Consider the following 43,236-nt stretch of genomic DNA (forward strand, 5'->3'; position numbering starts at 1 on the left):
CGATGCCATCCACCGGACCGTTGCCTTCCACCGTCTTCGCTACCGACCAGCTGGTGGGTGATGAGCGCTTCGAAGCCTGGCGCTGCAGCATCTCGGTGATCTTCGATGTGGCTCCCGTGGGGCACGAGCCTCCCAAGGACTTCCAGGCCTCAGTCACCGCCCGCCACCTGGGTGCGCTCTTGGTGGGAGACCTGAACTTCGGGCGCCAGCAGTTCTCACGCGGTTCGCCCCGCGTAGCGCGCGACGGTGTGGACCACTACCTGGTGCAGTGGTACCGCAGCGGTGGCTTTGTCGGCCAGCATGATGACGGCGTGGACATGGAGGTGCGCCCGGGCGACATCACCGTGTTCGACCTGGGGCGCACGCAACGCACCTATGCCCAGCCCTCGCATGTGCTGTCGCTAGTGGTGCCGCGCGAGATCGCCGCCGAGTCTTTCGGCGGGCGCGACGCTGACCTTCATGGCACGGTGCTGCGGCAGGGTACGGCCCTGGGCGGACTGCTCAGCGACTATCTTCAGTCTCTGCATCAACGCCTGCCGGACGTGACGCTCGCAGAGGCCCCAGCCGTTGTGCAAGCCACCACCCAGATGCTGGCCGCGTGCCTACGGCCAAACCGCCACACCCATGCCCAGGCGCGGGCCGAGCTGCAGGGGGTGACGCTGGAACGCATCCAGCGACACATCTTGCAGAACCTGGCAGCGCCGCTGCGCCCAGAGCTGCTGTGCCAACACTTCGGTATTTCGCGCAGCCTGCTGTACCGCCTGTTCGAGCCGCTGGGCGGTGTGGCGCACTATGTACAGCAGCGTCGGCTGCTGCGCGCCTTCCATGCGCTGGCCAGCCCGGCCAATCGCCGTCTGCGGGTGGCCGAGGTCGCCACGCGCAGCGGCTTCTCCAGCGAGGCACATTTCAGCCGGACCTTCCGTGCGGCATTCGGCCTTACGCCCAGCGATGTGAGGGCCATGGCGGGCGGCGCCTTGGCCGCCGCAGCAGGTACTGCCAGCCAGGCAGCCCCCTCCACAGTCGAATACGCGAACTGGGTGCGCACTCTGCAGGTGTAACCCTGCGCCCGGCGCCTGCATGCCGCCGAAACAGCCGGTCAAAAACGTTGAGACGCACAGTCAAGCCGAAGTGACGGCCACGCCTAGCATGGGTCACCGCCTGTTCCCCCCTTGCGCACTCCCCCATGCAATTCATCCGCAAACTGGCTGCAGCCGTGCTCGCTACCGTGCTGTGCAGCCCGCAGCTGGCCTGTGCTCAACCCACCGTCACCAGTTTTGCGCCCACCGAGGGCCTGACCATGGGCTGGACCCGGGTGGTCTTTACTGGCACCAACCTGAGCAGCACCTCGGCCGTTCGCTTTGACGGCGTGGATGCCACCAACCTCATCGTCGACGGCAGCGGCACCCGCGTCACGGCCACCACGCCTGCCCATGCCCGTGGCACCGTCGCAGTGGAACTAATCACCGCCCTGGGCACGGCGGCGGCAGGCAGCTACACCTATGTGCCCCAGCCCAACATCACGAACTTGGGCCCCGGCGAAGGTTCAATGCTCGGCGGCACCGAGGTCACCATCACCGGCAGCGGGTTCACCGGGGCGACGACGGTGCTGTTCGGGAGCAAGCCCGCCACCCGCTTCACCGTGGACAGCGACACGCAGATCATCGCTGTCGCGCCGCCCCAGCCGGCAGGCCTTACGGTGATGTTCGAGATCTCCACGCCCATCGCCCATATGCCGCACCCCATGGGCTATTTCACCTACACCGTGCCGCCTGAATTGCGGCCCACCGTCACCAGCGTGGCACCGCGCTGGAATCCCCCTGCGGGCGGGGTGCCGGTGGTACTGACCGGCACCAATCTCACAGGGACCACGGCGGTGCGCTTTGCTGGTCAGTCCGCCCTCTCCTTCACTGTAGACAATGCCACGCAGGTGACCGCCATTCCGCCCCCGGCGCCGTTGCAATCGGCAGGCGTGGAAGTCACAACCGGCCTTGGCACGGCCCAGGGATTCTTCCTGTATGCCTCGGCGCCAGCGCTGGCCAGTGCCAGCCCCACCACCGGGCCCACCACGGGCGGCACCCCTGTAACGCTGCGTGGCAGCGGGCTGCTGAGTACGACGCGCGTGAGCTTCGGCGGCGTGGCCGCCAGCAGTTTCAATGTAGTGGACGACACCCGCATCGATGTGCTCACCCCGTCTCATGCGGCAGGTAATGCCACCGTGCAGGTGGTGGCGGAGAGCGGCACGGCCGTACTGAGCGGCGCGGTCTTCGCCTTCGTCTCTCCGCCCGCCGACGGCGCCTGTGGTGCGGCAGACGGGCAGGAGCGCATCACCCCACCCACGGCCGGCCTGTGCAGCGCAGGTGCAGCAGGCAGCGTGGCCGCGGCCTCAGGGGCTTTTGCCTGGACCTGCGCGGGCCAGAACGGTGGGGCCGACTCGCGCCAATGCAGCGCGCCCTGGCCCCTGTCCGCTGTCGGAGGGTTGCGCACATCGCTCGCGCTGCCTGACCCAGCCGCCAACCAGGGATGGGGCCTGGACACAGCAGTCCTCGACGCCGCGCTACCCGCACCATTGCCTGGCGGCGCAAGTACGCAGCACCGGGCATTGCGCCTGGTGCTCAGCGGCGGCAGCGCAGGCTCCAGTGCCCAATTCACCGTGCACTACAGCGAGCCCGTTCCGGCCGGTGCGGTGTACCTCAAATACGGCCCCAGCCCCCAGGGCCTGAACTGCAACGGAGCGGCCTGCGCCCAGCCCCACTGGTATGCGCTGCCCGGCAGCACGGCGGTGTTCGCCCCCGACCGCCGTAGCGTGACGCTAACGTTGACCGACGGTGGCCTTGGCGATAGCGACGCCGTGCCCGGCCACATCACCGACCCCGGGTTGCCCGTGCTGCTGGCGGGAGCGGGTGGGGGGACAGGGCCAGTCTCCGTACCCGCACTGGGGCCCTGGGCGCTGACTGTGTTGACGCTGGCGCTGCCTCTGTGGGTGGGATTGGGGCGCAAAACAAATCAAAAAAGATAGCTACCGATGCAATACAGGTCAGCACTGCAGGCGATTTTTGGTATTTCTTCGACAGGCATGCCACAGTGCGCAGGGCAGCTCCACCGACGTGCCACCGCGCCCTCACGGCACTTGCTTTGGGCAGGAGCGGCCCTGTGCACAGCCCTCTCAGCCAAGGCCGGTACCGAAGCCCTGCCCTTACCTACGCCGCACGAAACCACTGCCGTGGCCCTGCTGTGCACCGCAGACGTCACAGCGGCCCAGGAGCTCCAATCCGCGGCACCAGCGCCTCGGGCCCCTCATGGCGCCACCTCCCACGACGGCTCCCACGTTCCCACCCCCGTGGACAACCCCTGGGCACTGGGCCTGCTGGCCGCACTCGCCGCACGGATACTGTGGATGGATCGGCATTCCAAGCAGGATTCCGGCTGAAAGTCAGGGCCACAGGGCCGGCTGCAATGGGCCGTCAGGGCCAATGCGCGAAAATCTCGCTTTTGCTTACCGGACCTTAGCGCACCACCGTGCCGGATTATTCCTCCCTGACAGCCGCAGCTGCCCCGCAGCACTCTGCACCCGCCACCCCCATGACCGCGCTGGAGCGTCGCTCCAGCGTCAGCCTGGCCCTCATTTTTGCGCTGCGCATGCTGGGCCTGTTCCTGGTGCTGCCCGTGTTTGCCCTGGAGGCACGCAAGTACCCTGGCGGCGACGACCCTGCACTGGTGGGTCTGGCCATGGGCATCTATGGCCTGACGCAGGCAGTCCTGCAGCTGCCGCTGGGCATCGCTTCCGACCGCTTCGGGCGCAAGCGGGTGATCGTGCTCGGCCTGCTCGTCTTCGCAGGCGGCAGTCTGATGGCCGCGCTGGCGGATTCTCTGACCGGACTGCTGCTGGGCCGGGCGCTGCAGGGCGCGGGGGCTGTGTCGGCAGCCGTGACCGCGCTGCTGGCCGACCAGACACGCGACAGCGTGCGCACCAAGGCGATGGCGCTGGTGGGCGGCAGCATCGGGCTGATGTTTGCTGTGGCGCTGGTGGCTGCACCGATGTTGGCTGCCCATATCGGCCTGGCGGGGCTGTTTGGCCTGACCTGTGCCCTGGCCCTGGCCGGTGTGGCCGTGGTGGTGTGGTGGGTGCCGCCCGAGCCTGCGCTGCACCGGAACGCCCCCCGGGGCCGCCTGGCCGATGTGTGGGGACACCCTGACCTGCTGCGCCTGAACCTCGGCGTGTTTGTGCTGCACACCGTGCAACTGTCCATGTGGGTGGCCGTGCCCGCGATGCTGGTACAGGCAGGACTCACCAAAGACCACCACTGGCAGGTGTACCTGCCCGCCGTGGTGCTGTCGTTTGCCGCCATGGGCGGACTGTTTGCGCTGGAGCGTGCGGGCCGACTGCGCGCAGCCCTGCTCGGAGCCATTGCCCTGGTGCTGGTGGTGCAGGCGGGGCTGGGCCTGCTGGCGGCCAGCGGTGTGCCGGCCACGCTGTGGGTGCTAGGGCCTTTGCTGTTCGTCTTTTTCTGCGGATTCAATGCGCTGGAGGCCAGCCAGCCCAGTCTGGTGTCGCGCATGGCGCCAGCACATCTGCGCGGCGCGGCGCTGGGCAGTTACAACACCCTGCAGTCGCTGGGCCTGTTTGCGGGCGGTGCGTTGGGTGGTGCGCTGGTCAAGTGGGCGGGCGCTCCGGGCCTGTTTGCTGTGACCACGGCGCTCACCGCCCTGTGGCTGGTGCTGACCTGGCCGCTGCGGCCCGTGGGGCGTGGCGGGCACTGAACCACCAAGCCGTGCCACGCCGTCAGGGCTTCCATTGCCCCCCGGTTGCGGCACAATGGAGCGTTTGGCGCCTGGAATCTCTCTCCAAATCCGGCGCTTTTATCCCTTAAAGGCAAAGACAGCACCATGGCATCCGTAAACAAAGTCATCATCGTCGGCAACCTGGGCCGCGACCCTGAAATGCGCACCTTCCCCAGCGGCGATCAGGTGGCCAACGTGACGATTGCCACCACCGACAAGTGGAAAGACAAGCAGTCTGGCGAAATGAAGGAAGCCACCGAGTGGCACCGCGTGGTCTTCAACGGCCGCCTCGCCGAAATCGCCGGCCAGTACCTGCGCAAAGGCTCGCAGGTGTATGTGGAAGGCAGCCTGCGCACCCGCAAGTGGACCGACCAGAGCGGAGTTGAAAAGTACAGCACCGAAATCCGCGCCGACCAGATGCAGATGCTGGGCAGCCGCCAGGGCATGGGCGGTGGCGGACAGGGCGGCGGACAGCAAGGCGGTGGATACGACGACGGTTACGGTGGCGACCAGGGTGGCTACGACCAGGCCCCGCGCCGTGCAGCGCCAGCGCCGCGCCCCATGGCCGCCCCCGCTCAGCGCCCTGCACCCGCTCCCGTGGCACAGGCACCGCGCGCGGCCTCCGGATTTGACGACATGGACGACGACATTCCGTTCTGACAGCTTCTGGCACCGGACTCAGTCCCCAGCCCGCACCCGCAAGGTGTGGGCTTTTTTTTGCCTGTGCGCAAGGCATGCCCGACCCCACGGAAAACGTCGCCTGTGGGCGTCAAAACGTAGCAACTCGCAACAGGAGGTGCTGGGGCCCTCCCGACTCACAAGCGCCAGCGCGGCCATGGAGTGATGGCTTTTACAACGGCGCTTACGGGCGCCGCGTCTCAGTTTTGTCCAGTTCGGCACCACCGCGACAAACCAACAATTCCTTACATTCGATACGGAAATATCAAAGATCATCGCGGTCTGGCTCGCCAAAGAGGTGCAAAACCCGGCGGCCAGCAGTTACCAAAATCAATATTCCAAACTGAAAAGAGAGAGGGTTGTGATGCCAGGGTTCGTCCGCAAGATTTTGATATTTATCACTGGCTACGCGTGGCTCCTGCTGCTTGCGGGCCCGGGGCTCATCGGGCTGTCGGTGTACAGCGGCTGGAAGGCGGAAGACGGCCACGCCTACGTGGCGCGCGAAAGCCTGCAGACCGTGTCCGGTACCGTGACGCAGGCCTCTGAAGTCACCGTCAAGCGCAAGCGTCGTACGACCAAGAAGTACTACGAAATCACGGTCCAGCCCGACACCGCTGGTGCCGAGGCGCGCAAGCTGCGCATCGACCACAGCACACCGCAGCAGCTGGTGGGCAACCTGATCGACGAAAAAGTCACCGCCTTGGTCGATGGCAGCGACAGCGACCTGGTCTATGAAGTATCGGCAGACGGCGCGACCGTCATCAGCTACGACACCACCAAACAGCGGCTGCAGGCCGAAGCGGCCTCCTCCGCGCAGTCCTTCAGCGGTGCAGGCACCTGGATCTTTGCCATTTTGCTCACGCTGGTTGGAGCGGCAGGCGTGTGGTCCAACCGCAAGCTGCGGGCCGCCGACGAAGCACACCAGCTGGCCGCCGCCTGACGGCCATACCCTATAAAAAGAGAGAGGGAGGGAGGGGCAGCGCCCGGGGCGCGCTCCTCCCATCGTTTGCGCCAACCTGCGCGCTCACTAGGGAGGACCACACCATGAACCCCAACGCACTTTCGCCACAAACCCCTGCGGGCGCTCCGATGGAGCGGCGCGATTTCATCGTCTCCACCTACAAGCACCTGGGCGTGGCCATTCTGGCCTTTGTCGTGCTGTCGGCGGTGCTGATGGTGAGCGGACTTTCCACCGCCGCGGCCAAGATGCTCATGGCCAGCGGCAGCAAATTCCTGTGGCTGGGGGTCGTGGGCGCTTTCATGCTCGTGGGCTGGCTGGCATCGCATCTGGCCGACAACTCGGACAACCCTCAGACACAGCTGATGGGCCTGGGCCTCTACGTGCTGGCCGAAGGGCTCATCTTTGCCCCGATGTTCGGCATTGCCCAGCTTTTGGTGCCCGGCGCCATCGGCGCTGCCGCCTTCATCACGCTGCTGCTGGTGGCGGCGCTCACCTGGACGGCGTTCAGCAGCAAGACCGACTTTTCGTTCCTGGGCGGCATCCTGAAGGTGGCGGGCCTGGTGGCACTGGGCACCATCATCGCGGGCGCCATCTTCGGCTTCAAGCTGGGCATCTGGTTCTCAGGGCTCATGGTGCTGTTTGCGGGCGCCTGCGTGCTGTACGACACCTCGCGCATCATCCACGACTACCCTGCAGACCGCCCCGCCGGCGCAGCGCTGCACCTGTTCGCATCGATTGCGCTCATGCTCTGGTACGTGCTGCGCATCCTGATCAGCCTGGCCACGAACGACGACTGACACGCCAGGGCACCGCACCACAAAAAAGCCGGAGCGATCACCGCCCCGGCTTTTTTGCATCTGGAAAGAGAGTTTCAAGACAAATCAGGTGCAAGCGCTAGATTCCATTGCCCTGACAGCTATCAATTTTGAAGCATCAACGGGCCATGGCTGGCTGCACCGCCGGCGCATGGCCGGTGGGCTGCGGCAGCCCCTCCACGGCAGCAATCACGCCACCGCCCAGGCAGACATCACCGTCGTACAGCACCGCGCTCTGCCCGGGCGTCACGGCCCATTGGGCGTCCGGAAACTGCAGCGCAAAGCCATCGGGCACGGTCTCCAGCGCGCACGCTGCGTCCTGCTGGCGGTAGCGCGTCTTGGCAGCGTAGGCACCGGGCGCCGGGGCCTGCCCAGCGCACCAGCTCACATCATGCGCCACCAGGCGGTGCGACAACAGCCAGGGGTGGTCGTGACCTTGCACCACCCGCAGCGTGTTTTTCTCCAGGTCCTTGCGGGCCACGAACCAGGGCTCGTGCGCGCCGCCACCGCGCTGGGCGCCTTTTTCCTTCACGCCCCCAATGCCCAGGCCCTGGCGCTGGCCCAGCGTGTAGAAACTCAGGCCCACATGCTGGCCCAGCTTGCGTCCCCGGTCGTCCAGAATGGGCCCGGGCGCATGGCTGATGTAGCGGTTCAGAAACTCGCGGAAGGGCCGCTCACCAATGAAGCAGATACCGGTGGAATCCTTCTTCTTGGCGTTCGGCAGGCCGATCTCCTCGGCAATGCGGCGCACTTCGGTCTTGTGCAACTCACCCACGGGGAAAAGGGTCTTGGACAGCTGCGCCTGGTTCAGGCGGTGCAGAAAGTAGCTCTGGTCCTTGCTCGGGTCCAGGCCCTTGAGCAATTCATGCAGGCCCGTGGCCGGGTTGTGCCGCACGCGGGCATAGTGGCCGGTGGCGATCTTCTCCGCACCCAGGCGCATCGCGTGGTCCAGGAAGGCCTTGAACTTGATCTCGGCGTTGCACAGCACATCGGGGTTGGGTGTGCGGCCGGCCTGGTACTCGCGCAGGAACTCGGCAAACACCCGGTCCTTGTAGTCGGCCGCGAAGTTCACATGCTCGATCTCGATGCCGATCACATCGGCCACAGCGGCGGCATCCACGAAGTCGATGTTGGACGAGCAGTACTCGCTGTCGTCATCGTCTTCCCAGTTTTTCATGAAGATGCCGACCACCTCATGGCCCTGCTTTTTGAGCAGGTAGGCGGTCACGGCCGAGTCCACGCCGCCGGAAAGGCCGACGACAACGCGCTGTTTGGTAGGGGAAGTCATTGCCCCGATTGTATTTTTGATGCCGCCGGAGCACTGCGCGGGCGCGCAGAACGCGTAGCCACCAGCAGGTCATACAGCTGCTGCGCGGCAGGCGACAGGGTTTTTCCCCGGCGCTTGATCAGCCCCATCTGCCGCGTGACGATGGGCTCCACCAGCGGAATACTGACCAGCGTGGGGTGGTCCTTGCCCGGCATGGCCAGGCTGGGCACGGCCGCCACGCCCAGGCCCGCCTCCACCAGGCCGAGCAGCGTAGTCACGTGCTTGGCCTCGTACAGGCACTGCGGCCGATCGGGCACGTTGGCCAGCGCCAGGTCCATCAGCAGGCGGTTGCCCGACGTCTTGCCCACCGACATGAAGTCGTGTTGCCCGAGCTCGGCCCAGCTCACCTTCTTGCGCCGCGCCAGCACATGGTCGCGCCGGCAGGCGGCCACAAAACGCTCGGCCAGCACGGGCTTGAACTCGATCTCGGCCTCCTGGCTGCCGATGAAGTTCAGGCCGAAGTCCGCATCGCCCTGCGCCACGGCCACCAGCACCTCGTTGGCGCTGGCGTCGTGCACCTTGACGCGGATTTTCGGAAACCGCTCGTGGTAGCGCTTGACCACCTGCGGCAGGAAGTAATACACGGCCGAGGGCACGCAGGCAATCGTGACCTCGCCCATGCGCCGCGCGGCCACATCGCCCAGACCCATGAGCATGCCGTCCAGGTCGTCCAGCCACACGCGGGTCTTGCGCGCAAAGTCGCGCCCTACGGCCGTGAGCGTGACGCGGCGCGTGGTGCGGTCGAGCAGGCGCACACCCAGGGCTTCTTCGAGCTTGTCGATGCGGCGGCTGAAAGCGGGCTGCGACAGGTGGATGGCCTCGGCGGCCGCACGAAAGCTCTGCAGCTCGGCCACGGCCGCAAAGGCCTGGATGTCGGCAAGGTCGAATTTGTTGTTCATCGCGGCGTCCTTCCAGTGCGCTTCGGGGTGTTTTCAGCGTTGCAAGCCGTGCATCAAACGATCAGAACATTGCAATTCACGGCCGTGATTGGAGCATGTACAAGCCGCGTTAATCTATTGCACAGCATGCATCAATCGTTGCCAACAATGCAATTCACAGATCATCGAAGGCGTCGCACCATGCCGACCCATGAGCACCAACATTCCTTGCGTTCTGATGCGTGGCGGCACTTCCCGGGGGCCGTTCTTCCTGGCCGACTGGCTGCCGCGCGACCCCGAAGCCCGCGACCGCACGCTGATTGCGGCCCTGGGATCGCCCCATGAGCTGCAGATCGACGGCCTTGGCGGCGGCAACTCGCTGACCAGCAAGGTCGCCATCGTCTCGCGCTCCACGCAGCCCGACTGCGATGTGGACTACCTGTTTGCCCAGGTCAGCGTGCAGGAGGCCCGCGTGGACACACGCCCCAACTGCGGCAACATGCTGGCCGGTGTGGGGCCCTTTGCCATCGAGCAGGGGCTGGTCCCAGCAGACCGCGAAGGCCAGACCACCACCGTGCGGGTCTACAACGTCAACACCCGCTCCCGCATCGACGTGCAGGTGTGCACGGCGGGCGGCCAGGTGCACTACGACGGCGATGTGCGCATCGACGGCGTGCAGGGCACGGCAGCCCCCGTGCTGATGAACTTCCTGGACGCCTGGGGCGCCGTCACCGGGCAGATCTTTCCCACCGGCCAGCGCATCGACACCATCCAGGGCCTGCAGGTCACCTGCATCGACGCGGCGCAGGTAATGGTGCTGGTGCGCGCCGCCGACCTGGGCCTGCGCGGCGACGAGACACCTTCCGAGCTGGACGCCAACACCGCCTTGCTCACCCGCATCGAGGCCCTGCGCCTCGAAGCAGGCCAGCGCATGGGCATGGGCGATGTGACACACAGCGTGCTGCCCAAGCCGGTGATCGTGTCGCCGGGCACATCACCAGGCAGCGTGGTGTCGCGCTACTTCACCCCCCACCAGTGCCACCGCTCGCATGCCGTCACGGGCGCGATTGGCGTGGCGGCGGCCTCGGTACTGCCGGGCACCGTGGCCACCGACGAACGGCATGCACCCGCCGCCGGGCTGCGCCGCGTGGAAGTGCAGCACCCGGCAGGCCGCATCCAGGTGGAGGTGGAGCTCAGCGAGGTGGATGGCCAGTTCAAGCTGGTGCAGGCCGCGCTGGTACGCACCGCCCGAAAGATTCTGGAAGGCACGCTGTTCGTGCCCGAAAGCGCCCCCGCCCACTGAGCGCTCTTCAGGGCGCCGCTTGCGCAGCGCCCGCCCAACGATTTCGACGATTCCAACCATTACGACAGGAGACAAACCATGCCCCGTTCCATTCACTCCACCACGCGCCGCACGGCGCTGGCCACGGCTGCGCTGGCGCTTGCGTCCAGCGCCTTCTGGGCCGCCGGCACCGCCCATGCGGCCTATCCCGACAAGCCCATCACGCTGGTCGTGCCCACCGCCGCCGGGGGTGGCAACGACGGCATGGCGCGTGTGGTGGCCATCAAGCTCTCCACCCTGCTGGGCCAGCAGGTCATCGTGGAGAACAAGGCCGGGGCCAATGGCGCCATTGCGGCCGAATACGTGGCCCGTGCGGCACCCGACGGGCACACCATCTTGTTCGGCTACATCGGCACCCACGGCATGAGCCCCGCACTGCAGAAGCTGCGCTACGACCCCATCACGCAGTTCGAGCCCATCGGTATGGTGAGCTATTCGCCCACGCTGATGGTGGTGAATCCCAAGGTGCCCGCCAAGACCGTGAGCGAGCTGGTGGCGCTGAGCAAGGCCAAGCCCCACGACTTCAACTACGCATCGGCCGGCAACGGCACGGCCCCACATTTCTCGGCGGAAATCTTCAAGCTCGAAAGTGGCGCCCAGATGGCCCATGTGCCCTACCGGGGCGCTGCACCCGCCATGAACGACACCATGGCCGGGCAGACGCAGGTGATGTTTCCCAGCCTGTTCTCGGCCTACCCGCACGTGAAGGGCGGCAAGCTGCGCGCCCTGGCGCTGGCCGGGCCCAAGCGCTCGTCGCTGCTGCCCGATGTGCCCACGCTGGAGGAGGCAGGCATCAAGGGTGTGGAGATCACCCAGTGGTACGCCCTGTTCGCGCCCGGCAAGACGCCCCGCCCGGTGATCGACCTGCTCAACAAGACCTTGAACACCGCCCTGGCCGACAAGGACGTGGTGCGCCGCATCGAGGAGCAAGGCGCGGTGGTGGACACCAGCACGCCCGAGCAACTGGCCCTGACGGTGAAGCAGGAACTCGCCAAGTGGAAGGGTGTGGTGGTCAAGGCCCAGCTCACACCCGATTGAGCCCCTGCGAAGAAGGCTCTGGGAAATAGAGGGAGAGGGGCGCCACCGCCCCTCAGCGGCACACATGCCCGCATTTCAACAAGAGGAGACAACCATGAAAACGAAGATGGCAGCGGCCTGCGCTGCATTGGTCGGCCACTGCGCGATGGCACAAGGCACTGATGTGACACTGTACGGCGTGGTAGACCTGGGCCTGCGCAACGGCAGCGGCCTCACCGCATCCAACGCGCCCACGGCCGGCTCCAGTCGCAGCCTGGGCAGTGGCATCCACACCACCAGCCGATGGGGCCTGAGGGGCAGTGAAGACCTGGGCGGCGGCGCCAAGGCACTGTTCAACCTGGAGAGCGGCCTCAACGCCGACACGGGTGCCCCGGCCAACGCCACCAAATACTTCGACCGCGCATCCTGGGTGGGCCTGCAGGGCAGCTGGGGCACGCTGGCCCTGGGCCGCCAGACCACGACGCTGGCCGATGCCATCTCGCCCGTGGATCCGCTGGCCATGCGCTTTGCCAGCTTCAACCCCAACATCGGCGTGACGGCGCTGAGCCAGCATGGACTGGGCATCGAGTACGGCAGCGCAGGCGCCAATTCGGGCTCGTACCGGCTGGACAATTCACTGAAGTACACGGGCCGTTTCGGCGGCTTCACCGCACGTGCCATGTGGGGCGTTGGCGAGGTCGCGTCGCAGGCCTCGGCCCTGTCGTCACGCGGTGTGGGCCTGGCCTGGGCTGCGGATGGCTTCGTGGTGTCCGGCGCTTATCAGAGCTTCAACGACGCCAACAATCGATCACTCGACGGCACCACCCTGGGCGCTGCGTACCAGTGGGGCAGCGTGCGCCTGGCCGCCAATGCGGGCCGCAACAAGGCCGAGACAGCCGCAGGCCGGTTCACCGTGCAGCGGGTGTTGTCCGCCGGCGGCACCTGGGCCGCCACCCCGTGGGTCGACCTCACAGCGGCCTACTACAAGGTGGACCGCTCGCGCACCGGCGCCGCCGACGACGGCTACGGCCGCCTGGTGGCGTTTGCCGAATACAAGCTCTCGCGCCGCACCAAGGTGTATGCCGAGCTGGACAGCACCCGCTGGCGCAACGGCTTCCAGGGCGCGGCGAACAAGGCCACGGCCACCGGCATCTCGGCCGGTGTGGTGCACACGTTCTGAGTCTTAAACAAACTTGCCGGTGATGCCCCCGTCCACCACCAGCTCGGTGCCGGTCACGTAGGCAGCTGCATCGCTGGCGAGGAAGGCGCAGGCATGGGCCACGTCCCAGGCCGTGCCCATGCGGCCCATGGGCACTTGGCGGGCGCGCGCGGCGCGGGCCTCGTCGAGGCTGGTGTCCGAGAACATCTTCGCCACCGTGGTGGCAATGCGCGGCGTGTCGATGAGACCTGGCACCACCGTGTTGGCGCGCACGCCCTGGCCCGCGTACTGCTGGGCCACCATGCGCGTGAAGTGCGTGACGGCCGCCTTGGTCACGCCATAGGCCAGGTGCGGGTAGCCGAGGTAGCGCATGCCCGCGATGGACGAGATCGCAATGATGGAACCACGCCCGCGCTCCACCATGGCGGGCAGCACCTGCTGGCAGGCCAGCAGCAGGCTGTTCACATTGACGGAATGGATGCGGTCGAAGTCTTCAACGCTCGTCTCCAGCGGGCCGCCGGTTTTGCCGATGCCCACGTTGTGGTGCAGCACGTCGATGGCGCCACCAAAGCGCTCGCGCGCCTCGGCAAACAGGCGCTGCACATCGGCCGCATCCGCCACGTCGCCCACCAGCGTGGTGGCCGTGCCGCCCTGGGCGTGGATGAGCGCCGTGGTCTCTTCGGCCGAGGCCGCGTCGCGGTCCACCACGCACACGCTGGCACCCAGGCGCGCGTAGGTCACGCAGGCGGCGCGGCCAATGCTCCAGCCCGGGCCGGCAGAACCGCCCCCGGCCACGAACACCACGCGGCCCGACAAATCGAGCGGCAGGGCGGGAGGATGGCCTGGCTGCGCGCTCATGCGTCCGTGCCCTGGCCGACACTGCCGCCGACGAAGGGAATGGCGTGCTCCACCGTGTCCCAGATGAAGCGGCCCGAGGGGCTTTGCTGCTCTTCCACGATGTGCGCCACCAACCCGGCCGCGCGCGAGATCACCGCAAAGCCGCGCATCACGGCCGTGGGCACGCCGATCTCGCCCAGCAGCGCGGCCACTGCGCCCGTGGCGTTGATGGTGATGGGGCGGCCTGCGACCTCATCCACGGCCTTGGACAGCGTCTCCAGCGCGCGGATCTTGTCGCCCTGCAGCTCGGGCTCGGCGCGGCCCATCTCCAGCAGTTTGTAGGCGCGCGGGTCCACGGGCTTGTGCAGGTGGTGGCCAAAGCCGGGCACGGGGGATTTGAGGCCCTTGTAGTGGCGCGCGATGGCCAGCGCTTCCGCCGCAGGATCCTGCGCCGCTGCAATGCGGTCGAGCAGGCCCGAGCAGTTCTCCATGGTGCCCACGAAGGAGCTGCCCACGGCCAGCAGGCCCGCGCTCACAGCGCCTTGCAGGTTCTCAGGCGCGCTCATGTAGATGAGCCGCGTGGCAATAGCGCTGGGCGTGAGGCCGTGCTCCATGAGCACGATGAGCACCACGTCGGTGATGCGCAGGTCCACGCCGCGCGGGGTGCGGCCCAGGATCTGCATGAGCATCACCTCGGTGAAGGTCTTCTTCCCCATCAAGTCCTCGACCAGGTCCGCATCGCGGTAATGCAGGCTGGTGAGGGTGTGGGTGCACAGGCGGGTGACGGGGGTCTTGGAAGCAGGGTGGGTCATGAAATGGGTTCCTTCGTTCAGGCAGTGGCCGTACCAGCCAGGGCCGCATCGCGCACGGCAGACTTGAGCACCTTGCCCACGGGCGAGCGCGGCAGGCTCTCGTGAAAGTGGATGCGCTTGGGGGTCTGCACCGGGCCCAGGCGTTCGCGCACAAAGGCGATCAGCTCGGCCTCACTCGCGTGCTCGCCGGTGCGCAGTTGCACGGCGGCCTGCACGGTCTCGCCCCATTTGTCGTCGGGCAGTCCGAACACGGTGCATTCGTGCACAGCAGGGTGCTGGCCCAGCGCGTTCTCTACGTCCACGGGGTAGACGTTGAAGCCGCCGGTGATCACCATGTCCTTGAGCCGGTCCTTGAGGTAGAGAAACCCCCGCTCGTCGATCAGGCCCCGGTCGCCGGTGTGCAGCCAGCCGTTCACCAGGGTCTCGGCCGTCTTCTCGGGCAGGCGCCAGTAGCCGGTCATCAGCAGGTCGCCGCGCGCCACCACCTCGCCCACTTCGCCCGGAGGCAGCAGGCGGCCGTCGGGCGCCATGATGGCCACGTCGCTGAACCAGGTGGTGCGGCCCACCGAGGCCAGGTTGCGCTCGTCCTCGAAGTCCTCGGGGCACAGCACGGTGAGGATCTGCGGCGCCTCGGTCTGGCCGTAGGTGGTGCCCAGCACCGGGCCAAAGAAGTTGCGCACTTGGCGGATCTTGTCGGGCGGCATGGGCGCGCCGCCGTAGATGAGCCGGCGCAGGCGCGGAAAGTCCGCGCGGGAGGCGCCAGGCAGCGCCATCAGCATGTAGACCAGCGTGGGCGGCATGAAGCACACGGTGCCGCCGCGCTCGCGGAAGGCCGTGCGCACCGCCTCGGCGCCCGCGCCCGCCAGCACCACGTGGCAGCCGCCCTGCGCCAGGATGGGCAGAAGGTACGTGGACGTGCCGTGCGTGATGGGCGCGGCGACGATGTAGCGCTCGTGCTCGTCAAAGCCCCAGGCGTGGATCTGGTTGGTTATGTTGGCCATCCACGCGCGGTAGGGCTGCATCACGCCCTTGGGTGCGCCCGTGGTGCCGCCAGTGAACTTGATGGCCTGGGTGGCGTCGTCCGGCAGGTCCAGCTGCGGGCGGGGTGCGCCAGCGTGCGCAGCGGCCAGGCTGGCCAGCGTGGTGGCGTCCTCGGTGGCCGGCGCCCCAGTCAGCACGCGGGCGCCGGGCGCGCCTTCGAGCAGGTCGGCGCACGCGGCGTCCAGCACCAGCAGGGTGGGCTCGGTGGCGTCGATGATGCGGCGGATCTCGGGCCGCGTGCTCTTGGGGTTGAGCGGCACCCACACCTTGCCGCAGGCCAGCACGGCCAGCAGCGCGGCGATGTGGTCGGCGCTGTTGCCCGCGCAGATGCCCACGCGGCTTTGGGGTGTGGGGTCGATGGCTGTGAAGCCCGCCGCGAGCGCTGTCACGCGGGCGGCCAGCGCGTCGTAGCGGATGGCGCCCTCGTGCGCGTCGATGGCAATGCGGTCGGGCCAGCGCTGGGCGGCCCGCCAGAAGAAGTCGATGGGGAACATGAAAGAGATGAGGTTGTGTGGGTGATCTGTCACTCGGCGGATGCGCCCGACTCTTTCACCACTTCGCGCCAGCGCTTGATCTCGGCGGCGGCAAACTGGCGCATCTTGTCGGGGGTGCCACCATCGGGCGTGGCGGCCAGCTCCTGCAGGCGCGTGCGCACCTCGGGCTGGGCCAGCACCTTGTTCAGGGCCGCGTTGACCTGCTCGATCACGGCGCGCGGCGTGCCCGCCGGTGCGGCCAGGCCGAACCACGACTGCACATCAAAGCCCGTGTAGCCCGACTCGGCCAGCGTGGGCACATCCGGCAGCAGGGGCGAGCGCTGGGCACTGGTGATGGCAATGGCGCGCAGCTTGCCGGCCTGCACATGCGGCAGGGCCGACGGCGTGTTGTCGAACATCGAATCCACCTGGCCGCCCAGCAGGTCGGTGACGGCGGGTGCGCTGCCCCGGTAGGGCACATGCAGCATCTTGAGCTTGGACTGCATCTTGAACATCTCGCCCGAGAGGTGGATGGACGAGCCGCTGCCCGACGACGCAAACGTGATGCCGTCCTTGGACTCCTTGGCGTAGCGCACGTAGTCGGCCAGGTTCTTGATGGGCAGCTTGGGGTTGACCACCAGGATGTTCGGAATCTTGGCGATCATGCCGATGGGCTCGAAGTCCTTGACCGGGTCGTAGCCCAGCTTGGGGTACAGCGTGGCGTTGATGGTGTTGGCGATGGTGTAGACGTACAGCGTGTAGCCATCGGCCGGCGTGCGCGCCACGGCCTCGGCGCCCACGTTGCTGTTGGCCCCGGCGCGGTTGTCCACCACCACCGGCTGGCCCAGCTGGTCGCCGAGCTTGACGGCCACCAGGCGCGCAATCACGTCCGTGGCGCCGCCCGCTGCATAGCCCACCACCAGCTTGACCGGCTTGGCGGGCCAGCCCGAGGCATTGGGCTGGGCCTGCAATGGCATGGCGGCGCCGCAGGCCAGGGTGGCGACCAGCGCCAGCAGGGCGCGCCGCGGCAGGGATGGCGAAGCTTTGCGCTGACCCAGCGCGGCGGGGGTGTGTGGGCTCATGGTGTCTGTCTCCGTTGGTTCTTGGAAAAATGCCGTCGTGGCGCCCTGCTGCGTGCTCTGCGGCACACTGCGCACTGGTTGCGTTGACGAACAAATTCTTTCCCATGCCCTCCCGACCTGCGAATTCAAACGTCCGGCAGCCGGACGAACGTGCGAGTACACGCACAACAGAGGAGCCGGTCGAAGACCCCGGCAGTCGCACGCTGCGGCGCGGCCTGCAGGTGCTGGACGCTGTGCTGGCCCATGGCCGCGACGGCGCGCGCGTGGTGGACCTGTGCCGCGCCGCCGCGCTGGAGCGGGCCCCTGTGTACCGGCTGCTCGCCACGCTCATGGAGAGCGGCTATGTGGCGCAGCGCGGGCGCTTTCGCTACGTGGCGGGCCCGCGCCTGGCCGCCCTGGCCGAGCCCCCGGGCCAGCCCAACCTGGCCGTGCGCCTGGCGCCTGTGCTGGAGCGAGTAAGCCGCGCCTGTGGTGACGCAGCCTTTGCCATCGTGCGCGAAGGCCCCACCTCGCACTGCATTGCACGCCATGTGGGCACGCACCCGGTGCAGATCCTGGTGATCCAGGTGGGCACGCGCCAGCCGCTGGGCGTGGGCGCCGCGGGCCTGGCGTTGCTGGCGGCACTGCCCGATGCCGAGATGCAGGCCTGCATCGACGCCAACGCGCAAGATCTGCCGCGCTACGGCGGCATGACGCCCGAGCGCCTGCAGATCCTGGTGCGCGCCACGCGCGAGCGCGGCTGGTCGGTGGTGGGCAACCACGCCACGCAGGGCGTGCTGGCGGCTGGCATGGCCGCGCGCAACGCAGCGGGCGAACCGGTGGCGGCGATCAGCGTGGCATCGACCGTGGACCGCATGCCGCGCGAACGCCAGCAGCTCATCGCGCGCTGGATGCGCGAGGCGCTGGCGGCGCACCTGCCCAATGGCATCTGAGCGGGTCTGCGGCACACTCTGGCAAGCCGCAGACGGACGATGCCAGCCAGCCGACGCCCCGAACGCCACCGAAGCAATTACTACAAAAATGATCGCTTTCAGCGATGGATGGACCAGCGCCAGATGGCAATTTGGCTTCAAACCAATGCTTCCCCTGCCTTTCCACCACCCTGTTGACCGCCCTGCATCCGAGTCACGCCATGCACCCTGAGGCCCGCCCATGGAACTGAGACAACTGCGCTATTTCGTGCGTGTGGTGGAGCAAGGCTCCATGAGCCGCGCTGCGCTGGACCTGGACGTGGTGCAGTCCGCGCTGAGCCAGCAAATCACCCGGCTGGAGAGCGAGCTGGCCACGCGCCTGCTGCAGCGCACGCCGCGCGGCGTCACGCCCACAGAGGCAGGGCTGGCGTTCTTTCGCGAGGCGCAGCTCACCCTGCGCCATGCCGACCAGGCTGTGCGCGCGGCGCAGCAGGCGCGGCTGTCGGGCACCGTCACCGTGGGCCTGGCGCCCACCACGTCGGGCGTGCTGGGCCTGCCGCTGATGCAGGCCATGCGCACGCGCTACCCCGACGTGCGGCTGCACATGGTGGAGAGCATGTCGGGCCACCTCACAGCCATGCTGCATGCGCGAGAGCTGGACCTGGCCGTGCTGTTCGACACCCGCCTGCACCAGGCGCAGCAGGCCACCGGCACGCGCCGCTGGGACATGGCGCCGCTGCTGGAAGAGGACCTGTTCCTGATCTGCGCCCGTGACCGAGGGGAGGGCCCCGGCCACCCCCGTGGCCGGCAGCTGCCGGAAACCATCACCGTCGCCGAGCTGGTGCAAGAGCCGCTGATCCTGCCCACCGGCCCACACGGCCTGCGCAGCACGCTGGACACGGCCTTTGCCCGCGACCGCGTGGCACCGCACGTGGTGCTGGAGGTGGACTCGCTCGCCATGGTGATGGCCGCCGTGGACGCGGGCCTGGGCTCCACTGTGCAGCCCTGGGCCGCCATGGGCCGCTACCCCGATGCGGCCGAGCGCTTTCAGTGCGCACGCCTCACCGACGCGCCCGCGCGCCGCGTCAACCTGCTGTGCAGCCTGCCCGACGAGGAGCTCTCACCCGCCGCGCTGGCCGCGCGGGTGGTGCTGACGGACTGCGTGCGTGAATTGGTGACGAGCGGCCAGTGGTTTGGCACGACATGGATAGGCGGGCAGGACACCAGCGCCTGAGCGGCCACCCCGCAGCCATCACGATCCGTGATACCCCCATGACCTGAACCCGCTGCACGGCGGGCCTGCGCCTCCCTACAGTCGCCATCACCCCGATGAACGACACGGCGACCACGCCAGGAGACACCCCATGGGCCCCACACCCCCTTCTTCATTCCCCCGCGCGCAGCGCACCGCCGGGAGCCACCGGCCATGAGCGGCGATGCTGTGGTCGATGTGCTGGTCATCGGCGGCGGCAACGCTGCCCTGTGCGCCGCCCTGATGGCGCGCGAGGCGGGCGCCAGCGTGCTGCTGCTTGAATCCGCCCCACGCGCCTGGCGCGGCGGCAACTCGGCCCACACGCGCAACCTGCGCTGCATGCACGATGCGCCGCAGGATGTGCTGGTCGATGCCTACCCCGAGGAAGAGTTCTGGCAAGACCTGCTCAAGGTGACAGGCGGGCTGACCAACGAACACCTGGCGCGCCTGGTGATCCGCGAGTCGAGCACCTGCCGGCCCTGGATGCGCCGCCACGGTGTGCACTTCCAGCCCGCGCTGGCAGGCACGCTGCATGTGGCGCGCACCAACGCGTTCTTCATGGGCGGCGGCAAGGCGCTGGTCAATGCGTACTACCGCAGCGCGGAGCAGCTGGGCGTGCAGATCCGCTACGAAGCGCCCGTGGAGCGCATCGAGATGGAGGGCCCCCGCTTCGTCGCCGCCCACCTGGCCAACGGCGAGCGCATTGCCGCCAAGAGCTGCGTGCTGGCCGCGGGCGGCTTTGAATCGAACCGCGAATGGCTGCGTGAGGCCTGGGGCCAGAACGAGCGCGGCGAGTGGCCAGCAGACAACTTCCTGATCCGCGGTACGGCCTACAACAAGGGCGTGTTGCTCAAGCATCTGCTTGAAGACCATGGCGCGGACCGCATCGGCGACCCCACGCAGGCACACATGGTGGCCATCGACGCCCGCGCGCCGCTGTACGACGGCGGCATCTGCACGCGCATCGACTGCGTGTCGCTGGGCGTGGTGGTCAACCGCAACGGCGAGCGTTTCTACGACGAGGGCGAGGACTTCTGGCCCAAGCGCTATGCCATCTGGGGCCGCCTGGTGGCGCAGCAGCCGGGGCAGGTGGGCTACTCCATCATCGATAGCAAGGCCATTGGCCGCTTCATGCCGCCCGTGTTCCCGGGCGTAAAGGCCGACACGCTGCCCGAGCTGGCGCAAAAGCTCGGCCTGCCCGTGGACACCTTCACCCGCACGCTCGATACCTACAACGCCGCCTGCCGCGTGGGCCAGTTCGACCACACCACGCTGGACGACTGCCATACCGAAGGCGTGGCACCCGCCAAGACACACTGGGCCCGGCCCATCGACACCGGCCCGTTCTACGGCTATGCGCTCAAGCCTGGCGTCACCTTTACCTACCTGGGTCTGCACACCGACGACACGGCTGCGGTGCGCTTTAACAACCAGCCCAGCCCCAACCTGTTTGTGGCCGGCGAAATGATGGCCGGCAACGTGCTGGGCAAAGGCTACACCGCCGGCGTGGGCATGAGCATTGGCACTGCGTTTGGCCGCATTGCGGGCACACAGGCGGCTTTGGCCTCCAAACGGCCGGTAGCGCTAGTCGAACCTGCTTCAAACGCTACAAAACAAGGAGCAAACCATGCAAACGCTTGAGGCCCTGACGCGCGACGCCCGGGCGCTGGCGAATGGCGGCATTGTGCTGTCAGCCCCCGAAACCGAGGTGGCGCGCCAGCTGCAGATCTGCAACGCCTGCCGCTATTGCGAAGGTTTTTGCGCCGTGTTCCCCGCCATGACGCGGCGGCTGGAGTTTGGCAAGGCCGACATCCACTTCATCGCCAACCTGTGTCACAACTGTGGTGCCTGCCTGCACGCCTGCCAGTACGCGCCGCCGCACGAGTTTGCGGTGAACATTCCGCAGGCCATGGCCCAGGTGCGCGGCCAGACCTATGCCGACTACGCCTGGCCACCCGCGCTGGGCCAGCTGTACCAGCGCAACGGCCTGACCCTGGCCCTGGCACTGGTGGCCGGGCTCACGCTGTTCCTGCTGCTGGCCGTGGTGCTGCATGGCCAGGGCATCGCCGCGCTGTGGCAGGCCCCTGTGGGCGGCTTCTACGGCATCTTCCCGCACAACCTGCTGGTGGGCCTGTTTGCGCCCGTGTTCCTGTTCGCCGTGCTGGCGCTGGGCCTCGGCGTGCGCCGCTTCTGGCGCGACGTGACGCCCGCTACCAGCGGCGCGCCGCTGAGCGCGCCCGCCACGGCCGAGGCCACCGATGCCGTGCTGCGCCTCAAGTACCTGGACGGCGGCCATGGCGATGGCTGCCACAACGAGGACGATGCCTACACCCTGTCGCGCAGGCGCATGCACCACCTCACGTTCTACGGCTTCATGCTGTGTTTTGCGGCCACCAGCGTGGCGACGCTGTACCACTACCTGCTGGCCTTGCCTGCACCGTACGACCTGCCCAGCCTGCCCAAGCTGCTGGGCGGCATTGGCGGTGTCAGCCTGGCCGTTGGCACGGCCGGCCTGTGGCGGCTGAACCTGCGCCGCCACCCGCAACACGGCGATGCCGCACAAAAGCCCATGGACCGCGCCTTCATCGCCCTGCTGTTCCTCACCGCCACCAGCGGCCTGGCGCTGTGGGCGGTGCGTGGCACCGCAGGCCTGCCGCTGCTGCTGTGCCTGCACCTGGGCGCGGTGATGGCGCTGTTCGCCACCATGCCCTACGGCAAGTTTGCGCACGGCATCTTCCGCACCGCGTCGCTGCTGCGCCATGCCGTGGAGAAGCGACAGCCCAACCCCATCGGCCTGGGCGCCGACTGATCCCCAGCCCCCCAACAACCCACAATGAAGGAGACCCCCATGAACCCCAAAAGAACCCTGCTGCGTTGCGCCTTGGCGCTGGCCACCCTGCCTCTCGCCTTGGGCGCTGCGGCGCAAGACTTTCCGCCCAAGAAGCCCGTCACGCTGGTCGTGGGCTTTGCCGCAGGCGGCGCGGCCGATGCGGCGGCACGGCTCATCGCCAAGAAGCTGGGCGAGAACATCGGCCAGTCGGTGGTGGTGGACAACAAGGGTGGCGCAGGCGGCAACATCGCGCACCAGTTTGTGGCCAATGCGCCCGCCGATGGCTCGGTGCTGCTGCTCGGGTCGGTGGGACCGCTCACCATTGCGCCCCACCTGATGAAGGTGGCCTACGACCCCTTCAAGGACCTGGCCGCCGTGTCGGGCGGGGTGAACTTTCCGAACGTGCTGGTGGTGCACAAGGGCGCGGGCGTGAAGACGCTGGCCGAGTTTGTGCAGCTGTCCAAGAAGAAGCCCGGCAGCGTGGACTTTGCCTCCACCGGCGCGGGCTCGGCATCGCACCTGGCGGGTGAACTGTTCAACCAGCGAGCCGGCATCGACATGACCCATGTGCCCTACAAGGGCGGCGCCCCCGCGCTGCAGGACCTGCTGGGCGAGCGCGTGACCTCGTACTTTGCCGCGCCCCCCACTGCGCTGCCGCATGTGGAGACGGGCAAGCTCATACCGCTGGCCACCACCGGCCTCACGCGTCCGGCCTACCTGCCCAACATCCCTACCGTGGCGGAGTCGGGCTATCCGGGCTTTGAGGCGCTCAACTGGTACGCCTTTGTGGCGCCGGGCAAAACGCCCGCGCCGCTGCTGGACCGCTGGAACCAGGAGATCGTGAAGGTGCTGAACGACCCGGGCGTGAAAGAGGCGCTGAATAAGCACGGCCTCACGCCGCAGCCCACCACACGCGCCGAGCTGACGGCCTTCATGAAAAAGGAATCGACCCAGTGGGCCACCATCATCAAGGAACGCAAGCTGACGGCGGACTAGCAAGGGCCGGCACCGCGCGATGCCTCCACAGCACCATCCGCCTGCACCAACCCATCGTCCAGCAGCTGCGCGAGCCAGCCGCCGAGCACGGTGGGGTCGCCCTTCCACAGGCCGCTGCCCAGCAGCGCCGCGCAGGCGTCGTGGACCGAGGCACCGGCGTGCATCGCTTGCACCCAGGCAGACTCGGCCGTGTCGAGCGTGCGAAAGTGCGGCTGATGGCCTTTGCGCCAGACCAGCAGCGTGGCTGGTGCGGACAGAGCCACGGCCTCGGGCACGTCGTCATCCGTGTGGATGGCTTTCCACACGCCCACGACGTTCGTCGTGATCGTTCGCAGCAAGGCGCTGGGGTGCAGCACACCGGGGCGGGTGGTCCAGGTGACCGATGCCTGAGCTGCCGCAGTCTCCAGGGTTGGCACATCGGCACTGTCAAAGCGGGTGCGCAAATCCCAGTCGAGCTGGGCCAGTTCATGCAGCTCGGGGTTGTCGGGGTATTGCACTCGCAGCGCTTCCACCAGTCCTTCACCGTAGCGATTCAGGCTGCGTGTCTGCGGCGGATGGGCCACCGCAAAAGCGCGGGCATGCACATCGAAACTGTCTGACCCCATGTAGAGAAACGTCTTGGCGTAAGTGTCCGCCAGCACCTCGGCCAGCCGTGCGCGGTAGGCATGGTGGTAGATGGGCAGGCGGCCGGTGACAGGGTCATCGGGTGTGGCTTGCGGCAGCGCGCCGGCCAGCACCTGGTCGGCGAAGTGGCGCTGTACAGCAGCCAGTGGCAGCGGGTCCACTGCGGGGGCTAAAGGCATGACTGCAGCAGTTGCGGGTTCGGGCGAGGCCAAGGTCTCTGCCGCTATGCGCCGCGCCGTCGCCAACTCATCGAGCAGGTCGGCCAGCGGCGGAATGTGGTCGTCGCGCTCGATCATCGCGGCCACGGCGCCAAAGCGCTGGCAGGCCTGGGCGTAAAGATCCCACACCGGTTGCGCTACCGGGTAGTCGTGCGTGTCGATGATGTGGTCGCCGTTGTCGCTGTGCCCAGCCAGATGAATCTGCTGCACGCGATGCGCGGGCAGTGCCTGCAGGTACGTCAGCGGGTCAAAGCCATGGTTCACGCTGCTCACGTAGATGTTGTTCACATCGACCAGCAGCAGGCAGTCGGCCTCCTCAGCAATGTGGGCCAGAAACTGCCACTCGCTCGCGCTGTCTTGCCGGTAGCGGACGTAGCTCGACACATTCTCCAGCACCAGCCTGCGGCCCAGCACGTCTTGCGCATGGCGGATCTGCGCGATCACGTGGCGTGCAGACTCGTCGGTGTAAGGCAGCGGGTACAGGTCGTGCAACTGCTCGGGGCCAGGGCCCGTCCAGCACAGGTGGTCGGACACCCACAACGGCTCGATGCGGTCGGCCAGCGCCTTCACGCGCTGCAGATACGGCACGTCCACGCCCTGCGACGCACCGATGGACATCGCAACGCCATGCATGGCCACGGGGTAGTCGCGCCGGATGGCATCGAGCACCGCCAGCGGCTTGCCGCCATCGATGAGGTAGTTGTCGGTGATGATTTCCAGCCAGTCGAGCGGCTGCTTGCGCGCGAGGAAATCGGCGTAGTGCTGCGTGCGCAGCCCCAGGCCAAAGCCGGTGCCGCGCGTAGCTATGAGGTCATGTGCCATGGCGAAATCAAGGTATCAAAGTGCGGGCACTGGGCATGATCGCCGAGACTGGCACGCCCTGATGCCAGCACCGCCGCGCAAGGGCCGCCCCGCCGCGCTGGCGGTGTCCCCCTGGGGGGATGGCGCGCAGCGCCTCAGGGGGGCTTCGTGCCTTATCCCTTGATATCGCCGATGGTGCCCTTTTCCATCAGGCACTGCGCAGCCGTCTTGGCCTTGAAGCCATGGCCCTTGCAGGCGTTCTGGCCTTTGCAGCTGTGCTCTGCCGTGGAGCAGTCGCTGTTGCCCTTGCAGTCGTGCACGTTGTAGCAGTGCACGGTGTCGTTGGCGCCAATGGCCGCGCCCTTGGAGCCCTTGGGCGCATCTGCTGCGAAGCTGGTGGATGCCAGTGCCAGCAGGGCGGCAGACAGGGCAAAGGAAGCGGTGGACTTGGCTTGGGTAGACAGCATGGTGAGTAACTCCGTAAACGTTGAGGGATGAATGAAGCGGGTAGATCACGCTGCACAACTGAGCGCTCTCTGCCTGGTAATTCGTCCCCCGCGCACTGCGGGTTACAGGCCGTCCAAAAACTTTTTCGTGTTGTCGTCTGGCGCTATTGCGCAGAGGGTTCCGTCACCGAGATGTCGGTGTGCACCAGCGTCAGCGGAAAACGCTGGCCTGCCAGGTAGTCCTCCAGGCAGCGCAGCAGCAGGGGGCTGCGATGGCGCTCGGGGCAGGCGCGGATCTCGTCGGCCGTGAGCCACAGCGTGCGCACGATGCCGGTGTCAAGCGTGCGCCAGTCATGGTGCGTGCCCAGCGTGCCCGCAAACGCAAAACGCATGTAGGTGATGTCGTCCCCCGTGCGCGTCTTGGTGAAGCGGTTGAGGTACACGCCGATCAGCGCCGTGGGCTCGAAGTCGTGGGCGGTTTCTTCCAGCACCTCGCGCGCGCAGGCCTGGATGGGCGACTCGCCCGGGTCCAGGTGGCCGGCAGGGTTGTTGAGCTTGAGGCCGTCGGTGGTTTCTTCCTCGACCAGCAGAAAGCGGCCGTCGCGCTCGATGAGGGCGGCCACGGTGACGTTGGGTTTCCAGCGGTGGGGCATGGCGGGCATTATGACGAGGGCGGGTGACACTGCGCCTACAAGGTCTACAGCGCTCGCGCCATGTACACCGCGCCTTCGCCGTAGCTGGCCAGGCGGGTCTGCTGAGTGGCGTCCTGCAAGGGGTGCAGCGCATAGCCCTGCCGCTGCCAGTAGGCCTGCGAGCCCTGCACCGAGACCAGCGCGCTGTGCCGCAGCCCTTCTGCGCGGGCCTGCGCCCACAGGGGCTGCAGCAGCGCGTGGGCCAGGCCTTGCCCCGCATGGGCAGGCAGCACGGCCATGTCGTGCAGGTACAGCGTGTCGGGCTGGGCAGTGGCTTCAAAGTCGCCATGCAGCGGGGTGACCTTGCCGCGCACGCTGCGGTAGGCCGCCAGGTAGGCGCACACCGAGCCGCCGCGCTCCAGCACCAGCGAGCAATTGGCAGGGCTGGCGAGGCGGCGGGCAAACACCTCGCCGCTCTCCACAAACCCTTCGCCATAACAGGCCAGTTGCACGGCAAGCAGGTCGGCCAGATCGCTCAGCGCCAGCGGGCGCACCACCACGGACATGAGTGAGCTTGGTTCGATCAGTGCGGCAGTACGGGCGCCTGCACGAAGTCGTCCAGCGACAGGCCCTTTTCCTTCAGCAGCGCCTCCAGCACCGGCTGCAGGCGGCCCAGGCTCTCCTGCACGGCCTCGCGCACGGTGTCCACCACCACCTGGGTGCTGCGCTCGATCTCGATGTTCAGGCGGTCGCCCACCTGCTTGGCTTCAAACACCGTGGCACGGCGCGTTTCGGGAATCATCCAGATCTCGAACCAGCCCTCTTGCCGGTTCACCTCGGCCACCGTGAGGCTGGCGCCGTGGATGGCGATGTAGCCCTTGGCAAAGATGTAGCGGCGAAACGCCTCGGGCACGGCCACGCGCCACACCAGGTTGTTGTCGAACTCGCGCCGCTCAATCAGCGTGCCGGTGAAGTCCACATGGCCCGACAGCGGATGGCCGCCAATCTCGGCACCGTCCTTGGCCGCGCGCTCCACGTTCACGCGGTCGCCCTGGCCGTAGCTGCCCAGCGTGGTGATGTTCAGGCTCTGCAGCATCACGTCGAAGTTGGCCTGCGTGGGCGACAGGATCTCGGTCACCGTGAGGCACACGCCATCGGTGGCCACGCTGGCGCCAATGGCCAGGTCCTGGCAGAAGCCCTCGGGGAAATCGAGCGTGAAGGTGCGCAGCCCTGCGCGGTCGTGGATGGCGGCAATGCCTGCCGTGGCTTGGACGATGCCTGTGAACATGGTGGCGCGGCTTCCGGGTACGTTGGAACGGGAACCGGGAATTTTGCCACCCGGCCCCCACCGCGCGCTGGCGCCGGGTTACTTGGCTTGCAGTAGCCCGCCCACCTCCAGCAGCACCAGCTCGTTGTCATCCGCCTTGTTGGGGTCGCGGCTGCTGCTTAAGGGCAGGTTGTTGTCGTTGCCCACCACGATGTGCGTGCTGTCCACGATGTCCACGTTCTCGATGGTGAAGAACGGGAAGGTGAGCACGCCGCTGTTCAGCGGCTTGCGCGCCAGGCGCTGAGGGTCCTGGATGTTCATGAGATCGATGTAGCCCACCTTGCGGATCTCGCCACCCACGTTGGCGTCGCTCATCTCCACCTTGTAGACGCGCTTGAACTTGGCGAGGTCGTGGAAGCAGTCCGTGCGCTTGGTGCCTTCGGGGCAGGCCTTGTCGGCCGTGCCTTCGCCGTTGTCGCGCTCGATGATCAAACCGGTGGTGCCGTCGATCATGTTGAAGTCGCCAATCGCGTGGTGGTTGGCCTCCAGCACGTACTTCCAGTGGCGGCCCGTCCACTGCTCGGTCTTCACGTCAAATTCGAGCACACGCAGGTACTGCTTGCCGCCCACGTTTTCGTACGCCTTGGCGCTGTCGTTCCACAGCGCACCTTCGAGCAGCGCATAGAGCTTGCTGCCGTCCTTGCTGGAGGCCATGCCTTCGTAGCCCTTGGAGCGCTTGACTTCAAACGGCGTGGGCTTGGCGTCGGGGGCACCGGGCATCAGCACACCGGGCGCATCGGGCGAGCGCACGACCTTGCCGTCCACCTGCGTCTCGAACACGGCCAGCACCTTGCCGTTCAGGTCGGCCTTGATGAGGAAGGGGCCAAACTCTTCGCCGATCCACAGCGCGCCACCGGCGAACTGGAAACTCTCGGGGTCGAAGTCAGCGCCTGTCAGGTAGCGCTTGTCGGTGCCTTCGTGGGTGATCCGAAACGGCACCTTCTTGTCGGGGTCGTGCAGGAAAACAGTCTTGAGGCGGTTGAACTGGCCGCTTTTGAAGTCCACGGTGTAGTGGCTCAGGTGCAGCATGAAGTCAGGCGAGTTGGCCTTGGAGCCCGCGCCGTTGTCGGTCAGGATCCAGAACGAGCCGTCGGCCATGCGCTTGATGCCCGAGTGGCCCTGGAGGGGCTGGCCCTGGAAGGGCAGCGACACGCCTGTGTCGCGGCCGCCCGATTGGCCCATCACGCTGCCCACGGCGTCCACACGGCGGGGGGTGGTGAACTTGCCGGCCACCTGCAGGTCTTGCGGCGCGTCCTTGGTCGCGGCAACCACGGTGAGGGCGGGCAGCACGGCGTGGCCGGCCAGGGTGGCGGGGTAGGCCTGCTGGGCGATGGCGGGGGTGGCGGCAGCGCACAGCAGCGCTGCGCAGGCGGCAATTTGGGACAGTCGGGACATGGTGGTCAAGGGGAAGAGAGCCAAAACCGTGAACGATGCCGCCGCCCTGTGACACCGCCATGAAAAGCGGTTCTCCGACGCCCCCACCAGACAACGCCGAATCGGGCACATGCATGGACCTTTTGCCGCTCGCATGAGTCACACCCGCCTCACCCCACCCGCACGGCCTGCGCACCTGCCATGGAAACCCTCTCTGCACTGCAATCCCTCGGCCTGGAGCTGCCCAGCCCGGCCTACATCGTGGGCGCTATCCTGTTTGGCCTGATCGGCATGGCGGCGTACTGGCACGGCAAGCGTGCGCAGCAGCCGCGCACCCGCTGGTGGGGCGTGGCGTTGATGTTTTATCCCTACGTGGTCTCGGCCACCTGGCTGCTGTACGCCGTGGGCGTCGCGCTGTGCCTGGGGATGTGGTGGGACGGGCAGCGCGGCTAGGGATCCTCCGCACCAAGGAATCAACCGGCGGCGGCCACCAGCCCTGCGCCGTGCCCGCGCGTGAAGGCTTCTTCAAACACCGAATACCCCGACCAGTCGGCATGCGCAAACGCCAGCCGTGCGGTGGTGGGCGTGGGCAGCCAGGCGGCACGCTCACCATTTGATAGCATCTTAGGCATGAAAGAACTGCGCTCCAGGCCGATTTGACTCAAAAACTGCTGCAAACCCGGTGTGGGGATGGACATGGCGTGCCCATAGCGGGTGATGTCCACGCGCGTTGCGCGCTGGCGCAGGTCGGGGTGGGGCACGGCCAGGGCGGCCAGGGCGGCGTCTGCCCAGTGCTGCCAGGGCTGGGTGGCCAGTTGCTGGCGGCCGTCCGCCCGGTCGCCCAGCGCCTGGTAGTAGGTGAGCACGGTGGGGCCGGCCAGCGTGGCGCGGGTGTCCAGGCGCTGGTGGCCGGCGTTCACATAGCCCAGGCCCCCCGCCGTGGGGTCGGCATACAGGACGTTGTCCCAGGCCGGCGCAGCGCCGGGGCGGTCGGTGAGAGGGCTGTGGATGTGGATGTTGGCCACCAGCCAGGGCGCCCACGACAGACGCTGGGCCGCCCCGGTGAGGAAGGCGGGCGGGTTCTGCACCACGCGCGCCGCCACGAAGACGGGCAGCGCCACGATGCAGCGTGGCGCCTGCCAGCGCTCCACGCTGTCGGTGGCGTGGTTGAACGCATCCACCTCCACGCCGTGGCGGCCTTCGGTGATGCGCAGCACGCTGGTGCCGGTGCGCAGCTGGCCGCCGCCGTGGGACGTGTTGGCCAGCGGCTCGGCCAGGCGCCGGGTGATCCAGCCATTGCCCTCGGGCCAGGTGAGCACGCTTTCGCGGGCTTCGTCCACGGCCTCGCCGGGCGCATGAAAGCCATGGCGGCTGGCAAAGTAGTGGATGCCCGCCCAGGCCGAGACGCGGTCGGCACCAGCGCCGTAGTCGTCGCGGCAGCAGTAGTCCAGGTACCAGCGCAGGTGGGCATCGTCCAGCCCTTCCTGCGCCAGCCAGGCGGCAAACGTCATCGCGTCCAGCGCCTGCTGGCTGGGCGCCAGTGGGCGCTTGGCGGTCCACAGCTTGAGTGCGGGCATGGCAAACCGGGCGGCGCGGGCCTGCGCGTCCACGGCCTGGGCAAAGCGGCGGTACTGCGCCAGCGTGGCCTCGCCCACGCCCTGCACGGGCAGCAGGCCGTCCTGCCACTCGCCATCGAAGTACAGGCGCTCCTGCGGGCTGTGGCACAGGTGGCGTTCGTCGTACTGCCAGTGCCCGGCCACACGCTGGCGCAGGCCCAGCTCCTCCAGCAGGTCCTGCACCTCGCGTGCGTCGTCGCCAGGCACGGGCAGGTAGTGCGCGCCCTGCGGGCAGGTGATGCCGTTGACGGCGGTGCCCCGGCTGTTGCCGCCTGCGGTGTCTTCCAGCTCCAGCAGCGCAAAGTCCTGCACGCCTGCCAGGCGCAGCGCACGCGCTGCGGCCAGCCCCGCCACGCCACCACCGGCAATGATGACCTGCGCGCGGCGCACCACGGCGGGCTCGGGCCAGGTGCCGCGCGCCAGCCACTCACGCAGCTGGTGGCCGCGCGCCATGTCGATGCCGGTGAAGCCGCCTTCCAGCGGCGGCACGGCGTGGTCGCACCCGCCCAGCGCAGCCGTGGCCAGGGCGGCGGCGCCCGCCACGAACTGGCGGCGCTGCAGGGTCCAGGGGCTCATGCGGTCACGCCTCAATCGGCCCAGCGGGCGCGGATCTCAAGCAGCTGCGGCACCAGCGGGGCAAACAGCGCCACCAGGGCGGGGTCGAAGTGTTTGCCGGCCTGCGCTGCAATGTGGTCCAGCGCATCCTGCACGGGCCAGGGTTCTTTGTAGGGGCGGCGGGTGGTAAGCGCATCGAACACATCGGCCACGGCCACAATGCGCGCCGACACCGGGATGGCCTCGCCCGCCAGGCCGCGCGGGTAGCCGCTGCCGTCCCACTTTTCGTGGTGGGCCAGCGCAATCTCGCGGGCCAGCTGCAGCACGCCGGACGGGTGCTCGCCAATGATCTCGGCGCCGATCTCGGGGTGGCGGCGCATGGTGTCCCACTCATCGGCGTCCAGCGGGCCCGGCTTGCGCAGCACGGCGTCGGGGATGCCGATCTTGCCCACGTCGTGCATGGGCGCGGCGTTGAGCAGGTCTTCGGCCCAGGCCGGGCTGTGGCCGGCAGCCAGGGCCAGCAGCTGGGCAAAGTGGCTCATGCGGATCACATGCATGCCGGTTTCGTTGTCCTTGTACTCGGCCGCGCGGCCCAGGCGCTGCACGATCTGCAGGCGGGTTTCACGCAGCTCGTCCATGCGCACCAGCGACAGGTGGGTGCGCACCCGCGCGCGCACCACGGGCGGGCTGACGGGCTTGGTGATGTAGTCCACCGCGCCCGCGTCAAACCCGGCAGTTTCGTCCTGGCTGTCGGTGAGGGCGGTGATGAAGATCACCGGGATGGAGGCGGTGGCGGCATCGGCCTTGAGCGCGCGGCACACGGCATAGCCGTCCAGGTTCGGCATCATGATGTCGAGCAGCACCAGGTCGGGTCGCTGCTCGCGCGCCACCTGCAGCGCACGTTCGCCGTCGGTGGCAAACAGCAGGCGGTAGTCGGACTGCAGGATGTGGCGCAGCACCTGCAGATTGGTGGGCTCGTCGTCCACCAGCAACAGGCGGGGCCGCTGGTCAGGGGCCGGTGTCATGCGGGGTTCTCCAGGGGTTCGTCCAGCCAGTGCGTGCGCAGCTGCTGCAACTGCACCCCGGCCTGGTCAAAGTCAAAGCGGTCGATGGCCTCTTGCAGGCGCTCGGTGGCGTCTGCAGGCAGCAGCTGCATCAGCAGGTCCAGCGGCGGCTGGGCCAGCTCGGACTGTGCCAGGGCCTGCTGCAGCGCCTGCGCGGCGTCCCGGGCCTGCTGGCGTTGGTCTGCGGTCAGCGGTGCGTGCTGGCCCACGCCGGGGGCGGGCGCTGCGGCGGCCTCGGCCTCGTGGGCCAGGGCCTGCTCTACGGCCTGCAACGCGGCGGGCAGGGCGGCCACCAGCGGCTGCAGTGCCGTGCGGTCCAGGCTGTGGGCGGCTTCCTCGATGCGCTGCGCCAGCGTTTGCAGCGGGCCCAGCGCCAGGTTGCCTGCCGCACCACGCAGGCGGTGGGCCAGCGCACGGGCAGCGTCCATGTCGGGCTGCGCCACCAGGGCCTGCAAGGTGGCGGGGGTGGCGGCATGGTCGGTCAGCAGGCGCGCCACGGCATCGCGCAGCAGCGCACGCTGGCCCCAGAGGCGGGTGCCACGCTCCCAGTCCACCGCAGCGACGGTGGCGTGGGGGACCGGTGGCATGTCGGTGGCGCGCGTCAAGGTCTGCAGGCTGCTCCACCCCGATGTGGAGGTGTCGGGCTGCAGATGCAGCACGCGGGCGATCTCGCGGAACAGGCGGGCGGGCTCCAGCGGCTTGCTCGCAAAGCCGTCCATGCCCGCAGCGCGTGCGTTGCGCCGGTCCTGCTCCAGCACGCTGGCCGACAGCGCGATCACCGGCACCGGCTTGCGCCGTTGCGCCTGCTCGAACGCACGGATGCGGCGCGTGGCCTCCAGGCCGTCCATGCCAGGCATCTGCAAGTCCATCAGCACCACATCGAAGCGCCCGCCTTCGTAGGCGGCGACAGCGCTCTCGCCATCCCGCGCCACGGTCACCTGGTGGCGCCCCCGGTCCAGGTGGATCTGCAGCAGCTCGATGTTGGCCGGCACATCGTCCACCACCAGCATGCGCAGCGGCGGCAGCTGGACCGCATGGCTCACGGTGGCCACTGCCGCCGTGGCCTGGCCCACCGGCAAAGGTACACACACGGTGAACGTGGTGCCCACACCCAGGGTGCTGCGCACGCTGATGCTGCCGCCCATCAGCTCCACCAGCTGGCGCGAGATGGTGGTGCCCAGGCCGGTGCCGCCGAACTGCCGGGTGGTGGATGCGTCGGCCTGCGCAAAGGGGTCGAAGATGCGCTCCAGGTGCTGCGCCGCGATGCCGATGCCCGTGTCCTCCACCTCCATCACCAGCGTGCCGTCGTGGTAGTCCAGCCGCAGCAGTACATGGCCGCGCTCGGTGAACTTGAGCGCGTTGCCCAGCAGGTTCAGCAGCACCTGCTGCAGGCGCAGTGCATCGCCCCGCAGGTAGGGCGGCACCCGGTCGTCCGTCAGGCACTGCAGCGCGAGCCCCTTCTTGCCCGCATGGATGCGCAGCGAGGCGAGGATCTGGTCGCACACCTCTTGTAGCGAGAAGTCCGCAATCTCCAGCTCGACCGCGCCTTTTTCCAGTTTGGCGGTGTCCAGGATGTCATTGAGCAGGCGCAGCATGGAGCGCGCCGCATGCTGCACCGTGCCCAGGTGGCGGCGCTGCTGCGCGTCCATGGGGGTGTCAAGCAGTGCCTCGGTGAAGCCGATGATGGCGTTCATGGGCGTGCGGATCTCGTGGCTCATATTGGCCAGGAAGGTGCTGCGCGCGGCTGCGGCCTGCTCGGCACGCTCCTTGGCGGCCCGCAGCTCTTGCTCCATGGCACGGCGCTGGGTGAGGTCGGTCGCAAACTTGACGACCTTGAACGGCTGGCCTTGCGCGTCGAAGATGGGGTTGTAGGTGGCCTGGATCCAGATGCGCCGCCCGTCCTTGCCCAGTCGCTGATATTCACCGCCATCGAGCTGGCCAGCTCGCAGTTGCTCCCAGAACTGCGCGTACGCCTCGGTCTGCGCGTAGGCGGGCTCGCAGAACATGCGGTGGTGCTGGCCCACGATCTCTTCCAGCCGGTAGCCCATGAGTTCTCGAAAGTTGGCGTTGGCGTTGAGCACATGGCCCTGCATGTCGAACTCCACCACCGCGAGCGCGCGGTTGATGGCGCGCACCGTGCTCTCGAACTCGGCGTTGCGCTCGCGAAAGACGGTCATGTCCATGATGACGCCGTCGATCCACAACACCTGGCCATCATCGCCGGCCACGGGGCGGCCGCTTTCCGACACCCAGCGCAGGCGCCCGTCACGGTCCCGCAGGCCAAACTCCACGTGGTAGGGCCGGTGCTCCTGGATGGCCATGGAGACTTCCGCCCACAGGCGGTCCACCTCTTCGGGCAGCGTGAGCTGGGTGAAGTTGATACGGCCGTCCAGAAAGTCCTGCGGCAACCAGCCCGTGAGTGCGGTCACCGCATCGCTGATGAACAGCATGGTCCAGTCGGCATCGTGCCGGCATCGGAAAGTGACGCCCGGAATGTTAGCCATGAGCGAGCGCAGGCGCTGCTCGCTGGCCTGCAGCTCCTGCTCCATGGCGCGGCGCTGTGTCAGGTCGCTGATGAAGCCTACGAACACCGGCGCGCCATCCAGCGGCACGCGGCCTATGGAAATGCGAATGGGCACGGTGCTGCCATCGGGCCGCAAAGCCAGCACCTCGCGGCTGTTGGCGCCGACCACGCCACCGCCCTGGCCTTGCAGGTAGCGCTGCAGGTAGGTGTCGTGGCGCGAGCGGTCGGGCTCGGGCATGAGCATGGACACGTTCTGGCCCACCACTTCGTCGGGACGCCAGCCCAGGATGCGCTCGGCCGCTGCGTTGAAGGACTGCACACGGCCCTGCGCATCGATCATCACCATGCCGTCCACGGCGGTGTCGGCAATGGCGCGCAAGCGGGACTCGCTCTGGCGCATCTGCAGGAACATCTGCCGGTAACGCAAGCCCGCGTTGATGGCGATCACCAGCAGCCCGATACCCGACGCCACTGCAGCAACGGCCAGTGCCAGGGGCGCGCCATCGGCCGCAGTCAGCAGTTCCAGCTCGTTGGGGGCGTCAATGAAACGCAAGGCCGCCATGCCGGTGTAGTGCATGCCCGCAATCGCCAGCCCCATGACCACACCGGCCACCGCATTGAGCCACCGGGCGCGCCAACGCACCACGCGCTCCAGCCCAAACCGCACCCACAGGGCCACGATGGCCAGCAACACGGCCACCAGCACCGAGGCGGCAAACCCCCAAGGGTCGTACCGCATGACAGGCGCCCACTGCGATGCTGCCATGCCGATGTAGTGCATGGCGCCAATGCCAGCGCCCACCAGCACCCCACCCACCACCAGGGCGGAGCGGCTGATCTCGCGGCGCATCAGCAAGCCCAGCGCCACCCACGACGCGCCCACGCTGGGCAGCAGGGACAGCACGGTGGTCCACGCATCAAACTGGCCCCGCGCGCACACCGTGAAAGCCAGCATGCCGATGAAGTGCATGGACCAGATGCCGCCGCCCAGCGCCATCGCCCCGGACCCCCGCGCCATCTGGCGCATGAACCGGGTGTCGGCGCGGCGGGCCAGACCCGCCATCTGCAGCGCCAGCACGGAGGCCAGCACCGCCATGCCCACCGACAGCGTCACCAGCCAGGGATCGTGCTGCGCCCAAAGCAGCGGATAGGGCTGTGCGTCAGAAAGGAAAAAAAGGTCCAGCATCGGGGGCGCCCACGGCGATCAGGTCTTGACAGCTTTGTAGCCGATTGTGCTGCCCATGCCAGCGGGCAGAACCCCTGCAAATTGCTCGGCGAATGCCTGTTGGGGCCCTGGCAAACGGCGACTCAATGCGCCACCACCTTGCCCCATTCGCGCTCGTAGCTGTGCACCAGGGCCTGGTTGGACAGGCGGTTCACGTCGGCCGGCACCCGCGCCATGTCGAGCGGAAAGTCGAACAGCAGCGGCAGCGACGGTGGGCTCAAAAACCGCAGCCCCGGCGGCAAGGCATCGGGCAGGCGCCAGGGCCTGCGGCTGGCAATAACGTAGCCCCATTCGCCAAAGCTGGGCACATGGGCGTGGTACGGCGCTGTCGAGAGACCCACGGATTCGATGGTCTGCACCACCGTCCAGAAGCTCTGGCGCGCCACCAGCGGCGAGGTGGTCTGCACCACCGCGTAGCCACTGGCCGCCAGCCGCTTGTCCAGCAACGCATAAAAGCTGTTGGTGTATAGCTTGCCGATGGAGAAGTTGGTGGGATCGGGGAAGTCCACCACGATCACGTCAAAAAGGTCCGTCCCCTGCTGCAGCCACCCAAAGGCATCGGTGTTGACGATGGTCACCTTGGGGTTTTGCAGCGCGTGGCCGTTGAGCTTTGCCAGCGTGGGGTTCTCGCTGAAGATGCGCGTCATGGCCGGGTCCAGCTCGACCAGGGTGACGGACTCGACCGAGGGGTACTTGAGGATCTCGCGCACCGCCATGCCGTCGCCGCCGCCCAGCACCGCCACCCGCTTGGGCGCCCCATGCGCGGCCATGGCGGGGTGCACCAGAGCCTCGTGGTAGCGGTATTCGTCGGACTCGGAGAACTGCAGGTTGCCGTTGAGGTACAGCCGGTGGCCATAGCGGCCCTGCGTGACCACAATGCGCTGGTAGGGCGTGGCCGTGGTGAAGATGATGCGGTCCTGGTAGAACTTGTCTTCGGCAAAGCTCGTGATCTGCTCAGACCCCGCCAGTCCCGCCAGCAGCAGGCCCACCACCATCAGGCAGGCGAACAAATGGGCTTGGAGGCGCCGCAGCTCATGCCGGAACAGCCACACCGCCCACAGCGCCACTGCGGCATTCATCAGCCCGAACAACAACCCCGTGCGGATGAGCCCCAGGTGCGGCACCAGCAGCAGCGGAAACGCCAGCGACACCGCCAGCGCGCCCAGGTAGTCGAACGTGAGCACCTGCGAGACAAGGTCCTTGAGCACCACGTTGCGTTTGAGGATGCGCATGACCAGCGGAATCTCCAACCCCACCAGCGTGCCCACCATCAGCACCATGCCGTACAGCAGGAACCGGAACGCACCCGGCGCATACGCATTGGCGAGGAACAGCGTGGCTGGCAGCGCGCCGCCGATCAGCGCCACCAGCAGCTCGATGCGCAGGAAGTGCGCGGGCAGCTGCCGCTCGAAGTAACGCGACAGCCACGACCCCAGGCCCATGGCAAACAGGTAGGTGCCGATGATGGTGCTGAACTGCAGCACCGAGTCGCCCAGCACATAGGAGGCCAGCGCCCCGGCGGCCAGCTCGTACAGCAGGCCGCAGGCTGCCACCACAAACACGCTGATGAGCAGCGCGATGTCGATGGGGCGGGGGCCAGAGGATGGGGGCGGCACCGCAGGCGCGGGCGCGACGGGAGACGGGGTGGGAGACGACAAGGCAGCGGTCAGCGCACCCTGCCGGGTGCGCCGCTTCGTTCATTCAGGCGGTAGGGGCTCGAAAACGCGTCAATGCGTCAATGGATGGCAGCCGCCACGATGATGCTGATGCCCAGGCACATCGCGGCCACCACCAGGCCCAGGGCCTGGTTCTGCTTTTCGACGATCTCGCGCCACAGGTCATAGGGCGTGATCTTGTCCACGATGACAAAGGCCAGCCAGAAGATGATGACGCCAATGATGGCGTAGAGGATGGACCCGAGAAATGCCGCGGGTTTGAGCCATTCGAATCCCATCATGGTGTGATCTCCTTGAAACGTGGTGTCGGTGAGTGTGGCTGGCGGATGAACAGAAGCAAGCGCCGCACTACTTGTGGCTGCCGCCCGATGAATATCCGCCGTACGAGCCCCCCGAGCTGCGGTAGCTGGAGGACGAGGAACAGTTTTCGACCCGGGGATCGCAGCTGGAGCAACGGCTGAGCAAGATGAGCAGGATCAGGATCACCACGGCGATGATGATGATGGTGCCGCAGCCCAGGCCGGATTTGGCCACGAACGGGCCAGGGTCGTCGCGCTTCAGGACATCTTTCTTGTCGTCCAGCTTGAACGCCTTGGCCACCGTGTCGCTGGACAGCTTGTCCCCCGCAGACCAGGTGATCTCGTTCGGGCTCTGCTCCATCGACAGCAGGCCCTTGGCGCTCGCAAAGTCGCGGTTGGTGGTCTTCTGGCCGCGCGTGACCTGCCAGTAGAACTCGCCCAGCACATAGGTGGTCTCGGCCTCGTAGGTGTACTTGAGGTCGTACTTGGTGCCCATGTACGTGGCGGAGCGACCCGTGGCTGCCATCTGCGGCGCGCCGGTGGTGGGGCGCACCATGCTCCAGCCTTCTTCGGAATCGACCAGGAACGCGAAGCCACGCTTCTGGTTGTAGAGAAGGTATTCGCTCCAGCCAAAGTGCTCGTCATCGCCGGGCTCCACGCCCATCCGGTGCTGAAAGCCCACCACCTGCCAGTGCACGCCCTGCAGCTGCCCCTTGCTGCCCAGCGGGATCAGGGGCTGGACGGGTTCGTCCTGCTCCGCCGAGCGCAACTCTCCGCCCACGCCACTGTCCAGGCTGATGATGCTGGCGCACGAGCCGCAGGTGATGCTCTTGGAGGTGGACAGCTGTACCTGCACCGGCGCACCGCAGTGCGGGCAGTTGAACTGGCGGCCTTTTTCGTCCTTGGCCGATTCGTCCTTCAGACCCTGCAGCTGCAGGTCTTCCAGGAGCACTGCCTTGCCACGCTCCACATTGGGCGGGGTGTGGCCGTAGTCGATGCTGACCACTTCGCCGTCGGCACTGCGCAACTCGACCATGCCGAAGGGCTGGCCCAGCGGCGGTAGTTTGGGCAGCTCGCCCTGGGCCGAGATCAGCTGTGCCTGGCCGGTGTAGGCCACGCTGTAGGGTTTGCCGTTGATGGCCGTGGTGGTGCCGATGCGAAAGCGCTCGGGCGCAGGCATCTCGCGGCCGGGGTCGATGGGCCGGGTGAAGACATAGGCACCGTTGTCTTCGCCCAGCGTGGCCAGCGTGCCGTCATTCAGGAAGGCCGCCCATTCGGTCCACACGCCCGCGTCGCCCTTGTATTGCAGGCGGCCGATGAGGGTGAAGGGAACGTCCTTGCCGTCGAGCTGGATGCGCCCGCTGGCCATGAGCTGCAGCGGGCTGTGGTCGTCGAACAGCTCGGCCATCTTGCCCAGGCGCGTGAGCACATCGCCACTGCGCACGACGGTGCTCTGGCAGTAGCCGCAGACGGCATGGGTGGACTGCGCGCTCTTGAACTCCACCGGCGCGCCACAGCCGGGGCAGGGCGCGCGGTAATAGCGCTGGGTGGGGTCGGTGGCCATCGTGTGGAGTGTTCTGCCCGCGCCGCGCTAAACGGCTTTGAAGCCCTATTGGCCTCTAGCGCTTATCCCTCCAGCGCAAGCAGCTATTTTTATGATAGCAATCGATCCGATCGATCAGACGAGCTTCTTGAGCAGTTCGGCCTTCTTGGCGTCGAACTCTTCCTGCGTGAGGATGCCCTTGGACTTGAGCTCGCCCAGCTTCTCCAGCGTGGCCATCACGTCTTCGGGCTTGACGCCCACTGCAGCGGCCGCCGCTGCGGGCGCTGCCTGGGCTGCTGCGCCTCCGCCTTGCAGGCCCTGCTGCAGGTTCTGCGCGAGCACCTGGCCCAGCGCCACACCCGCGCCCAGACCCATGGCGTCACCCGCCACACCGCCACCGTTGCCCGCGCCCTCGGCAAATTTGGGGATGGCCTGCGCCGTCTGGTACTGCATGAATTTGGCCATGTCGTTGCCCACCATGCCCATGCCGATCTTCTGGTCGAGGATCTTCTGCAGCTCTTCGGGCAGCGAGACGTTCTGCACCGTGAGGGACTCGATCAGGATGCCCAGCTTGGCAAAGATCGGCGCGAGTTCCTTGGTCAGCGCATCGGCAAACATGACCTGGTTGGCCGCCAGGTCCAGGAACGGCAGGCCGCTGCCCGCAATGGCGTTGCTGATGTTCTGCAGCACCAGGCCACGCAGCTGGCCTTCGAGGTCGGCCACGGGGTAGGACTCGCGCGTGCCCGAGATTTCGGTGTGGAACAGCTTGGGGTCGGCAATGCGGAAGGCGTAGTTGCCGAACGCGCGCAGTCGCACGGCACCAAAGTCCTTGTCGCGGATCGTGATGGGCTGGGGCGTGCCCCACTTCTGGTCGATCTGCTGGCGCGTGCTGAAGAAGTACACATCGCTCTTGAAGGGGGACTCGAAGAGCTTGTCCCAGTTCTTCAGGTACGTGAGCACCGGCAGCGTCTGCGTGGTGAGCTTGTAGGTGCCGGGGCCAAACACGTCGGCCACCTGGCCTTCGTTCACGAAGATGGCCATCTGCGACTCGCGCACCACCAGCGTGCCGCCGTTCTGGATTTCCATGTCGCGCATGGGGAAGCGCCAGGCCAGCGTGCCGTCCCCCTCTTCGGTCCACTGAATGATGTCAATGAACTGTTTCTTGATGAAGTCCATGAGGGCCATGTGTGCTCCCAAAGCAAAAGAGGGGGTTGAAAAGAGCGGCCATCATAGCAACGGGGGCTTTGGTGGCAGCGGCTTTTTTCAGTGGCGGAACGTGAACTAGTTCACGCGCAGAACCAGTCTGTTTGGGATAGGCGCTGTGGCGCTTCGCAAGGCGTCATTGGATAGCGGCTATCTGCGCCTTAGCGATGATCAATTGGCTTTCGCTATTGCGAATCACTACCATTCAACCATCCCTGCTGCACCGCTGCAGGCTCTGTTGAACCAAGGAGTCCGCCATGTCCCTCATCCGCCGCGTTGCCCGCCAGAACCAAATCATGCTGATGAAGACGGGCAGCTACTACCTCATCCACATCTGCGTGGCCGCCCTGGTGGCCTATGCCGTCACCGGCAACCTGTGGGCCTCGCTCACCCTGAGCCTGCTGGAGCCCACGGTGCAGGCGGTGGCCTTCTTCTTCCATGAAAAGGCGTGGGACCGGGCTGGTCGGCGCGCTGCACGCCAAAGCGCTACCCCATCGCCCCACAGCAATCCCGCCATCCAGGGCGCCTGAACAAACTCACGACAAGGAGTACCGCCATGTACGCCATTCCACTGCGCAGCCGCACCGCCACGGGCTTGGCCTTTCAACGCTGGCTGGTCCAGCGCCTGGCGGGGCTGGCCGATACCAACTGATAGCGGGCAGTCCTCTCTGCCTGCGCCAGAAACGAACATGCCCCGACCGGCGGGGCATGGGGGTGGGAACACAAACAGGCGGTGAATGGGCAGCGCTCAGGCTTTCACATCCAGCAAGGAGCCCATCATTTCGTCCTGCGTCTTGATGGTCTGCAGATTCGCCTTGAACGCGTAAGTGGCCGACATCTGCTCCACCGCCTCTTGCTCCAGCGCCACGCCCTTGGCGTCCTGTTCGCGCTGCACGGTGGCTCGCACGCCGGCGCTTTCGGCCACTTCTTCTTGTGCAACCACCTCGCGGCGGTAGCCGGGGGTGTTCATGTTGGCCACGTTGTTGGCCGACGCGTCCAGCCGCAACTGGGCGGCCTGGAGGCCTGAACTGCCGATGGAGGAAATGCTGGCCATGGGCGCTGCTCCCGATGTCACACAATGTTGCAAAGAAGGCGAATTGTCCGCCGCGCCGCGGCGGCTGGCAAGCCGCAGCCCCGCAATACCCCTGTCAGCGACCGGGCCGGTGCGCATCCTCCAGGCATTGCGCAAACGCCTGCGCCGCGCGGGCGGGGGCGGGGGAGCGGCGCATCAGGCTCACAAACTGGCAGTGGTAGTGGAACAGCGACGGGTTCACCGCCTGCATGCGGCCCTGGCGCTCGAAGGCCTCGGCGTAGTGGTCGGGCAAGAACCCGAGAAAGCGGCCCGACAGGATCAGCGTGGCGATGGACTCCTGGTCAAACCCCGTGGCCGCACGCTGCAGCCGGGCCTGATGGCTCAACTCCATATTGGGCGAGTGGTAGCCCAGCCCCGCAAACTGGTAGCCGCGCACGGCATGCCAGTCGGCCGGAGGCGATGACGCCCCAAACAGCGGGTGGCCCGCGCCGCAATACAGCAGCATGGTCTCGCCAAACAGGTCGGCGTAGGCCAGGCTTTGCGAGCTGCGGTGCGCGGGGATGATGCCCACCTGGTAGCTGCCGTCGATCACACCGCGCTCGATGGCGTTGATGGAGCCCACATGCAGTTGCAGTTGCACATCGGGGGCCTGGGCGGTGAAGGCGGCAATCGCCTCGCCAATGCGGGCGGCCGGGTTGCTGGCGGTTTTGTCGAACACCGCCACGGCCAGCTGCCCGCCCATGCGCGAGTGGATGTCGTCCACGCTGTCGCGAAAGCTGCGCACCGAGGCCAGCAGGCGCAGGGTTTCGTCATACACCCGCTGCCCCTCGGCAGTCAGCGCAAACCCCGCCCGCCCCCGGCGGCACAGCGTGAGGCCCAGGCGGGCTTCCAGGTCCTTGATGTGGCGGCTGACGGTGCTGGTGCCGATGTTCAGCTCCAGCTCGGCGGCCGACATGCCGCCGCACTCCACCACGCTCTTGAACACCTGCAGCAGGCGCAGGTCCATGTCGCTGAGCTGGCCCAGCACAGCGCGGTGTTTGCCCGGTACTGCGGGCACTGAAGCTTGGGGGGATGGAATCGGGTCTTTTACTTGCATAAATCGTCAAGTAAACATTGATATTGGATTATTTGAGAGATTAACAGGCGGCGCAACAATGCCCTACGTCAAGCCCCAGGCCGCTGGGGCTGTCCGCTTTTTTGTCGCCGCCTTTGCACTGGAGAACCCCATGAGCTTCGTCAACATCGAAAAACCCGCCGCTGGCGCCGAAGGCCCCCGCATGGACGCCGAGTGGCTGGACGCGCACTGGATGCCCTATACGGCCAACCGCCAGTTCAAGGCCAACCCGCGCATGATCGTGGAGGCCAGCGGCGCCTATTTCACCGACAGCGAAGGCCGCAAGATTTTTGACGGCCTGTCGGGCCTGTGGTGCTCCGGGTTGGGCCATGGCCGCCGCGAGATCGCCGAAGCCATCGGCAAGCAGGCGATGAAGCTGGACTACGCACCCGCTTTCCAGTTTGGCCACCCGCTGTCGTTCGAGCTGGCCAACCGCGTGAAGGAACTGACGCCTGCTGGGCTGGACTATGTGTTCTTCACCGGTTCGGGCTCCGAGTCGGCCGACACGTCTCTGAAGATGGCCCGCGCCTACTGGCGCGCCAAGGGCCAGGGCACCAAGACGCGCCTCATCGGCCGCGAAAAGGGCTACCACGGCGTGAACTTTGGCGGCATCTCGGTGGGCGGCATCGTGGCCAACCGCAAGCTGTTTGGCCAAGGCGTGGAAGCCGACCACCTGCCCCACACCCAGCCGCCCGCAGGCTCGTTCCACAAGGGCATGCCGCCCACGGGCAAGGAACTGGCCGACCGCCTGCTGGAAGTGATTGCACTGCAC

The 43,236-nt window shown here is 67.3% G+C and carries 38 protein-coding genes; 17 read left to right on the forward strand and 21 right to left on the reverse strand.

Translation table 11 applies throughout. The features are described 5' to 3' along the window. Nucleotides 1–2: 2 nt before the first annotated feature. The 6 genes from AC04MI_RS01225 to AC04MI_RS01250 all read left to right on the forward strand — a co-directional run bounded on the left by AC04MI_RS01225 (nt 3) and on the right by AC04MI_RS01250 (nt 7,215). Nucleotides 3–1,058, forward strand: coding sequence for a helix-turn-helix domain-containing protein (locus AC04MI_RS01225; RefSeq protein ID WP_436075977.1), 1,056 nt, complete (start codon nt 3–5; stop codon nt 1,056–1,058). A 125-nt stretch (nt 1,059–1,183) separates the two neighbouring features. Beyond that, nucleotides 1,184–3,016 (forward strand): IPT/TIG domain-containing protein, encoded by a 1,833-nt coding sequence (locus AC04MI_RS01230; protein ID WP_476496933.1) that lies wholly within the window; start codon nt 1,184–1,186, stop codon nt 3,014–3,016. Between the two features lie 563 nt (nt 3,017–3,579). After that, nucleotides 3,580–4,758, forward strand: coding sequence for an MFS transporter (locus AC04MI_RS01235; RefSeq protein WP_436075979.1), 1,179 nt, complete (start codon nt 3,580–3,582; stop codon nt 4,756–4,758). Nucleotides 4,759–4,884: 126 nt separating this feature from the next. Next, nucleotides 4,885–5,439 carry a single-stranded DNA-binding protein gene (ssb, locus tag AC04MI_RS01240; RefSeq protein ID WP_056056677.1) on the forward strand — a complete coding sequence of 185 codons (555 nt, stop codon included), beginning with the start codon at nt 4,885–4,887 and terminating at the stop codon, nt 5,437–5,439. Nucleotides 5,440–5,821: 382 nt separating this feature from the next. Then, nucleotides 5,822–6,397, forward strand: a complete 576-nt coding sequence (locus tag AC04MI_RS01245) for a hypothetical protein (protein WP_436076729.1) — start codon at nt 5,822–5,824, stop codon at nt 6,395–6,397. A 104-nt stretch (nt 6,398–6,501) separates the two neighbouring features. Then, a complete protein-coding gene (locus AC04MI_RS01250) occupies nt 6,502–7,215 on the forward strand; it encodes a Bax inhibitor-1/YccA family protein (protein WP_436076728.1) in 714 nt (237 codons plus the stop codon). A 136-nt stretch (nt 7,216–7,351) separates the two neighbouring features. Here the strand turns inward: AC04MI_RS01250 and mnmA are convergent, their stop codons facing one another. Together mnmA and AC04MI_RS01260 are read right to left on the reverse strand one after the other, a co-directional pair. Beyond that, the gene (gene mnmA, locus AC04MI_RS01255; protein ID WP_436076727.1) at nt 7,352–8,521 is read right to left on the reverse strand and encodes a tRNA 2-thiouridine(34) synthase MnmA; all 1,170 of its coding nucleotides are present in this window, start codon (nt 8,519–8,521) and stop codon (nt 7,352–7,354) included. Further along, nucleotides 8,518–9,459: a LysR family transcriptional regulator gene (locus AC04MI_RS01260; protein ID WP_056056686.1), complete on the reverse strand. Its 942-nt coding sequence runs from the start codon at nt 9,457–9,459 to the stop codon at nt 8,518–8,520. Before AC04MI_RS01260 ends, mnmA begins: the two co-directional genes overlap by 4 nt. Nucleotides 9,460–9,649: 190 nt before the next feature. Between AC04MI_RS01260 and AC04MI_RS01265 the strand changes: the two genes are divergently transcribed. From AC04MI_RS01265 to AC04MI_RS01275, 3 genes are all read left to right on the forward strand, one after another. Then, nucleotides 9,650–10,741 carry a 4-oxalomesaconate tautomerase gene (locus tag AC04MI_RS01265; protein WP_436076726.1) on the forward strand — a complete coding sequence of 364 codons (1,092 nt, stop codon included), beginning with the start codon at nt 9,650–9,652 and terminating at the stop codon, nt 10,739–10,741. Nucleotides 10,742–10,819: 78 nt separating this feature from the next. Then, nucleotides 10,820–11,818, forward strand: coding sequence for a Bug family tripartite tricarboxylate transporter substrate binding protein (locus AC04MI_RS01270; RefSeq protein WP_288852158.1), 999 nt, complete (start codon nt 10,820–10,822; stop codon nt 11,816–11,818). A gap of 94 nt (nt 11,819–11,912) precedes the next feature. Further along, nucleotides 11,913–12,977 carry a porin gene (locus tag AC04MI_RS01275; protein WP_436076725.1) on the forward strand — a complete coding sequence of 355 codons (1,065 nt, stop codon included), beginning with the start codon at nt 11,913–11,915 and terminating at the stop codon, nt 12,975–12,977. A gap of 3 nt (nt 12,978–12,980) precedes the next feature. Here AC04MI_RS01275 and AC04MI_RS01280 read toward each other — a convergent pair whose 3' ends face one another. The 4 genes from AC04MI_RS01280 to AC04MI_RS01295 are packed head-to-tail and all read right to left on the reverse strand — an operon-like array spanning nt 12,981 to nt 17,201. After that, nucleotides 12,981–13,814, reverse strand: coding sequence for an SDR family NAD(P)-dependent oxidoreductase (locus tag AC04MI_RS01280; RefSeq protein ID WP_436076724.1), 834 nt, complete (start codon nt 13,812–13,814; stop codon nt 12,981–12,983). Next, complete coding sequence (locus AC04MI_RS01285; RefSeq protein ID WP_436076723.1) at nt 13,811–14,605, reverse strand: citryl-CoA lyase; 795 nt, start codon at nt 14,603–14,605, stop codon at nt 13,811–13,813. The genes AC04MI_RS01280 and AC04MI_RS01285 overlap by 4 nt, the downstream gene beginning before the upstream one ends. Before the next feature lie 17 nt (nt 14,606–14,622). Then, nucleotides 14,623–16,140, reverse strand: a complete 1,518-nt coding sequence (locus tag AC04MI_RS01290; protein ID WP_436076722.1) for a class I adenylate-forming enzyme family protein — start codon at nt 16,138–16,140, stop codon at nt 14,623–14,625. Nucleotides 16,141–16,169: 29 nt separating this feature from the next. Next, nucleotides 16,170–17,201 (reverse strand): tripartite tricarboxylate transporter substrate binding protein, encoded by a 1,032-nt coding sequence (locus AC04MI_RS01295; RefSeq protein WP_436076721.1) that lies wholly within the window; start codon nt 17,199–17,201, stop codon nt 16,170–16,172. Nucleotides 17,202–17,305: 104 nt separating this feature from the next. Between AC04MI_RS01295 and AC04MI_RS01300 the strand changes: the two genes are divergently transcribed. The 5 genes from AC04MI_RS01300 to AC04MI_RS01320 all read left to right on the forward strand — a co-directional run bounded on the left by AC04MI_RS01300 (nt 17,306) and on the right by AC04MI_RS01320 (nt 23,190). Then, nucleotides 17,306–18,133, forward strand: a complete 828-nt coding sequence (locus AC04MI_RS01300) for an IclR family transcriptional regulator (protein WP_436076720.1) — start codon at nt 17,306–17,308, stop codon at nt 18,131–18,133. Nucleotides 18,134–18,353: 220 nt separating this feature from the next. Continuing rightward, nucleotides 18,354–19,346: a LysR family transcriptional regulator gene (locus AC04MI_RS01305; RefSeq protein ID WP_436076719.1), complete on the forward strand. Its 993-nt coding sequence runs from the start codon at nt 18,354–18,356 to the stop codon at nt 19,344–19,346. 192 nt (nt 19,347–19,538) lie between these two features. Beyond that, on the forward strand, nt 19,539–21,005 hold the full coding sequence (gene tcuA, locus AC04MI_RS01310; protein ID WP_436076718.1) for an FAD-dependent tricarballylate dehydrogenase TcuA: 1,467 nt from the start codon (nt 19,539–19,541) through the stop codon (nt 21,003–21,005). Next, entirely contained in the window at nt 20,992–22,173 is a 1,182-nt protein-coding gene (gene tcuB, locus AC04MI_RS01315) for a tricarballylate utilization 4Fe-4S protein TcuB (RefSeq protein WP_436076717.1), read from the forward strand. The genes tcuA and tcuB overlap by 14 nt, the downstream gene beginning before the upstream one ends. Nucleotides 22,174–22,212: 39 nt before the next feature. Beyond that, entirely contained in the window at nt 22,213–23,190 is a 978-nt protein-coding gene (locus AC04MI_RS01320; protein ID WP_056056701.1) for a Bug family tripartite tricarboxylate transporter substrate binding protein, read from the forward strand. Here the strand turns inward: AC04MI_RS01320 and bufB are convergent. The 6 genes from bufB to AC04MI_RS01350 all read right to left on the reverse strand — a co-directional run bounded on the left by bufB (nt 23,187) and on the right by AC04MI_RS01350 (nt 28,633). Then, on the reverse strand, nt 23,187–24,854 hold the full coding sequence (gene bufB, locus AC04MI_RS01325; RefSeq protein WP_082522270.1) for an MNIO family bufferin maturase: 1,668 nt from the start codon (nt 24,852–24,854) through the stop codon (nt 23,187–23,189). The two genes, AC04MI_RS01320 and bufB, sit on opposite strands and share 4 nt — an antisense overlap. Nucleotides 24,855–25,006: 152 nt before the next feature. Continuing rightward, entirely contained in the window at nt 25,007–25,300 is a 294-nt protein-coding gene (gene bufA2 / locus AC04MI_RS01330; RefSeq protein ID WP_436076716.1) for a BufA2 family periplasmic bufferin-type metallophore, read from the reverse strand. Nucleotides 25,301–25,443: 143 nt separating this feature from the next. After that, nucleotides 25,444–25,932: an NUDIX hydrolase gene (locus AC04MI_RS01335; RefSeq protein ID WP_056057615.1), complete on the reverse strand. Its 489-nt coding sequence runs from the start codon at nt 25,930–25,932 to the stop codon at nt 25,444–25,446. Nucleotides 25,933–25,976: 44 nt separating this feature from the next. Then, nucleotides 25,977–26,477 (reverse strand): GNAT family N-acetyltransferase, encoded by a 501-nt coding sequence (locus AC04MI_RS01340; RefSeq protein ID WP_436076715.1) that lies wholly within the window; start codon nt 26,475–26,477, stop codon nt 25,977–25,979. 17 nt (nt 26,478–26,494) lie between these two features. Next, nucleotides 26,495–27,199 carry a riboflavin synthase subunit alpha gene (locus AC04MI_RS01345; RefSeq protein ID WP_121941410.1) on the reverse strand — a complete coding sequence of 235 codons (705 nt, stop codon included), beginning with the start codon at nt 27,197–27,199 and terminating at the stop codon, nt 26,495–26,497. A gap of 78 nt (nt 27,200–27,277) precedes the next feature. Next, nucleotides 27,278–28,633: an esterase-like activity of phytase family protein gene (locus AC04MI_RS01350; RefSeq protein ID WP_436076714.1), complete on the reverse strand. Its 1,356-nt coding sequence runs from the start codon at nt 28,631–28,633 to the stop codon at nt 27,278–27,280. A 180-nt stretch (nt 28,634–28,813) separates the two neighbouring features. Here AC04MI_RS01350 and AC04MI_RS01355 point away from each other — a divergent pair, with 180 nt between their 5' ends. Next, complete coding sequence (locus AC04MI_RS01355; protein WP_056056709.1) at nt 28,814–29,065, forward strand: hypothetical protein; 252 nt, start codon at nt 28,814–28,816, stop codon at nt 29,063–29,065. A gap of 20 nt (nt 29,066–29,085) precedes the next feature. Here AC04MI_RS01355 and AC04MI_RS01360 read toward each other — a convergent pair whose 3' ends face one another. The 7 genes from AC04MI_RS01360 to AC04MI_RS01390 all read right to left on the reverse strand — a co-directional run bounded on the left by AC04MI_RS01360 (nt 29,086) and on the right by AC04MI_RS01390 (nt 40,299). Next, entirely contained in the window at nt 29,086–30,804 is a 1,719-nt protein-coding gene (locus AC04MI_RS01360) for an NAD(P)-binding protein (protein ID WP_436076713.1), read from the reverse strand. 11 nt (nt 30,805–30,815) lie between these two features. After that, entirely contained in the window at nt 30,816–31,808 is a 993-nt protein-coding gene (locus tag AC04MI_RS01365) for a response regulator (protein ID WP_056056711.1), read from the reverse strand. Next, complete coding sequence (locus AC04MI_RS01370; RefSeq protein WP_436076712.1) at nt 31,805–35,557, reverse strand: PAS domain S-box protein; 3,753 nt, start codon at nt 35,555–35,557, stop codon at nt 31,805–31,807. Before AC04MI_RS01370 ends, AC04MI_RS01365 begins: the two co-directional genes overlap by 4 nt. Before the next feature lie 122 nt (nt 35,558–35,679). Beyond that, nucleotides 35,680–37,254, reverse strand: a complete 1,575-nt coding sequence (locus AC04MI_RS01375) for a polyamine aminopropyltransferase (protein ID WP_436076711.1) — start codon at nt 37,252–37,254, stop codon at nt 35,680–35,682. A gap of 77 nt (nt 37,255–37,331) precedes the next feature. Continuing rightward, the gene (locus AC04MI_RS01380; RefSeq protein WP_015016355.1) at nt 37,332–37,550 is read right to left on the reverse strand and encodes a DUF350 domain-containing protein; all 219 of its coding nucleotides are present in this window, start codon (nt 37,548–37,550) and stop codon (nt 37,332–37,334) included. Between the two features lie 70 nt (nt 37,551–37,620). Continuing rightward, nucleotides 37,621–39,135: a DUF4178 domain-containing protein gene (locus AC04MI_RS01385; protein WP_209816767.1), complete on the reverse strand. Its 1,515-nt coding sequence runs from the start codon at nt 39,133–39,135 to the stop codon at nt 37,621–37,623. A 114-nt stretch (nt 39,136–39,249) separates the two neighbouring features. After that, nucleotides 39,250–40,299 (reverse strand): SPFH domain-containing protein, encoded by a 1,050-nt coding sequence (locus AC04MI_RS01390; RefSeq protein ID WP_056056717.1) that lies wholly within the window; start codon nt 40,297–40,299, stop codon nt 39,250–39,252. Between the two features lie 275 nt (nt 40,300–40,574). Between AC04MI_RS01390 and AC04MI_RS01395 the strand changes: the two genes are divergently transcribed. After that, nucleotides 40,575–40,847 carry a DUF2061 domain-containing protein gene (locus tag AC04MI_RS01395; protein WP_436076710.1) on the forward strand — a complete coding sequence of 91 codons (273 nt, stop codon included), beginning with the start codon at nt 40,575–40,577 and terminating at the stop codon, nt 40,845–40,847. 218 nt (nt 40,848–41,065) lie between these two features. Here the strand turns inward: AC04MI_RS01395 and AC04MI_RS01400 are convergent, their stop codons facing one another. Together AC04MI_RS01400 and AC04MI_RS01405 are read right to left on the reverse strand one after the other, a co-directional pair. Beyond that, the gene (locus AC04MI_RS01400) at nt 41,066–41,371 is read right to left on the reverse strand and encodes a flagellar basal body protein (protein WP_015016359.1); all 306 of its coding nucleotides are present in this window, start codon (nt 41,369–41,371) and stop codon (nt 41,066–41,068) included. A 94-nt stretch (nt 41,372–41,465) separates the two neighbouring features. After that, on the reverse strand, nt 41,466–42,446 hold the full coding sequence (locus AC04MI_RS01405) for a LysR family transcriptional regulator (protein WP_056056721.1): 981 nt from the start codon (nt 42,444–42,446) through the stop codon (nt 41,466–41,468). Nucleotides 42,447–42,576: 130 nt separating this feature from the next. On the opposite strand from AC04MI_RS01405, the gene AC04MI_RS01410 reads away from it, so the two are divergent. Beyond that, nucleotides 42,577–43,236 (forward strand): aminotransferase class III-fold pyridoxal phosphate-dependent enzyme (locus AC04MI_RS01410; protein ID WP_476496935.1); only part of this gene is annotated, 660 nt, incomplete at its 3' end.

This window comes from Acidovorax sp. LjRoot204 (assembly GCF_056175785.1).

What these genes read in the sequence shown, in the direction of transcription:
- AC04MI_RS01300 (WP_436076720.1), top strand. Translation starts at nt 17,306, where the DNA reads ATGCCCTCCCGACCTGCGAATTCAAACGTCCGGCAGCCGGACGAACGT.
- AC04MI_RS01400 (WP_015016359.1), bottom strand. Translation starts at nt 41,371, where the DNA reads ATGGCCAGCATTTCCTCCATCGGCAGTTCAGGCCTCCAGGCCGCCCAG.
- tcuA (WP_436076718.1), top strand. Translation starts at nt 19,539, where the DNA reads ATGAGCGGCGATGCTGTGGTCGATGTGCTGGTCATCGGCGGCGGCAAC.
- AC04MI_RS01395 (WP_436076710.1), top strand. Translation starts at nt 40,575, where the DNA reads ATGTCCCTCATCCGCCGCGTTGCCCGCCAGAACCAAATCATGCTGATG.
- AC04MI_RS01265 (WP_436076726.1), top strand. Translation starts at nt 9,650, where the DNA reads ATGAGCACCAACATTCCTTGCGTTCTGATGCGTGGCGGCACTTCCCGG.
- AC04MI_RS01385 (WP_209816767.1), bottom strand. Translation starts at nt 39,135, where the DNA reads ATGGCCACCGACCCCACCCAGCGCTATTACCGCGCGCCCTGCCCCGGC.
- AC04MI_RS01360 (WP_436076713.1), bottom strand. Translation starts at nt 30,804, where the DNA reads ATGAGCCCCTGGACCCTGCAGCGCCGCCAGTTCGTGGCGGGCGCCGCC.
- AC04MI_RS01235 (WP_436075979.1), top strand. Translation starts at nt 3,580, where the DNA reads ATGACCGCGCTGGAGCGTCGCTCCAGCGTCAGCCTGGCCCTCATTTTT.
- AC04MI_RS01340 (WP_436076715.1), bottom strand. Translation starts at nt 26,477, where the DNA reads ATGTCCGTGGTGGTGCGCCCGCTGGCGCTGAGCGATCTGGCCGACCTG.
- AC04MI_RS01285 (WP_436076723.1), bottom strand. Translation starts at nt 14,605, where the DNA reads ATGACCCACCCTGCTTCCAAGACCCCCGTCACCCGCCTGTGCACCCAC.
- AC04MI_RS01405 (WP_056056721.1), bottom strand. Translation starts at nt 42,446, where the DNA reads ATGCAAGTAAAAGACCCGATTCCATCCCCCCAAGCTTCAGTGCCCGCA.
- tcuB (WP_436076717.1), top strand. Translation starts at nt 20,992, where the DNA reads ATGCAAACGCTTGAGGCCCTGACGCGCGACGCCCGGGCGCTGGCGAAT.
- AC04MI_RS01295 (WP_436076721.1), bottom strand. Translation starts at nt 17,201, where the DNA reads ATGAGCCCACACACCCCCGCCGCGCTGGGTCAGCGCAAAGCTTCGCCA.
- mnmA (WP_436076727.1), bottom strand. Translation starts at nt 8,521, where the DNA reads ATGACTTCCCCTACCAAACAGCGCGTTGTCGTCGGCCTTTCCGGCGGC.
- AC04MI_RS01365 (WP_056056711.1), bottom strand. Translation starts at nt 31,808, where the DNA reads ATGACACCGGCCCCTGACCAGCGGCCCCGCCTGTTGCTGGTGGACGAC.
- AC04MI_RS01390 (WP_056056717.1), bottom strand. Translation starts at nt 40,299, where the DNA reads ATGGCCCTCATGGACTTCATCAAGAAACAGTTCATTGACATCATTCAG.
- AC04MI_RS01230 (WP_476496933.1), top strand. Translation starts at nt 1,184, where the DNA reads ATGCAATTCATCCGCAAACTGGCTGCAGCCGTGCTCGCTACCGTGCTG.
- AC04MI_RS01380 (WP_015016355.1), bottom strand. Translation starts at nt 37,550, where the DNA reads ATGGGATTCGAATGGCTCAAACCCGCGGCATTTCTCGGGTCCATCCTC.
- AC04MI_RS01225 (WP_436075977.1), top strand. Translation starts at nt 3, where the DNA reads ATGCCATCCACCGGACCGTTGCCTTCCACCGTCTTCGCTACCGACCAG.
- AC04MI_RS01275 (WP_436076725.1), top strand. Translation starts at nt 11,913, where the DNA reads ATGAAAACGAAGATGGCAGCGGCCTGCGCTGCATTGGTCGGCCACTGC.
- AC04MI_RS01345 (WP_121941410.1), bottom strand. Translation starts at nt 27,199, where the DNA reads ATGTTCACAGGCATCGTCCAAGCCACGGCAGGCATTGCCGCCATCCAC.
- AC04MI_RS01280 (WP_436076724.1), bottom strand. Translation starts at nt 13,814, where the DNA reads ATGAGCGCGCAGCCAGGCCATCCTCCCGCCCTGCCGCTCGATTTGTCG.
- AC04MI_RS01370 (WP_436076712.1), bottom strand. Translation starts at nt 35,557, where the DNA reads ATGCTGGACCTTTTTTTCCTTTCTGACGCACAGCCCTATCCGCTGCTT.
- AC04MI_RS01320 (WP_056056701.1), top strand. Translation starts at nt 22,213, where the DNA reads ATGAACCCCAAAAGAACCCTGCTGCGTTGCGCCTTGGCGCTGGCCACC.
- AC04MI_RS01305 (WP_436076719.1), top strand. Translation starts at nt 18,354, where the DNA reads ATGGAACTGAGACAACTGCGCTATTTCGTGCGTGTGGTGGAGCAAGGC.
- AC04MI_RS01290 (WP_436076722.1), bottom strand. Translation starts at nt 16,140, where the DNA reads ATGTTCCCCATCGACTTCTTCTGGCGGGCCGCCCAGCGCTGGCCCGAC.
- bufB (WP_082522270.1), bottom strand. Translation starts at nt 24,854, where the DNA reads ATGGCACATGACCTCATAGCTACGCGCGGCACCGGCTTTGGCCTGGGG.
- AC04MI_RS01355 (WP_056056709.1), top strand. Translation starts at nt 28,814, where the DNA reads ATGGAAACCCTCTCTGCACTGCAATCCCTCGGCCTGGAGCTGCCCAGC.
- AC04MI_RS01250 (WP_436076728.1), top strand. Translation starts at nt 6,502, where the DNA reads ATGAACCCCAACGCACTTTCGCCACAAACCCCTGCGGGCGCTCCGATG.
- AC04MI_RS01335 (WP_056057615.1), bottom strand. Translation starts at nt 25,932, where the DNA reads ATGCCCCACCGCTGGAAACCCAACGTCACCGTGGCCGCCCTCATCGAG.
- AC04MI_RS01270 (WP_288852158.1), top strand. Translation starts at nt 10,820, where the DNA reads ATGCCCCGTTCCATTCACTCCACCACGCGCCGCACGGCGCTGGCCACG.
- bufA2 (WP_436076716.1), bottom strand. Translation starts at nt 25,300, where the DNA reads ATGCTGTCTACCCAAGCCAAGTCCACCGCTTCCTTTGCCCTGTCTGCC.
- AC04MI_RS01350 (WP_436076714.1), bottom strand. Translation starts at nt 28,633, where the DNA reads ATGTCCCGACTGTCCCAAATTGCCGCCTGCGCAGCGCTGCTGTGCGCT.
- AC04MI_RS01260 (WP_056056686.1), bottom strand. Translation starts at nt 9,459, where the DNA reads ATGAACAACAAATTCGACCTTGCCGACATCCAGGCCTTTGCGGCCGTG.
- AC04MI_RS01245 (WP_436076729.1), top strand. Translation starts at nt 5,822, where the DNA reads ATGCCAGGGTTCGTCCGCAAGATTTTGATATTTATCACTGGCTACGCG.
- ssb (WP_056056677.1), top strand. Translation starts at nt 4,885, where the DNA reads ATGGCATCCGTAAACAAAGTCATCATCGTCGGCAACCTGGGCCGCGAC.